Source organism: Arsukibacterium sp. UBA3155, from assembly GCA_002364615.1.
Classification (GTDB): domain Bacteria; phylum Pseudomonadota; class Gammaproteobacteria; order Enterobacterales; family Alteromonadaceae; genus Alishewanella.
The window spans coordinates 1-57,671 of record DEYP01000012.1 but is presented as its reverse complement, the minus strand read 5'-3'; the positions used below and the strand labels follow the sequence as shown (position 1 = coordinate 57,671).

The 57,671-nt window shown below is 47.3% G+C and carries 52 protein-coding genes (1 of these 52 running past the window's edge); 32 read left to right on the top strand and 20 right to left on the bottom strand.

Annotation, left to right across the window (positions count from 1 at the left end; translation table 11 throughout):
* The 5 genes in view from B2X65_RS03970 to B2X65_RS03950 are tightly spaced (at most 8 nt apart) and all read right to left on the bottom strand, a layout consistent with a single transcriptional unit that may run on beyond the window.
* Positions 1–80: the 5' portion of a vWA domain-containing protein gene (locus B2X65_RS03970; RefSeq protein ID WP_290610818.1), read on the bottom strand. The gene continues 1,783 nt to the left of window position 1, outside the view; the window shows 80 of its 1,863 coding nt (coding positions 1–80); the start codon lies at positions 78–80; the stop codon falls past the left edge of the window.
* Positions 64–1,053, bottom strand: coding sequence for a vWA domain-containing protein (locus B2X65_RS03965; RefSeq protein WP_290610817.1), 990 nt, complete (start codon positions 1,051–1,053; stop codon positions 64–66). The genes B2X65_RS03970 and B2X65_RS03965 overlap by 17 nt, the downstream gene beginning before the upstream one ends.
* Positions 1,046–1,540 carry a DUF4381 domain-containing protein gene (locus B2X65_RS03960; RefSeq protein WP_290610816.1) on the bottom strand — a complete coding sequence of 165 codons (495 nt, stop codon included), beginning with the start codon at positions 1,538–1,540 and terminating at the stop codon, positions 1,046–1,048. The genes B2X65_RS03965 and B2X65_RS03960 overlap by 8 nt, the downstream gene beginning before the upstream one ends.
* The gene (locus B2X65_RS03955; RefSeq protein WP_290610815.1) at positions 1,530–2,477 is read right to left on the bottom strand and encodes a DUF58 domain-containing protein; all 948 of its coding nucleotides are present in this window, start codon (positions 2,475–2,477) and stop codon (positions 1,530–1,532) included. The genes B2X65_RS03960 and B2X65_RS03955 overlap by 11 nt, the downstream gene beginning before the upstream one ends.
* Before the next feature lie 8 nt (positions 2,478–2,485).
* Positions 2,486–3,439 (bottom strand): AAA family ATPase, encoded by a 954-nt coding sequence (locus B2X65_RS03950; RefSeq protein ID WP_290610814.1) that lies wholly within the window; start codon positions 3,437–3,439, stop codon positions 2,486–2,488.
* Positions 3,440–3,666: 227 nt separating this feature from the next.
* On the opposite strand from B2X65_RS03950, the gene fadI reads away from it, so the two are divergent.
* The 3 genes from fadI to B2X65_RS03935 all read left to right on the top strand — a co-directional run bounded on the left by fadI (position 3,667) and on the right by B2X65_RS03935 (position 7,409).
* Complete coding sequence (fadI, locus tag B2X65_RS03945; RefSeq protein WP_290610813.1) at positions 3,667–4,977, top strand: acetyl-CoA C-acyltransferase FadI; 1,311 nt, start codon at positions 3,667–3,669, stop codon at positions 4,975–4,977.
* The gene (gene fadJ, locus B2X65_RS03940) at positions 4,977–7,115 is read left to right on the top strand and encodes a fatty acid oxidation complex subunit alpha FadJ (protein ID WP_290610812.1); all 2,139 of its coding nucleotides are present in this window, start codon (positions 4,977–4,979) and stop codon (positions 7,113–7,115) included. Before fadI ends, fadJ begins: the two co-directional genes overlap by 1 nt.
* 96 nt (positions 7,116–7,211) lie before the next feature.
* On the top strand, positions 7,212–7,409 hold the full coding sequence (locus B2X65_RS03935) for a hypothetical protein (protein ID WP_290610811.1): 198 nt from the start codon (positions 7,212–7,214) through the stop codon (positions 7,407–7,409).
* Here B2X65_RS03935 and hdfR read toward each other — a convergent pair.
* On the bottom strand, positions 7,406–8,266 hold the full coding sequence (gene hdfR / locus B2X65_RS03930; RefSeq protein WP_290610810.1) for an HTH-type transcriptional regulator HdfR: 861 nt from the start codon (positions 8,264–8,266) through the stop codon (positions 7,406–7,408). The genes B2X65_RS03935 and hdfR overlap by 4 nt on opposite strands.
* A 129-nt stretch (positions 8,267–8,395) precedes the next feature.
* Here hdfR and maoP point away from each other — a divergent pair, with 129 nt between their 5' ends.
* The gene (gene maoP / locus B2X65_RS03925; RefSeq protein WP_290610809.1) at positions 8,396–8,743 is read left to right on the top strand and encodes a DUF413 domain-containing protein; all 348 of its coding nucleotides are present in this window, start codon (positions 8,396–8,398) and stop codon (positions 8,741–8,743) included.
* Positions 8,744–8,787: 44 nt separating this feature from the next.
* Here the strand turns inward: maoP and B2X65_RS03920 are convergent, their stop codons facing one another.
* Complete coding sequence (locus tag B2X65_RS03920; RefSeq protein WP_290610808.1) at positions 8,788–10,983, bottom strand: putative bifunctional diguanylate cyclase/phosphodiesterase; 2,196 nt, start codon at positions 10,981–10,983, stop codon at positions 8,788–8,790.
* Between the two features lie 112 nt (positions 10,984–11,095).
* Positions 11,096–13,858, bottom strand: coding sequence for an insulinase family protein (locus B2X65_RS03915; protein WP_290610806.1), 2,763 nt, complete (start codon positions 13,856–13,858; stop codon positions 11,096–11,098).
* Positions 13,859–14,063: 205 nt separating this feature from the next.
* Here B2X65_RS03915 and sixA point away from each other — a divergent pair, with 205 nt between their 5' ends.
* Positions 14,064–14,552 carry a phosphohistidine phosphatase SixA gene (sixA, locus tag B2X65_RS03910; protein WP_290610804.1) on the top strand — a complete coding sequence of 163 codons (489 nt, stop codon included), beginning with the start codon at positions 14,064–14,066 and terminating at the stop codon, positions 14,550–14,552.
* Positions 14,553–14,558: 6 nt separating this feature from the next.
* Here the strand turns inward: sixA and smrB are convergent, their stop codons facing one another.
* Entirely contained in the window at positions 14,559–15,122 is a 564-nt protein-coding gene (gene smrB / locus B2X65_RS03905) for an endonuclease SmrB (RefSeq protein WP_290610803.1), read from the bottom strand.
* A gap of 50 nt (positions 15,123–15,172) precedes the next feature.
* Between smrB and prmB the strand changes: the two genes are divergently transcribed.
* Genes prmB through B2X65_RS03890 form a run of 3 tightly spaced genes read left to right on the top strand, consistent with a single transcriptional unit; the run spans position 15,173 to position 18,409 of the window.
* Positions 15,173–16,123: a 50S ribosomal protein L3 N(5)-glutamine methyltransferase gene (gene prmB / locus B2X65_RS03900; protein WP_290610802.1), complete on the top strand. Its 951-nt coding sequence runs from the start codon at positions 15,173–15,175 to the stop codon at positions 16,121–16,123.
* Positions 16,124–17,224: a chorismate synthase gene (gene aroC / locus B2X65_RS03895; RefSeq protein WP_290610801.1), complete on the top strand. Its 1,101-nt coding sequence runs from the start codon at positions 16,124–16,126 to the stop codon at positions 17,222–17,224. It begins immediately after the preceding gene.
* Between the two features lie 24 nt (positions 17,225–17,248).
* On the top strand, positions 17,249–18,409 hold the full coding sequence (locus tag B2X65_RS03890) for an MFS transporter (protein ID WP_290610800.1): 1,161 nt from the start codon (positions 17,249–17,251) through the stop codon (positions 18,407–18,409).
* A 278-nt stretch (positions 18,410–18,687) separates the two neighbouring features.
* On the opposite strand, the gene B2X65_RS03885 is transcribed toward B2X65_RS03890, so the two are convergent.
* Positions 18,688–20,106, bottom strand: a complete 1,419-nt coding sequence (locus B2X65_RS03885; protein ID WP_290610799.1) for a coniferyl aldehyde dehydrogenase — start codon at positions 20,104–20,106, stop codon at positions 18,688–18,690.
* Between the two features lie 218 nt (positions 20,107–20,324).
* On the opposite strand from B2X65_RS03885, the gene B2X65_RS03880 reads away from it, so the two are divergent.
* From B2X65_RS03880 to B2X65_RS03870, 3 genes are all read left to right on the top strand, one after another.
* Complete coding sequence (locus tag B2X65_RS03880) at positions 20,325–21,455, top strand: ATP-NAD kinase family protein (RefSeq protein ID WP_290610798.1); 1,131 nt, start codon at positions 20,325–20,327, stop codon at positions 21,453–21,455.
* A gap of 1 nt (position 21,456) precedes the next feature.
* A complete protein-coding gene (locus B2X65_RS03875; RefSeq protein ID WP_290610797.1) occupies positions 21,457–21,741 on the top strand; it encodes a YfcL family protein in 285 nt (94 codons plus the stop codon).
* A gap of 104 nt (positions 21,742–21,845) precedes the next feature.
* Complete coding sequence (locus tag B2X65_RS03870; RefSeq protein ID WP_290610796.1) at positions 21,846–22,463, top strand: FKBP-type peptidyl-prolyl cis-trans isomerase; 618 nt, start codon at positions 21,846–21,848, stop codon at positions 22,461–22,463.
* A gap of 86 nt (positions 22,464–22,549) precedes the next feature.
* Here the strand turns inward: B2X65_RS03870 and dsbB are convergent, their stop codons facing one another.
* On the bottom strand, positions 22,550–23,083 hold the full coding sequence (gene dsbB, locus B2X65_RS03865; protein WP_290610795.1) for a disulfide bond formation protein DsbB: 534 nt from the start codon (positions 23,081–23,083) through the stop codon (positions 22,550–22,552).
* 172 nt (positions 23,084–23,255) lie between these two features.
* Here dsbB and fadR point away from each other — a divergent pair, with 172 nt between their 5' ends.
* The gene (gene fadR, locus B2X65_RS03860; RefSeq protein WP_290610794.1) at positions 23,256–23,972 is read left to right on the top strand and encodes a fatty acid metabolism transcriptional regulator FadR; all 717 of its coding nucleotides are present in this window, start codon (positions 23,256–23,258) and stop codon (positions 23,970–23,972) included.
* Positions 23,973–24,129: 157 nt separating this feature from the next.
* Positions 24,130–26,442: an aminotransferase class V-fold PLP-dependent enzyme gene (locus B2X65_RS03855; protein WP_290610792.1), complete on the top strand. Its 2,313-nt coding sequence runs from the start codon at positions 24,130–24,132 to the stop codon at positions 26,440–26,442.
* Between the two features lie 121 nt (positions 26,443–26,563).
* Here the strand turns inward: B2X65_RS03855 and B2X65_RS03850 are convergent, their stop codons facing one another.
* Positions 26,564–27,253 carry a ChrR family anti-sigma-E factor gene (locus tag B2X65_RS03850; RefSeq protein WP_290610790.1) on the bottom strand — a complete coding sequence of 230 codons (690 nt, stop codon included), beginning with the start codon at positions 27,251–27,253 and terminating at the stop codon, positions 26,564–26,566.
* Entirely contained in the window at positions 27,237–27,896 is a 660-nt protein-coding gene (locus B2X65_RS03845; RefSeq protein ID WP_290610789.1) for a sigma-70 family RNA polymerase sigma factor, read from the bottom strand. The genes B2X65_RS03850 and B2X65_RS03845 overlap by 17 nt, the downstream gene beginning before the upstream one ends.
* A 173-nt stretch (positions 27,897–28,069) precedes the next feature.
* Here B2X65_RS03845 and B2X65_RS03840 point away from each other — a divergent pair, with 173 nt between their 5' ends.
* Positions 28,070–28,675, top strand: a complete 606-nt coding sequence (locus B2X65_RS03840; protein WP_290610788.1) for an FMN-dependent NADH-azoreductase — start codon at positions 28,070–28,072, stop codon at positions 28,673–28,675.
* Positions 28,676–28,738: 63 nt separating this feature from the next.
* Here the strand turns inward: B2X65_RS03840 and B2X65_RS03835 are convergent, their stop codons facing one another.
* Positions 28,739–29,725, bottom strand: a complete 987-nt coding sequence (locus B2X65_RS03835) for a PEP-CTERM sorting domain-containing protein (RefSeq protein WP_290610786.1) — start codon at positions 29,723–29,725, stop codon at positions 28,739–28,741.
* Positions 29,726–30,069: 344 nt separating this feature from the next.
* Between B2X65_RS03835 and B2X65_RS03830 the strand changes: the two genes are divergently transcribed.
* On the top strand, positions 30,070–32,541 hold the full coding sequence (locus B2X65_RS03830) for a S9 family peptidase (RefSeq protein WP_290610784.1): 2,472 nt from the start codon (positions 30,070–30,072) through the stop codon (positions 32,539–32,541).
* Between the two features lie 196 nt (positions 32,542–32,737).
* Here the strand turns inward: B2X65_RS03830 and mscL are convergent, their stop codons facing one another.
* Together mscL and B2X65_RS03820 are read right to left on the bottom strand one after the other, a co-directional pair.
* Positions 32,738–33,139, bottom strand: coding sequence for a large-conductance mechanosensitive channel protein MscL (gene mscL / locus B2X65_RS03825; protein WP_290610783.1), 402 nt, complete (start codon positions 33,137–33,139; stop codon positions 32,738–32,740).
* Between the two features lie 100 nt (positions 33,140–33,239).
* The gene (locus tag B2X65_RS03820) at positions 33,240–33,947 is read right to left on the bottom strand and encodes an RluA family pseudouridine synthase (protein ID WP_290610782.1); all 708 of its coding nucleotides are present in this window, start codon (positions 33,945–33,947) and stop codon (positions 33,240–33,242) included.
* A 131-nt stretch (positions 33,948–34,078) separates the two neighbouring features.
* Here B2X65_RS03820 and B2X65_RS03815 point away from each other — a divergent pair, with 131 nt between their 5' ends.
* The 10 genes from B2X65_RS03815 to secF all read left to right on the top strand — a co-directional run bounded on the left by B2X65_RS03815 (position 34,079) and on the right by secF (position 46,343).
* Entirely contained in the window at positions 34,079–34,750 is a 672-nt protein-coding gene (locus B2X65_RS03815; RefSeq protein ID WP_290610781.1) for a pseudouridine synthase, read from the top strand.
* A 174-nt stretch (positions 34,751–34,924) separates the two neighbouring features.
* The gene (locus B2X65_RS03810) at positions 34,925–35,893 is read left to right on the top strand and encodes a response regulator (protein WP_290610780.1); all 969 of its coding nucleotides are present in this window, start codon (positions 34,925–34,927) and stop codon (positions 35,891–35,893) included.
* A complete protein-coding gene (locus B2X65_RS03805; RefSeq protein WP_290610779.1) occupies positions 35,883–36,263 on the top strand; it encodes an Hpt domain-containing protein in 381 nt (126 codons plus the stop codon). Before B2X65_RS03810 ends, B2X65_RS03805 begins: the two co-directional genes overlap by 11 nt.
* Positions 36,256–36,627 carry a response regulator gene (locus B2X65_RS03800; RefSeq protein WP_290610778.1) on the top strand — a complete coding sequence of 124 codons (372 nt, stop codon included), beginning with the start codon at positions 36,256–36,258 and terminating at the stop codon, positions 36,625–36,627. The genes B2X65_RS03805 and B2X65_RS03800 overlap by 8 nt, the downstream gene beginning before the upstream one ends.
* A gap of 743 nt (positions 36,628–37,370) precedes the next feature.
* A complete protein-coding gene (locus B2X65_RS03795; protein WP_290610776.1) occupies positions 37,371–40,580 on the top strand; it encodes an EAL domain-containing protein in 3,210 nt (1,069 codons plus the stop codon).
* The gene (locus B2X65_RS03790) at positions 40,577–41,404 is read left to right on the top strand and encodes an ATP-binding protein (protein WP_290610775.1); all 828 of its coding nucleotides are present in this window, start codon (positions 40,577–40,579) and stop codon (positions 41,402–41,404) included. Before B2X65_RS03795 ends, B2X65_RS03790 begins: the two co-directional genes overlap by 4 nt.
* Before the next feature lie 36 nt (positions 41,405–41,440).
* Positions 41,441–42,994 (top strand): bifunctional GNAT family N-acetyltransferase/carbon-nitrogen hydrolase family protein, encoded by a 1,554-nt coding sequence (locus B2X65_RS03785; protein WP_290610774.1) that lies wholly within the window; start codon positions 41,441–41,443, stop codon positions 42,992–42,994.
* Between the two features lie 111 nt (positions 42,995–43,105).
* Positions 43,106–43,435 carry a hypothetical protein gene (locus B2X65_RS03780; protein WP_290610772.1) on the top strand — a complete coding sequence of 110 codons (330 nt, stop codon included), beginning with the start codon at positions 43,106–43,108 and terminating at the stop codon, positions 43,433–43,435.
* A 108-nt stretch (positions 43,436–43,543) separates the two neighbouring features.
* Positions 43,544–45,397: a protein translocase subunit SecD gene (gene secD, locus B2X65_RS03775; RefSeq protein ID WP_290610771.1), complete on the top strand. Its 1,854-nt coding sequence runs from the start codon at positions 43,544–43,546 to the stop codon at positions 45,395–45,397.
* Positions 45,398–45,407: 10 nt separating this feature from the next.
* A complete protein-coding gene (gene secF, locus B2X65_RS03770; protein ID WP_290610770.1) occupies positions 45,408–46,343 on the top strand; it encodes a protein translocase subunit SecF in 936 nt (311 codons plus the stop codon).
* Between the two features lie 62 nt (positions 46,344–46,405).
* On the opposite strand, the gene B2X65_RS03765 is transcribed toward secF, so the two are convergent.
* Entirely contained in the window at positions 46,406–46,858 is a 453-nt protein-coding gene (locus tag B2X65_RS03765; RefSeq protein WP_290610769.1) for a PA2169 family four-helix-bundle protein, read from the bottom strand.
* A 379-nt stretch (positions 46,859–47,237) separates the two neighbouring features.
* On the opposite strand from B2X65_RS03765, the gene B2X65_RS03760 reads away from it, so the two are divergent.
* From B2X65_RS03760 to B2X65_RS03750, 3 genes are read left to right on the top strand one after another with little or no spacing between them, the layout of a single operon-like run.
* Positions 47,238–48,611: a PP2C family protein-serine/threonine phosphatase gene (locus B2X65_RS03760; protein ID WP_290610768.1), complete on the top strand. Its 1,374-nt coding sequence runs from the start codon at positions 47,238–47,240 to the stop codon at positions 48,609–48,611.
* A gap of 3 nt (positions 48,612–48,614) precedes the next feature.
* Positions 48,615–49,109: an STAS domain-containing protein gene (locus B2X65_RS03755; RefSeq protein ID WP_290610766.1), complete on the top strand. Its 495-nt coding sequence runs from the start codon at positions 48,615–48,617 to the stop codon at positions 49,107–49,109.
* Between the two features lie 26 nt (positions 49,110–49,135).
* Positions 49,136–49,600: a VOC family protein gene (locus B2X65_RS03750; protein WP_290610765.1), complete on the top strand. Its 465-nt coding sequence runs from the start codon at positions 49,136–49,138 to the stop codon at positions 49,598–49,600.
* Positions 49,601–49,634: 34 nt separating this feature from the next.
* Here B2X65_RS03750 and B2X65_RS03745 read toward each other — a convergent pair whose 3' ends face one another.
* Complete coding sequence (locus B2X65_RS03745) at positions 49,635–50,282, bottom strand: hypothetical protein (RefSeq protein WP_290610764.1); 648 nt, start codon at positions 50,280–50,282, stop codon at positions 49,635–49,637.
* Between the two features lie 335 nt (positions 50,283–50,617).
* Here B2X65_RS03745 and B2X65_RS03740 point away from each other — a divergent pair, with 335 nt between their 5' ends.
* From B2X65_RS03740 to B2X65_RS03725, 4 genes are all read left to right on the top strand, one after another.
* Positions 50,618–51,019, top strand: coding sequence for a hypothetical protein (locus tag B2X65_RS03740; RefSeq protein WP_290610763.1), 402 nt, complete (start codon positions 50,618–50,620; stop codon positions 51,017–51,019).
* Positions 51,020–51,111: 92 nt separating this feature from the next.
* Positions 51,112–51,972 carry a DUF5694 domain-containing protein gene (locus B2X65_RS03735; RefSeq protein ID WP_290610762.1) on the top strand — a complete coding sequence of 287 codons (861 nt, stop codon included), beginning with the start codon at positions 51,112–51,114 and terminating at the stop codon, positions 51,970–51,972.
* A 425-nt stretch (positions 51,973–52,397) separates the two neighbouring features.
* A complete protein-coding gene (rsgA, locus tag B2X65_RS03730) occupies positions 52,398–53,438 on the top strand; it encodes a ribosome small subunit-dependent GTPase A (protein WP_290610760.1) in 1,041 nt (346 codons plus the stop codon).
* A 466-nt stretch (positions 53,439–53,904) separates the two neighbouring features.
* Positions 53,905–55,185: an HNH endonuclease gene (locus B2X65_RS03725; RefSeq protein WP_290610759.1), complete on the top strand. Its 1,281-nt coding sequence runs from the start codon at positions 53,905–53,907 to the stop codon at positions 55,183–55,185.
* A 158-nt stretch (positions 55,186–55,343) separates the two neighbouring features.
* On the opposite strand, the gene istB is transcribed toward B2X65_RS03725, so the two are convergent.
* Together istB and istA are read right to left on the bottom strand one after the other, a co-directional pair.
* Positions 55,344–56,093, bottom strand: coding sequence for an IS21-like element helper ATPase IstB (gene istB / locus B2X65_RS03720; RefSeq protein WP_015068742.1), 750 nt, complete (start codon positions 56,091–56,093; stop codon positions 55,344–55,346).
* Positions 56,086–57,579 (bottom strand): IS21 family transposase, encoded by a 1,494-nt coding sequence (gene istA, locus B2X65_RS03715; protein ID WP_015068741.1) that lies wholly within the window; start codon positions 57,577–57,579, stop codon positions 56,086–56,088. Before istA ends, istB begins: the two co-directional genes overlap by 8 nt.
* Positions 57,580–57,671 lie beyond the last annotated feature (92 nt).

Here is a 57,671-nt window from a genome sequence, read left to right as displayed (position 1 = left end):
AGCAGCCACAGTACGACAACAGGCAGCAGTGCCAGCAGCCACCAGGGGCGCAATAAGTGAAAATCAGCGAGCAGGTTCATACAGCCTCCGCCAGTTAATACGCCGGATTGCCAGCATAAAAGATAACAGTAATGCCACCGCGAGTGGCCAGTGCAGCAAACTGCGCTGCGGCCGGTAAGTCAGGTTATCGCGGCTGATGGGTTCCAGTTGATCAAGTAACTGATAAATTTGCGCCAGTTCACCGAGACTGCGTGCCCGAAAATATTGGCCTCCTGTTTCACTGGCAATCTGCTTTAGTAATTGCTCATCTAAATCCTGCGACGGGTTAACAGTGCGCCGGCCAAAAATGGTTTGCTGCACCATTTGTTCAGCACCCACGCCAACCGTATAAATTTTGATCCCGGCAGCCTTGGCTAACGCCAGGGCCTCCAGCGGCTGAATATTACCGGCGTTATTGGCGCCATCACTTAACAGCACCAGCACCTTATTACTGGTTTCATATTCATTTAAGCGTTTGACGGCCAGGCCAATGGCTTCACCAATAGCGGTGCGCTGGCCAACCAGCTTTAACTGACTGTCATCTAAAAAAGTTTGGACCGTCGCAAGATCGTAGGTTAGTGGTGTTTGCTGATACGCCGCGTCAGCAAATAATATTAAACCCAGGCGATCTCCCTTACGTTGCACAATAAAATCACCGACGACCCGTTTTACTGCCGCTAAACGGTTCATAGCCTGGCCATCCAGCACCATATCACTCATGTCCATCGAACCGGATAAATCAATGGCCAGCATTAAATCGCGGCCTTGCTGGGGCAGGGTAACCGGTTCGCCGAGCCAACGGGGCTGACACGCCGCCAGCACCAGCAGCAGCCAAATCAGCGCATGCGGCAACGTGGCAAAATGACGTTTTAAACCCGGCCTCGGTTGCTGTTTCGCGGCCAATCTGGCCAAAGCGGGTAATGTCAGCGCATCGCCACTATCCTGGCGGCGTTTCTTGAAGAAAAAAGGCAAAATAAGCAGTAATGTCAGCCAGGGGTATGTCAGCTCAAACATCAGCCGGTTCCTCCGGATAATCGTGCTGTTGGCTGCTAGTCACGGTTGCCGGCTTCAGACTGCGTAGCCAGCTGCCGGCAAACTGATAGAATTGCCGGCGATGCTCTGGGTTGACCTCGGTATGATAAAGCAGCGCGTTCAGATCAGGCAGGGCAGTTGCAGGCAGGTAATGTTGTAAAAAGTGTTGCCATTGCAAGGTGCTGGCGGTCAGCACCGGGTGAGCCGGAGCATAATGCTTGACGACTCGCTTTAGCAGCTGGTTAATTTGACTGGTGGCTTCAGGCTCTAACTGGTTAAGCAGGGCTATTGCCTGGCGTTTAGCGCCTAAAAAACGCCAGCGCTTGTACAGCAACCAGCTGCCATATGCGAAAGCTATTATGGCAAGGGCCAGTAAAATATAAGCACCTGGTGGTATTTGCCAGGCAAGTTGGTAGCTGGGTTCGGCAATATCCACCAGCTGCTCTCGTAATTGTTGCTTAGCGGCCATAGTGAATTTGCTCCAGCTGACGGATTACAGGTTCGCCAGCGCTGATGTTAAGCCATTTACAGCCCAGTTGCGCCAGTGAGGTCGACAGTTGCTGTTGTCGTTGCTGTTGCTGTTGCTGGTAACGCAGGCGTAAGCCGGCGTCAGCCAGCTCAGCACTTACCACCAGCTGTTTGTTGCGCACGGCCGCGATGCCATTGGCTGCGCTTGGTATTGCCAGTTCAAGCGGATCACTAATCTGACAACAGGTTACTTCGTTATGCTGGCTAATAGCCCTGATATGCCGTAGCGCCTGCTCATCGATTTGATTAAAGTCCGACAGAATATACACCAGACTGCCAGGGCGGCTCAGTCGCCGTTGCTGGCCCAGAGCCTGCGTCAGGGTTAAGCCATTGGTGTTGGTTTTGCCATGATGACATTGTTGCAGCGCCTGCAGGTAGCGAAGCACCCCATGGCTGCGACCCTGCGGTTTTAACTCGCGATGGTGCTGATTGCTGAACACCAGTCCGCCGAGTTTATCGCCATGGTCTTTTACATGCCAGGCAATAACGGCAGCCAGATGCGCCGCCTGCACTGATTTAAATAATAAACTGCTGCCAAATCGCATGCTGTCAGTCAAATCAGTGAGAATAAATACCGGCCGCTCTTTTTCTTCCCGGAATAACTTGGTGTGCACTTTGCCACTGCGCGCCGTTACCCGCCAGTCGATCGTACGAACATCGTCCCCCGGCTGATAATGCCGTACTTCGTCAAACTCCATACCCCGGCCTTTGCTGCGCGCCAGATAGGTACCCGCCAGCTTACTGTGGATATTGATCGAGGGTTTAAGGTTCAGTACCTTAGTATGGCGTTGGTACCACAGTAATTCGGGCAACTCGACAGAGCTGCCGTCGGCACTTAATTGCTTTAGCCATTCGTTGGCAGAAAACGCGGTGTTCATAGGGCTATTCAGGGTACCGGTACACAGTTAAGGATTTCAGTCAGCACATCGTCGGTGGTGATCCCCTCTGCTTCAGCCGTGTAGGTTAAGATAAGCCGATGGCGCAGTGCATTGTGAAACACCGCCTGTATATCGTCCGGGGTAACAAAGTCACGGTCTGCCAGCCAGGCTTTAGCCCGTGCACAACGCTCCAGCGCAATGGTTGCTCGCGGGCTGGCACCATAACTTACCCAGGATGTCAGCTTGGGACTGTATGCAGCACCGTTGCGGGTGGCCATAATCAATTGCACAATATACTCTTCAAGACTGTCTGCCAAATGCAGCTTTAAAATTGCCTGACGAGCACTGAATATGTCAGCCTGACTAATAGCAGCAGGTTGACTTTGCGCTGTGCTCAGCGCCTCATTACGGGTTAATCTGAGTATTTCACGCTCGGTTGCAGCATCAGGATAGTCAACCTTCAGATGCAACAGAAAACGGTCAAGCTGGGCTTCCGGCAACGGATAAGTGCCTTCTTGCTCCAACGGGTTTTGGGTGGCCATAACCAGAAACAATTCAGGCAATTTATAAGTGGTGCGGCCAACCGTAATTTGTTTTTCTGCCATCGCTTCGAGCAACGCTGATTGCACCTTGGCCGGTGCCCGGTTAATTTCATCTGCCAGAATAATGTGATGAAACAGCGGGCCTGACTGAAATTCAAACTGACCGGTTTCGGGCCGGTAAATATCGGTGCCGGTTAAATCGGCTGGCAGTAAATCCGGGGTAAATTGGACCCGGTGAAACTCTGCCTCTACCCCGTGAGCCAGCGCATTGACTGCCCGGGTTTTTGCCAGGCCTGGCGGGCCCTCTACCAGTAAATGACCATTAGCCAGCAAGGCTAATAAAATACCTTCAGTAAGCTCAGGTTGGCCTAACACCTGACTGTCCAGATAGGATTTCAAGGCGGAAAATGCGTTTACCATAGTGATATAAGTCTTTTGGTTAAAAGTTTCAGTTGTTTTTCGCGCAGTTAGCTATAAAAGCAGCTAGGCTAAGACGTTATAACCTAAATAAGGTTCCGTTTGCATTAAAACAAGTGTTTTAATTAGCCGCAACTGCCGTTACAATCAAAATATACTTACAGGTCAGACCTGTTTTTGTTTCGACTATCCCGGATTAAACCTATGCCGGGCCAAACAAGAGGAAAGCTATGTCAGCGCCTATTAAACTTCATACCCGCAGTGGTGATCGGATAGCGATTGTCTCCGGGTTGCGTACACCTTTTGCGAAACAAGCGACCGAGCTACACGGTGTTTCGGCGCTGGATTTGGCTAAATTGGTGGTAAATGAACTGCTTATTCGCAGTGAGCTGGATGCAGCTCTGGTGCAGCAGGTGGTATATGGTCAGGTTGTGCAAATGCCGGAAGCACCTAATATTGCGCGGGAGATTGTGCTGGGCACCGGAATGGGTGTGCATACTGATGCCTACAGCGTTACCCGGGCCTGTGCGACCAGTTTTCAGTCAGTTGCCAGTGTGGTGGAATCGATGATGGCCGGAACACTCGAGATCGCCATTGCCGGCGGTGCCGATTCCAGTTCAGTACTGCCTATCGGTGTCAGTAAAAAACTGGCCCGCGCATTGGTTGATATGAACAAAGCGAAAACCTTTGGCCAGAAATTCAGTATTTTACGTCGTCTTGGTTTAAAAGATCTGATGCCAGTGCCGCCGGCAGTAGCGGAATACAGTACAGGCTTGTCAATGGGTGATACCGCAGAGCAAATGGCAAAAACCCATGGTATTAGCCGTGCCGCGCAGGATGAATTAGCGCATCGCTCTCATAGCCTGGCGGCAAAAGCCTGGCAAAATGGTTTAATGGCCAGTGAGGTAATGACCGCCCACGTTGAGCCTTACCGTAAATTTCTGGATATTGATAATAACATCCGGATGGATTCTAAGCTGGAGTCGTACGCCAAGCTGCGTCCGGTATTCGATCGCAATCACGGCACGGTCACCGCTGCGACCAGCACGCCACTGACAGATGGCGCCTCAGCAGTGTTAATGATGACAGAAAGTCGCGCCAAAGCACTAGGTTACAAACCGCTGGGTTATATTCGCAGCTATGCGTTTTCTGCTATTGGCGTTCATGAAGATATGCTGATGGGACCGTCCTACGCGACACCTATTGCGCTGGACCGGGCAGGTATGACCCTCAATGACCTGACATTAATTGAAATGCATGAAGCTTTCGCCGCTCAGGCACTGGCTAACGTTAAAATGTTTGCCAGTCGCAAATTTGCCGAAGAAAAGCTTGGTCGCAGTGAAGCCATTGGCGAGATTGATATGGACAAATTTAATGTCAATGGTGGCTCACTGGCCTATGGCCATCCGTTTGCAGCCACTGGCACTCGCTTAATAGTGCAGACCTTGAATGAACTACAACGTCGCGGCGGCGGAGTTGGGTTGACCACAGCGTGTGCAGCGGGTGGTTTAGGTGCTGCCATGATAGTGGAGACTGAATAATGACTAAGAAACAACAAAACAGCTTTAGTATGGCGTTACGGGACGACCATGTCGCCGTAATTACAATGGATATACCTGGCGAGAGCATGAATGTGCTTAAGGCGTCTTTTGCCGATGAAATTGACGCCATTCTGAATACACTGCAAAGCGACAGCAGCGTCAAAGGTGTGGTTATCATCAGCGGTAAAAAGGATTCTTTTATTGCTGGGGCCGATATTTCTATGCTGGATAGCTGTGACACGGCAGAGCAGGCTGAAGATATTGCCCGAATGGGCCAGCAAATGTTTGACCGGCTGGAACAGATGAAGATCCCTGTGGTGGCGGCGATTAATGGCCCTTGCCTGGGCGGTGGTTTGGAACTGGCAATGGCCTGTCACTCCCGGATAGCAACGGATTCAGGAAAAACCGTACTGGGTTTGCCCGAAGTACAGCTGGGTTTACTACCCGGTAGTGGCGGCACACAACGCCTGCCGCGGCTGGTTGGGGTGCAAAAAGCGCTGGATATGATGCTAACCGGTAAGCAATTGCGGGCGGTTCAGGCTAAAAAAGCCGGGTTAGTTGACGAAGTGGTTCCGGTAAGTATTTTACTGGAAGCGGCTGTGAAACGGGCATTGCAGGGCAACACTAAAACGGCAGCGAAAAGCAAAGGTATGCTGGCAAAATTGCTGGAGAACACCGGGCCAGGGCGCAATATATTGTTTTCGCAGGCACTGAAACAAACGCTGAAGAAAACTCAGGGTAATTATCCGGCGCCGGTACGGATTATTGAAGTTGTGCGCAAAGGGCAGGACAACGGCTACGCGGCAGGGCTGTCAGCTGAAGCCAAAGCCTTTGGTCAGCTGTGTATGACCAAAGAGTCGGCGGCGCTTCGCAGTTTGTTTTTTGCAACCACCCAGATGAAAAAAGAAACCGGAGCAGGCAAAACCCAGCCGCAAAAAGTTGAAAAAGCCGCTGTGCTCGGTGGTGGTCTGATGGGCGGTGGTATTGCTAACGTCAGCAGCACCAAAGCCGGTGTGCCGGTGCGAATTAAAGACATTAATGAGCAAGGCATTAGTAATGCTCTTAAATACAGTTATGATTTACTGCAAAAGAAATTTAAGCGTCGTTTTATCAGCAAAGCAGAAATGCAGAAGCAATTGCTACTATTGACAGGAAGCACTGATTACAGTGGTTTTCATGATGTTGACTTAGTGATTGAAGCGGTATTTGAAGATCTGGATTTAAAGCAAAAAATGGTTGCCGATATAGAACAGCACTGTGCAGAGCATACCATTTTCGCCAGTAATACCAGCTCGCTGCCTATTGCTCAAATCGCAGCAAAGGCAGCACGGCCAGAGAACGTAATTGGTCTGCATTATTTTTCTCCGGTAGACAAAATGCCATTGGTTGAGGTTATCGCCCACGCCAAAACATCTGATCAGACGATTGCCACTACGGTAGCGTTCGCCCGCAAACAAGGCAAAACTCCTATTGTGGTAAAAGACGGTGCCGGATTTTATGTTAATCGGATCCTGGCGTTGTATATGAATGAGGCTGCAAATCTGTTGTTGGCTGGCGAGCCGATAGAGAAAATAGATAAAGCCCTGGTGAAATTCGGCTTTCCGGTAGGGCCAATGACCCTGTTAGATGAGGTGGGTATTGATGTTGGCGCAAAAATCTCTCCTATCCTGACCGAGCAATTAGGTGAGCGCTTTGCTCCTCCGGCCGCTTTTGACAAGTTGCTGGCAGACGGTCGCAAGGGTAAAAAATCTGCTAAAGGCTTTTATCAGTACGGTAAAAATGAGAAAAAAGGGTCCAAAACGGTCGATAGCAGCGTGTATAACGTGCTGGGCGTAACACCTGCCGGTACCTTAAGTGGTGATGATATTGCCAGGCGTTGTACTGCGCAAATGCTGAATGAAGCGGTGCGCTGTCTGGATGAGGGGGTCATTGCCTCAGCACGTGACGGTGACATTGGTGCTATTTTTGGCATTGGCTTTCCGCCGTTTTTAGGTGGGCCATTCCGCTATATCGATACCTTGGGCGTGACAAACCTGGTGGCCAGCCTGCGCCAGTTTGAAGCTGAACACGGTGAACGTTTTGCCCCTTGCAGTCGTCTGCTGACGATGGCAGAGCAGGGCAGCCGGTTTTATCCGTAGCTGTTGCAATAAATCAACTAAAGCTTAACAGTTAGCAACAGCCGCAGCCGGTATAATAACCAGCTGCGGCGAAAACCTGGTAGTGGAGATGGGGTAGTGTTATTAGTACCTGTAGTATGGTTGATGGTGGCTCTTGGAGTTTATATTGCGGCGCTGCGCAGTGGCATGCAAGCGTTACAATGGGCGGTGGCAGCCCTGTTTACCGGTCCTTTTCTATTACCGTTGTTTAACAGCCATAAGCGATTATTGCTGTGTAAAACGCGAGGCAGAAACAGCAGTTTGTTCCGGCCTTAAGCGGCTTTACCTTTGATGTGCTGGCGCAATTGCTGAATAATATCTTGCAACAACGGCTCGTTAGTTGCCTGATGCAGCGTCGCCGCAAATAATTCTCTACTCATCTGTGGCGCATTGTCTACTGTTCTAAGGCTGTTGTTCTTTAACAGTGGCTGCACCATAACCTGCGGCAGATAAGCTGTTGCAGGGCTATGTAGCAGCATTGACAAAGCAATTTTCGCGCTGCCGGTGCGTAACATCGGCGGTGGCATGTCGGCAAAGTACTTGGCATGCTGAATATCGAATGATGTTCCCCAGTCCATCAAAATATAGTGTTGCGCCATAGCGCTGTCGCAATTATTGTGATCGCCACTGGTCACAGCAATAAGTGTAATATCATCGAGTTTCTCAACCTGGATCTCATCCACTTTGGGTGGGTCAAATACCACGGCCAGGTCCAGGTTCCGCTCCAGCAATAAGCGGCCTATTTGTTCCGTACCCAGTGACTCTGCACGCCAGGCAAGCTGCGGATAATGTTGCTGTACCTCGATAAACCCCGGTAGCAAAAAGCTGTCCCAGACGTTTGCGGTGGCGGCAACAGACAGTTGTTGTGCTTGTTTATTGCTTAATGCAACCTCTTGCTTAGCGCGTTGTAATGCGGTTAGCATAGCCTGAGCATGAGGTAACAACCGGTCTCCGGCAGCAGTAAGCTGAATATTATTCCGGTAGCGGCTAAACAAATTAACGCCAAGCTGTTGTTCTAGCTGTCTGATCCGAAAACTCACGGCAGACTGGGTCAAATAAAGGTTTTCAGCCGCCTTACCAAAATGGCGGGTACGCTGCACTTCAAGAAAGGTCTTTAGCAGTTCAGTATCCAAGGTTTAGCCTTAAAGTTATTTATCGTGTCAATAAAAAATTTTTGTTTTACGACAGGAATATTGTTAACCATACTCCGCACAGTTTAAACAGGCTGGCTTTATATTCAACGACATTAGAGGAAAAAAGTGATGCAGCAAAGTTTTGTCGCTACTCGTCGCTTTTTCGATGACCGCAATTTCCCTCGTGGGTTTACGCGGTCCGGGCGCTTTACTCTGGCAGAAGGTAATTTGCTGGAAAAACATGGTTTCGCGATGCAACAGCTGGAGCAGGGTGCACGTGAACCGGTAAACGAGGAAGAGCAACGCTTTATTCTGGTTTGCCGGGGCGAAGCAGAAGCGAGCTCCGCCTATGAAAAAACCTGGATTAAATACAAGCAACGCCTGAACGAAAAGCGAAAGTTTCATACGGTTTTTGGTAAAAAGCGTATTGCAGACGGTGCGGACGATTTTTCGTACGTCGAAACCGACTCTGATTAAAGCCCTGCGGGGCTTTTTTTATAGCGGTTAATCTGAAGCTACCTTTAACCTGGTATGGCTGACAACCGCGGCCGTTGCTTCTGTGCTGATAAAAAAGCAGCAAAATCTTCGGCCGACAGTGGCTTACTATAATAAAACCCCTGAATCGTCTCACAACGTAACTTACGCAGCATATCCAACTGGTCTTTGGTTTCGACACCCTCAGCAACGACATTTAAACTTAAATTGTGGGCAATAGTAACAATGGTATCGACCATGTTCCTGCCTCTGGCATTATCCATATCATCGATAAACGCTTTGTCAATTTTCAGGGTATTTAATGGAAATTGTTTCAGATAGGCCAGTGAAGAGTAGCCCGTTCCAAAGTCATCCATTGCCAAGTGAATACCCCTGGCCCGTAGTTTTTTCATCATGTCTATCGCCAGCTTGGGCGACTGCATTACGGTGCCTTCGGTAATTTCAAGTTCCAGATGATAGGAAGGCAGCTCACATTGCTCGAGTATATCGTCGATCTGCTGGCACAGATTGGGCAGCATAAATTGCTTGGCAGACAAGTTAACGGCAACCCGACCCTGAAACAGGCCAAGTGCCAGCCATTTTTTAACATCGGCACAGGCTTTTCGTAGCACCACTGCACCGATCTCAACAATTTGTCCGGTTTCTTCGGCTACCGGAATAAAACTGGCCGGGCTCACCAGACCGCCCTTGGGCGTAATAAAACGCACCAGCGCTTCCATACCGACGATGTTGCCGGTAAGAATGTCCATTTTGGGCTGATAATAAACGCTAAAATAATCTTCTTTTAAACCGTAACGAATTAAATTTTCAACCTGTAACCGTTTTACTGCTTGCTTGTTCATGCTGTCATTAAAAAACAGATAGCGGTTGGCGCCGTCATTTTTGGCATGATACATAGCCGTATCAGCATTACGAAGTAATGCCTGAGGGTCGTTGCCATCATCCGGAAACAATACAATACCAATACTGCTGGTGACAGCCAGTTCATGCTGACTAATGAAGAACGGCCGGTTAATCTGCTCCAGCAAGCCTTTGGCCATTGAGGTGATAGAATGAATGTCATTGGTGTTGTTGAGCAACACGGCAAATTCGTCGCCGCCCAGCCGGTAAAGTTTGTTCTGGTATCGGGGATCGCCGTGCAGTCGTTGTGCCAGCTTACATAACAGGGCATCACCCAGCTCGTGGCCCAGTGAGTCATTAATTTTCTTAAAATTATCTAAATCGAACACCAGCAATGCATGTACAGCGTCAACGGTGACTAAACTGGCCAGTTTTGTCATAAATACCGCCCGGTTTGGTAAGCCGGTCAGAGTGTCGTTGTTCGCCAGCCGGTTCAGTTCTGCATCACGTAGCTTCCGATCAGTTATATCTGATAACACGCCAACATATTGCTGCGGGTTTCCTTCCTGATCGTTAATAACATCAAACGCCAGCTCTGCCTGGTAGATGTCGCCATTTTCTTTTTGCTCGCGTATTTCGCCACTCCAACGGCCGTGCTTTGCCAGTTGTAGCTGAATGTCCTGCATAAAACGACTGGGGTACAGCGACAATTCAAAGCGGCTGCGAATAACTTCATCGCGATGCTTGCCGGTAATGCTGCTAAACGCCGGGTTAACTTCAATAATATTGAACTGGGTATCACACACTAGCACCGCATCTGAAATGTTTTCAAGACAGCGGGCAAACAGTTGCATTCTGCCTTCAGCTTCTTTGAGTTGATGGATATTTTTCAGGGTGCCTGTCATTCGGCTTGGACTGCCGTTAGTGGCGTACGCCACCACTTTGCCGCGATCCAGTACCCAAATGTACAGCCCTTCAGCGGTGCGCAAACGGTATGTTGCTTCAAAAAAGGCGCTGCCGCCATTAAGGTGATCGTTCAGCAGGTTGATGACCCGGTCTAAATCCTGAGGGTGGATCTGCTGTTTGTTTGGTGGAAAGTCATGTGTTTCGGGTTTTAGTTCGACCGGCTTTAACCAGGAACTGGAACGGTACAATTCTCCGGTATGAATACGCCAGTCCCAGAGTTCATCACCGCTACCCCATAATGACAGGCGCAAACGTTCTTCACTCTTTGCCAAGCGTTTATGATAACGCCGCATTTTAACAATGCTGGCATGAGCCAATAATAATGCCGCGCAGGCAAAAAATAATACGGCTGAAAACACATAAGGCTGCACGCTGTCCCAGCTAAGGGCATAAAGCCCCCAGGGATGAACAGCCAACAGTATTACAGACGTTTTAGTGCGACAGAAGTGACGTTTACCCACGTATTACAACATTTTTATTGTTATTGCGCTTACGGTAACCAAGTTTAGGAACAGTGTCAAAATCAATTTACGTTACCGTAATTTTTTGTCTGAGCTCAGCCCGGCTCATCGACCTGATATGGCTGTGTTGATCGTTAGGTCCGGAAGCCAGAATGAGCACGTCATAATCATCAGCCAACAGTTCACTGAGTAAGTCGGTAAAATGTGTTTTGTCCAGTTCAGCCAGTGCAGAAATGATTCTGTTGGTTAGATCAAACTGGGTATCATCTTGACCCAGAGCCAGCCAGAGTCTTTTTGCGCGGCCTCCGAGGCTGCTGTCACGTTCAGCAAGCTGGGCTGTTAAGCCCTGTTTTAAATCAACAAAACTTTCCTCTGGCATCTCTTCTATTTGTTCCAGAAACTCCTTAAAGAATGCCACTGTCGCCTGATACAGCGCACTGCAATCAAAATTAGGTGACTGAATATAAAATGCCATACCCGGCAGAGTATTAATGGGTACATAGCCGGTGCCGACTAAGTAACCCATTTGTTGTTCGGTTCGCAACTGGTGGAAATAATGAGGAGACATCAGGTGGTTCGCCAGCATAAACAACGCCATTTGTGCGGCAGACGCCTGTTTAGCCGCCAGGTACACCACCAGCGCGTGGTCGCCGCTTTCGGTTTCTGTTTGCATCCAGACTGGACCTAAGCCGGCAATGCTATTGGTTACCGGGGTAATTTTACTACCAACACTATGTTGCTGGCTTTGCCATGTCGCCAGCATCTGTTGCAGATCTTCGGCATTAGTGCTGGTCCAGTTACCTACCAGCAGCGCTTCTAAATGAACATTATCCAGCAGATGCGTTGAGAACTGGCAAAACTGGCTGAAGGTTAGTTGTTCCAGTTCAGCAATTAATATCTCAATTTCGGGATTGAGGGGTTGCAACAATGCAGACAATTGGCTGAATAATCGGGCGACGGGTTTACTTTTACTACTATTACCCCAGTGTCTGCAAAGCTGCTGTTTAATTTCATTAAAACGAAGTTCTGAGAATTCAGTGTGGTTTATTTGCTGCAAAATATTTTGTAGCAGCTGGATCTGATTGGCTGCCAGGCCGGAGATATGAATGCTGACACCTTGTTTCTGGACGTGCAGGTTATAGCTCAGGCCAGCCGTAGTGGCATTATAAAACTGCTGATTAATGTGATCCTGGAACAACTCCAGCCATAACCTGCTGGTTGCCAGCTGATGATTATCCGCAATACTTTGCGGCAGACTGAGTTGCAAAAATATATGGCCTTTAGGCGTATTAAATTCAGTATCAGCTTTGTGCCAGATGCTTAACCCCGGCGCACTGCAGATTTGCTGCGGTATGGCCATATGTTCATTTTTTTCCAGTAAGCTAAGTTGCTCCGTCAGATACGGGTTGGCGCTGGGGAGTCTGATTTCGACAACCGGCCCGGTTGTCTGCAAGGTGTGCAGAAGTTGGTCACTTAACCGGGTGACAGAGTAGGGCGTGTTATACCATTTTGCTTCTGACAGCACCGGTACGTCAGGGGCAATCAACATTACCCGCATATTGTCTGGTCTGAACCAGCTTAGTAGCTGCTGATACAGCGCTTCAGCGGGCAATTCCATCCGGTAGTCACCAAAAATGGTATCTTCAACCGGATAGTGCTGTAAATTAACAGACAATTGACTAGCCGTTTGCAGGGCGTCGGCCGGCTCCTGATAAATAAATGACCAATGCAACAGTTTTTGCCGTTCATTAAATAAACTGTAAGGTAGGGGATGCTGTTTTATGGTGGCCAGCGCACTATAGAGGGCTTTCAGTACCGCTTCAATATTCGCCCTGCCTGCGCGGGTCAGTTCAAACGACACAGTGAAATCTTTATAGTTACTGCCATCAATACCGCCACCTGCACTTAACTGGTTCACTAAACCGGCATCTTTCAGATAACTCAGCAGCGAACCATCACCCTCATCGCCCAGAATAGAAGCCAGAAAGCTGACGATTTTATGAGGATACCAGGGGTGGATGTCCGGCAGCGCAAAACTGGCTACCAGTCTGTCGGAATCTTTGTGTGGTTGAATATTTAATAAAATGGTCTGATGTTCAGCGTTATAAAGCGGCACGCTCAATGGTGCTTTTGCCGGCAGCTCTGCTGGCAAGTCCGCAAAATAGTCGGTTACCCATTGTGCCATGGTTAATAGCGGCGTCGGAGAAACCAGACACAAACTCATTCTGCTGGCGCTGTATTGTTGCTGATAAAACCGCAGCAGAGCGTCACGCAGCGTTTGGCCGGGTTTGTCATTCAGCGTATTAAGATTGCCTACCGAAAACTTGGCGAAAGGATGATCCTGATTGATGGTCTCTTTGTGAACCTGATATATGCGGCGGCTATCATCTTTTAGCTTTAGTGAATATTCTGCTTCAATGGCATGGCGCTCTTTCTCAACATAGGCTGCAGAAAATAAAGGCCGGCAAAACATATCGGAAAAACGAGCAACGGCTTGCTGCAGCTGTGGTGTATCGATATCAAAGTAAAAATGACTGTGTTCAGTACCCGTCCACGCATTATGACTGCCACCATGCTGACTGATAAATTGCTGATATTCACCCGCTTCCGGAAAATTTTCTGAGCCAAGGAAAAGCATATGCTCTAAAAAATGGGCCATGCCCTGATAATCCGCCGGATCATCAAAGTGGCCGACATTGACCGTTAAGGCCGCGGCACTTTTTTCAGCATTTTTATCCTGAACTAACAAAACAGTAAGACCACTGTCGAGTGTCAGGTGTTGATAGACTCTGTTATCGTTGGGGCTTTGCTTTATATGTACTTTTTCCAAAAATAGTCCTATGTCGGTATGGTAGTACTGCAAGATTGCCGATGTTTGATAGCATTTAGTAATAAACAGACGTTATGTTATGCGTTAATAGCAGTTACGTTAACGCCATACTTTCTTTATCATAGCGCACAATTTTTGCCCAGCGTATGCTTTTTAACAATGGCAAACAAAAACTCACTGACTAAGTAGTACGGTATCAATATAAATGGTTAACATTGTTATTATGCGCCACGGTGAAGCAGAACCGTTGACAGAACTGGATAGTCAGCGGCCACTTACTGCAATGGGCAAGCGTGAGTCATTGCACATGGCGCAGTGGCTGCAAAATTGCTATCACCCCTTTACTCATATCTGGCTTAGTCCTTATTTGCGTACAGTACAGACTGCCGAAATTATGTTCAGTAAGCAAGGGGCGGACTGTCAATTGACAACTGAAAGTCAGCTTGTGCCTGACGGCTCTGCAGACCGGATACTGACAGTTATTGACGCCACACTGGCTGAGCAACCCGATGCCCGTATTTTGCTGGTATCGCACATGCCACTGGTGAGTTTTCTGGTAGAAGCGCTAACTCAGCCAGGACAAACGCCGGTGTTTAATACGGCGTCGTTGTGTTGTATTGATTATCAGCCAGCGAAGGGTGGCCGCATACTTGAAAAAGTGGCACCGCATGACGTGACGTTGATAACCAGCTAAAGATCGCTACTGGCGTTGCTCATCGTCGGGCTGATTAATTTTAAGTAACAGTATTAAAGCTCCGTGCTTGCCCCAGCTTTTGGGCGCCGTATGGAACGCCCGCACGTTAGGATGCTGAATAAGCCAGTTTGGCACTTTGCGCGCCAGTATTCCCAGACCCTTACCATGTACTACGCAGGCACAGTTAAACTGCTGCTGCTGACAGTATGCCAATAAACCTGCCAGTTCGTTTTTTGCCTGAAGCTGGGTTAACCCATGTAAATCGAGTACGACCTGTGGCTGAAACTCGGCGCGCTTCAGACGACCTGCCAGGCGTGGGTCGTCACCTTGCTGGACATACGATAGTGAGCCTCCGTCACTGACCAGCCCTTCGTAACCATCAGAGAAAAAGAACAGGTTCTGCTCATTTTGGCTGAATGTCGTGCTGGGTCGGGCTTTTTTCTTGCTGGCTCTGGTAACTGGAGCTATCTTGTCTTGCAACAGCGGGCGAGCTCCCGTAACCGACTGGCGGAAAAGGTCGCTGTCTTCGGCAGATAAACGGGCTTGAGGAGAAAGCTTCTTTCGTTGCATCGCGCAAGTCTATACAATCTGCCCATTTTTTACAAAGAGCGAATACTGAGATGGTCGAATTAAACCCAATGTTTTCAGAATCTGATATTAATGAGGCGCTTGATGCGTTAATTACCGTGCATGACTGGCTGCGTTTTGCGGTAAGTCGTTTTAACGAAGCCGGCGTTTACCTTGGTCATGGCACTGATAACCCCTGGGATGAAGCCGCAGCGTTATTGGCCCATTGTTTGTTTTTACCCCCGCTGACCGATGATAAATTGCTGAATGTCAGGCTGACGAAGCCAGAGCGCCGCGCTTTTGTAGATTTACTGTCGCAGCGCATTGAACTGCGCATGCCCGCCGCCTACCTGACCCATCAGGCCTATTTTTGTAATTTGCCTTTTTATGTCGATCAGCGGGTATTGGTGCCACGTTCGCCGATTGCTGAACTGATTAATGAAAAATTCAGCCGGTTGCAGCTGGCCGCAGCACCGGAGCGAATACTCGACTTGTGCACCGGCTCAGGATGTATTGCCATCGCCTGCGCTTATGCATTCCCAGACGCCCAGGTGGATGCCGTTGATATCAGTACCGAGGCGTTAGCCGTGGCTGATATTAATATTAACGAGCACGGTTTGCTGGATCGGGTATACCCGATTTTGTCTGATGGCTATGAGGCCCTTTCTGGCCAGCAGTATGATCTCATTGTCACTAACCCGCCTTATGTTGATGCTGACGATATGGCCGATCTTCCTGAGGAGTACCGGCATGAGCCGGAACTGGGACTTGCCTCAGGCCATGACGGGCTGGAGTTAACCCGCCGAATTCTGGCTCAGGCAGCTGGCCATTTAACCGAGCAGGGGTTTTTAATTTGTGAAGTTGGCAATAGTATGGTTGAATTGCAGGATAGATATCCAGACGTCCAATTCAACTGGCTTGAATTCACCGCCGGTGGCCTTGGTGTTTTTGCGCTGAGTAAAGCGCAACTGATCGCTTATCAACACTTGTTCGAGGAGATCTAAATGGCCGGCAATAGCATTGGGCAGTTGTTTAAAGTTACCACCTTTGGTGAAAGCCATGGCCCGGCCATCGGCGGTATTGTTGATGGTTGCCCGCCGGGAATGTCGTTAACGGCAGACGATTTACAACTTGATTTAGATCGTCGTAAACCTGGCACCTCGCGCTACACTACGGCAAGGCGCGAAGAAGATCAGATAAAAATATTATCCGGTGTATTTGAAGATACCACCACCGGCGCCACTATTGGCTTGTTAATTGAAAATACCGACCAACGATCCAAGGATTACTCCAACATTAAAGCGGTGTTCCGGCCTGGCCATGCCGACTATACCTACTGGCATAAGTTTGGGATCCGTGACTACCGGGGTGGTGGTCGCTCTTCGGCGCGGGAAACGGCAGTAAGGGTAGCAGCGGGTGCCATTGCTAAAAAGTATTTGAAAGAACATTGCGGTATCGAAATTCGCGGCTACCTGGCACAGTTAGGGCCGGTCAAAGCTGAAAAACTGATCTGGGACGAAGTGGGCAATAACCCGTTTTTTTGTCCCGATCCGGATAAAATTACCGCGCTGGACGAATATATGCGTCAGCTGAAAAAAGACGGTGACTCAGTGGGTGCCAGGGTTAATGTGGTGGCAAGCAGAGTGCCGGTTGGTCTGGGTGAGCCGGTATTTGACCGCCTGGATGCGGATATCGCTCATGCCATGATGAGCATAAATGCGGTAAAAGCAGTAGAAATTGGTGACGGCTTTGCGGTGGTAGAACAGCGCGGCTCTACTGATCGCGATGAACTGACGCCTCAGGGTTTTAGCTCGAACCATGCTGGTGGCACCTTGGGTGGGATCTCCTCAGGCCAGGATATTAAGGTAAGCATCGCGTTAAAACCGACGTCGAGCATCAGTATTTCGGGGAAAAGTATTAATATCGATGGCGAAGTCGTTGATATTGTTACCAAAGGCCGGCACGACCCCTGTGTGGGTATCCGGGCAGTACCTATTGCTGAAGCCATGCTGGCGATCGTATTAATGGACCACTTGTTACGCCATCGGGCGCAAAACGCCGGAGTAAGCGTGACTACCCCGGATATTGCCAGCGCTAACAGATAATGTAATCTCGCTCGTCAGGATCTTATGAGCTTAATCTCCGCCAGGCCAGCGTTAGCGCTGGCCTACTTTACCTATTTTGGTGTGTTGGGTATTTTTGTACCTTATCTGGCATTGTTTCTGGATGGCCGTGGTTTCGACTCGCGCCAGATAGGCCTGATGCTGGCTATCGTAACCGCCACCCGTATTGTCGGGCCGGCTGTCTGGGCCAGCTTGGCAGAGCGCAGCAGTAAGCCTTTAGCCGTCATGCAGCTTGGTGCCGTGCTGGCCTGTATTGGCTGGCTTGGCAGCTTTATCAATAGCGGTTTTGGTTTGTTGTTAGCCACTCTGGCACTATTTAGCTTTTTCTGGACTGCCATTTTACCGCAACTGGAAGTATCCACTTTTTCATTTCTGAATAATGATACCGAGCAGTACAGCCGTATTCGTTCTGCTGGCAGCGTTGGCTATATCGTGTTGGTCATGCTGGGGGGCTGGTTTTATCAATTGTATGGCAGTGAGTTTATGCCAGCTACCGCGCTGGCGTTTTTGTTGCTGCTCGTATTTTGTCTGTTTAATTTACCGGCCCAGACCCCGGCATATGACGCCACGACCCAGGCATTGTCTTACCGGCAACTTTTAAAACAAAAGGTGTTATGGATTTTTATGGGCGCCGCACTGTTGATGCAAATCAGCTTTGCGCCATTTTACGGCTTTTTTACCCTGTACAGCCGGGACTTAGGCTATAGCGGCAGCGAGACAGGGCTACTAATCAGCCTTGCCGTGGCCGCTGAAATTGTGGCGTTTTACTTTGCCGGACGCATTATGCGCAACCGCAGCTATCGTAGCCTGTTAGGTATATGTTATGGCTTAACCGCCATTCGCTGGTTAATGGTCGCGTTGCTGGCGCACTCAGTCTGGTGGCTGGCGTTAAGTATGTTGCTGCATGCCGGCAGTTTTGCTATTGCCCATAGCTGCGCCATGCAGTTTATTCAGCAAGTATTCCCCAAAGCGCAGCGAGGCCGTGGCCAGGCCATTTATGCCGGGCTAATTTTTGGCGGTGGCGGTGCTATCGGCGCTTATCTGGCAGGTTTCAGCTGGCAAAATGGTGCTGGGGCAGCGCAAACCTTTATCTTCGCAGCAGGTTTTGCGTTGCTGGCTTGCCTGTTGGTGTTAAAACTGCCAAAAAACATAGCGAATATAAAGTAAAAGCTGTTGTTTACTGAGGCTTACTCAGAAATGAGAGCAGGGTGGCTGGTGTACTTTCGTAACAGCAGCATGGATGCTGCGCAGGCAGAAGGGGCACAGGGACGTGATCCTTGAAGCCGGTGAAGAAAGTATTTCCAGCCACCCTGCGTTGCTGTACTTTCGCAACAGCAGCATGGTTACTGCGCAGGTTGAAGGGGCACAGGGAAGTGCTCCTTGAAGCCGGTGAAGAAAGTATTTCCAGTCACCCTGCGCTGCAAAACTTTTGCGATACCTGATATTTAACGGGTCAACCAACTTAGTATGGCTTTAAACACTTTGCGGTTAAACGGTGGATAAATAAACCGGCCACTATTAAACCGGCCTTTTTTGTGGATGGCTTTCTGATGTGAAAACCGCATAAAACCCTCTTTACCATGATAGTTACCAAGGCCAGACGGACCAATTCCACCAAAAGGCAAATCATCCTGCGCGACATGGACCAGCGTGTCATTAATACATACTCCACCCACATGAGTCTGCCTGAGTACCTGTTGTACAGTGGCCTTATCATCGCTCATTAAATACAGCGCCAGCGGTCTTGGCCGCTGCTGAATATATTGCAAAGCGTTATCAAAGGTATCGTAGGGAATTAAGGGTAACAAAGGACCAAAAATCTCTTGCTCCATTAAGTTGCTATTGTCATCAGCGCCAATAATTAATTGCAGCGCCAGCCGCCGTTTGCTGTTGCTTACTTCGCTATCTTTACTGTGGTCGTGACTCTGGCCACTGCAGTCAATAACTCTGGCATCACTTTGAATAGCATGCTCAAGCATGGCTGTCAGGCGCTGATATTGCGCCGTATTAATAACTGAGCTGTAGTCAGGGGTAGTAGCAAAGTCAGGATAAAAATCTTTGAATGCCTGGCACAGTTCGGTAATAAGCAACTCCAGTTTTGCTTTAGGCACTAAAACATAGTCGGGGGCCACGCAGGTTTGGCCGGCATTGGCGGTTTTACCAAATAGAATACGTTTTGCAATGTGCTTAATATCGGCGTCTGGCGCAATAAGTACAGGGCTTTTACCGCCGAGCTCCAGCGTGACGGGGGTCAGGTTAGCGGCGGCGGCCTGCATTACTTTTCGACCGACCGCAGTAGAGCCGGTAAACAATAAATGATCGAACGGCAAGCGGGAAAACGTCGCGGCAATCTCGGCATCACCTTCAATAACCACGGCATCATTGCCAAGTGCCTGCTGACATATCTGGCGTAGCACCTTATTCGTTGCCGGAGTATATTCAGACAGCTTTAACATGGTTTTGTTACCGGCAGCTATGGCAGCCATTAATGGCCCCAACGCTAAATAAACCGGATAATTCCATGGCACAATAATGCCAACTACCCCGACAGGCTGCAGCATTACCCGGTTGCTGGCCGGCATAAAGCTGTAGTGAACATGCCGTTTTTCTGGTTTTAACCAGCCTTTTAAGCGCTTCAGGTGATAGTCGATGCCGCTTAGTGCCGGCATAATTTCCAGCAAGCGGGTCTCATCGCTGCTGCGGTAGCCAAAATCGCTGCTGGTAGCAGTGCAAAGTGCAGCGCTGTGTTGCTCAATTGCCTGGCGCAGCGCCTTTAACTGCTGCTGGCGCTGCGAATAGTCTGGATAGGGACACAGATTAAAGGCATGTTTTTGCTTCTGAAATTGCAGCTCAAGTGCCGACATATTTTCCCCTGATAGTGCTTAAGGTAAAGCTTAATACAAAAAAACAGTAATTCGTGGGTTGCTCAACCCTGGATGTACTCTAAACCAGTTTTGCTGGCTGAACCAGTCAGCATTCGTATCTGCGTACGGTAGTTTACACGGGCAAGACTGGGCAAGGACGGGGGAAATCGTTACAATGCGCGCCAGTTATTAAATGGCTTTCGGATACCGCTAACCTGATGATTAATCCATTTCGCTTAGGGCTTATTATTAATCCGCTGGCCGGCCTCGGTGGCAGCGTTGCCTTAAAAGGTAGTGATGGCCTGGCTGCAGAAGCGTTGGCTCGGGGAGCCGTGCCGATGGCGGAGCGGCGCACCGAGGTTGCATTGCAGCAGCTGCTGGCAGTAAAGCACCAGTTTAATGTGATCACGGCGGCTGGTGACATGGGGGCGGACTTATGTCAGCAATTAGGTCTGGATTATCAGGTGTGTTATACGCCTGAGCGGTATCCGACCGAGGCATCAGATACTGAGCAGGCCGCGCTGGCGATAGCGGCACAGGGTGTTGACCTGCTGCTGTTTGCCGGTGGTGATGGCACCGCCCGCAATGTGTGTAATGTGCTGGCGGATAGCACCACGGTCTTAGGCGTTCCTGCGGGCTGTAAAATTCACTCCGGCGTGTATGCTATTTCACCGCAGGCTGCGGGCAAACTGGTGCAACGGCTTATTGGCGGTGAGCTGGTTACCCTCGCTGAAGCACCGGTAATGGACATTGATGAAAGTGCATTTCGGGATGGCGTGGTAAAAGCCCGCCGCTATGGCGAAATGCTTATTCCAGCAGAGCTACGCTATGTGCAGAGCGTTAAGGCCGCCGGTAAAGAGTCGGAAGAGTTGGTGCTGGACGATTTAGCGGCCTATGTTGCCAGCATAATGGAAGACAATATCCGCTATGTGATGGGCTCTGGCAGCACCGTGGCGGCAGTCATGGCCGAGCTAGGTTTGCCAAATACCTTGCTGGGTGTCGATGTTATCGAGAACGGGAAGCTTCTTGCCAGTGATGTTACGGCAACAGAATTGCTGGAACTTGTGGCAGAGCACCCCAGCAAGTTAGTGATTACACTTATCGGTGGCCAGGGCCACGTATTTGGTCGTGGTAATCAGCAGCTGTCACCGGCCGTTATTAGAGCGATTGGTCGGGAGAATATCATTCTGCTGGCCACCAAAACCAAACTGCAACAATTAAATGGCCGGCCATTGCTGAGTGATACTGGTGATCAGAGATTAGATAAAGCCTTACACGGTTTGCTTAATGTGCTAACCGGTTATAACGACTACGTAATTTACCGTTTAGGGTATCAGGACGAGGAGTAGTATGAGTCAAATAGCGAAACCAGAGCAGTATATTGATACCGTGGCCGATTTTTTTGATGGTTTGATCCCACAGGCTACTGACGATCAGCTATTCGCTGCCGGTTATTTACGGGGCCATTTCGATTTAGCCGTGGGTAGCCTGGAAGTGGCAGCAGAGCCCTTCGATAAGCCACAATTATGTATATGGGTAGAGCAAAGTCTCACAAAAGCCATTGCCGGCGGGGAGCTGGCCAGTGACGATCAGGCACATGTTGAACAACTCTGGCAGCAAGTACAGGCCTTATAAGCGCTGTTGGCGAGACATTCGTCGCATACTAGGTTAGTATGTTGGCCGAATTTAATTGCTGCCTGGCAAGCTATTTTGTCGGCAGCCCAGAAAAAGTGGAATTTATGTCTGATAAATATGCAACGCTAGAACAACACGCCAGCTATGGTATTGGTTTACAAATGGGTCAGCAATTAGCCGACAACCCATTCGACGGCTTAGATATTACTGCAGTAGCAGCCGGTTTAGCGGCAGCTTACAACGAGCAGGAACCTGAAGTGAGCGAAGATCAAATCCGCGCAGCATTTGGTGTGATCAGCGAGCGGATGCAGGCAGCCGAGCAGGAAAAAGCCAAGGCCCTGGCTGAAGCCGGTGAAATGTTCCTGAGTGAAAACGCTAAGCGTGCTGAAGTGACCGTTACTGCTTCTGGTTTGCAATATGAAGTACTGGTAGCCGCTGAAGGTGAAAAGCCAACGACTGCTTCAACCGTACGTACGCATTACCACGGTACCCTGATTGACGGCACGGTGTTTGACAGCTCTTATCAGCGTGGCGAGCCGGCTGAGTTTCCGGTTTCAGGTGTTATTGCCGGCTGGACTGAAGCGTTGCAATTAATGGCTGTAGGTTCAAAGTTGCGCTTATATGTACCGCAAGACCTGGCCTACGGTGAGCGTGGCGCAGGTAATGCCATTGCCCCTTACAGCACTCTGGTATTCGATGTCGAGTTGCTGGAAATTCTGTAATCGTTGCTGGTAAAACTGACACCAATAAAAGCCCCGCATGTTGCGGGGTTTTTTGTTTATCAGTGTTTATCAGAATGAAAAACGGCTTAGCGGTAAGGGTTATTGGAAATGCGACCAAACTGTCCGATCAGCACCACCGATGCGGTCAGTAAGAACGCGGCCAGGACCAACATACTCCAGTACGCCATGCTCAGGCCTGCGAACTGCCAGTCTACTGCGCCACAACTGCCGGTCACTTCAAATACACTGGGTAGCCATTTGTCCAGCGCCAACCAGCTGGGAAACTCAGCAAATAACGCGCAACTGCTAAAGCCACCAGCGGCGATAGTTTGCTCAATATTTACTAATGCCAGTGCGTGATAAAAACCAATAGCAGCACTGGTTATCCACAACCCGATGGCGAGCAGGCGCAGGACGCTCTGGCGCGGAGCCAGCATTCCCAGAAGGGCAGCGACCAGAATACCGGCAAAGGCCGCTCTGATATAAATACATTTTATGCAAGGCTGCAGATTAAGGCCATATTGAAAATATAAGCCGCTGGCAAGTAACGCCAGGGTACTTAATAACAACAAAAACCAGGACAAGCGGTGGCGCGATATTTTTTTTATTGTAGCCAGCATAAATTTTCCTAATCGTTTTACAATCAGCTAATTGGCTAATTTAAGGGATTTGTCTGCATTACACAATTGTTGTGTTGGATCACCGTGGCTATTTTTAAGCGCCGACTTGTTAACTGGCAGCGCTCTGGTACAATCAGTCAACTTATATAATGACCCTGACGGATTTTCTGGCATGACCAATCTGATTAAAGCGCAAAGCCCTGCCGGTTTTGCTGAAGAATATATTGTAGATTCGATCTGGAATGGTAAGTTTGCGCCTGGATCAATTTTACCAGCAGAGCGTGAACTGTCTGAATTGATTGGTGTTACCCGAACTACGTTACGTGAAGTACTACAGCGACTGGCACGTGATGGCTGGCTGACCATTCAGCACGGTAAACCGACTAAAGTAAATAATTACTGGGAAACTTCAGGGCTTAATATTCTTGAAACCCTCGCCAGGTTAGATGAAGATCAGATGCCTAAGTTGGTAGATGATTTATTGTCAGCCCGTACCAATATCAGTGCTATTTATATTCGTGGAGCGATTAAAACGCATCAGCAGGAAGTGATCGCGGCGTTTACTGGTGCTGAGCTGCTAGATGACACGCCAGCTGCGTTTGCCGAGTTTGATTATAATTTAAACCACGAACTTGCGTTACACTCTTCGAATCGGATATATGTGCTGATTTTAAATGGTTTCCGTGGACTGTATAACAAAATAGCCCGTTTTTACTTTTCTCACCCGGCGGCCCGGGAGTTGGCTCGTAAGTTTTACGCGCAGTTAAAGCAATATGCTGAAGCTGGAAAGCACGATGAAGTAGTGATGGCTGTCAGAAAATATGGGATTGAAAGCGGTAAAATCTGGCAGGAATTGCGGCCAGACATTCCGAAAGATCTTATTGAGTAGGGTTGGGGCTGCCAGGTGCAGCCCTTTTTTATGCCTGAAAGTGACTAAAACAGCCGCATGCTTTACTTGTTGTTTCTGGCCCGGCCATTTATGATGCTGGGTTATATGATATTTCTTTTAGCTATAAGCGGCAGAGCCGCGTGTAATAGGCCTGAAGATGACAACGAAACAAATAAGTCCACGCCCCCGACCTGCCGAAATTTATTTAGATAATAATGCGACGACGCCCGTTTTGCCGGCAGCAGCACTGGCGGCTATGCAGTGCATGCAACAACAGTTTGGCAACCCCAGCAGCAGCCATACCACCGGCATTAAGGCCAAAGCAACGTTAGAGCAGGCCAGAAATCTGGCCCGCACAGTTACAGGGGCGGGTCACGGTCGTATTGTATTCACTTCAGGCGCCACTGAAGGTATTCAAAGTGCGGTGGTATCAGCGTTATTGGCACTGCGCGCTAAAGGCAGAAAGGGAGCCGAGACCTTGCTGCTGTATGGCGCCACCGAACACAAAGCGGTACCCGAAAGTTTAAAGCACTGGAATGAGGTGTTGCAACTGGACGCTACAGTAACCGCTATTCCGGTCGATCAGAACGGCCAGCTCGATATCGGGTTTATTGCAAAGCACGCTGCTGCTGCCGGTCTTATTTGTACCATGGCAGCAAATAATGAAACAGGGATCAGCCAACAGCTAAACGAGCTGGAGCATTGTATCCGCGCGGCAAACCCTGACGTATTCTGGCTGGTCGACTGTGTTCAGGCACTGGGCAAAATGCAGCTTAATCTGGCAACCACCACTATTGATTATGCGCCATTTAGTGGTCACAAACTCTATGCCCCAAAGGGAGTCGGCTTTTTATATGTAAGAGCCAGTGCGCCTTATCAACCTTTTATTGCCGGCGGTGGTCAGGAGGGGGGGTTACGCTCTGGTACTGAAAATTTACCGGGGATTGCTGCACTTGGTGCTGTACTTTCCGAGTTGCAGCAAACCGATAGCAAGGTGTTTCAGAGTGAGCAAACACTGTGGAATTACCGGGACGATTTACTCAATGCGCTAATAGCAGTTTTTCCAGCGCTGACGCTAAATAGCGAGCGTCCTTATATTGTCCCGACGACCATAAATTTTTCTGTGCCCGGTTTTTACAGTAAGGATATTATGGATTTATTTGATGCGGCGGGCATTCGGATAAGTAGTGGCTCCGCATGCAGTTCAAAAGTACCCAGCAGCTTTGTACTGGATGCCATGGGGTTGGCTGCGTGGCGCAGTCAGGGAGCCATCCGGTTATCTTTTGGGCCAGCGATGACAGCCATTGAATGCGCTGACGCCTGCAAAGCGATCAGAGCATTGAAAGAGGTGGTTAACAAGCATTGTCTTGTGGTGACGGATGCCACGCCAACGCTGGAGATCCACGCCAACGGTCTGCTTCAGTTAAAACATGAAGACAGCTGCAGCTACCTGCTGATTGATGATCAGACTAAGCAAGCTGTGGTCATTGATCCGGTGCCAGCCCTGGTAAACCGTATGATCAATATTGTACAAGGCCGCCAGCTGCAGTTATTGGCTATTCTGGAAACGCATCATCATTCGCAAGATGACTTTCAACACGAGCTGCAACACGAGCTGCAACACGAGCTGCAACTTGAGCGACCACAGCAAAATGCCGCCTTATTGCTGCGTCAGGCATTACATTTTTATCAGGACAACTGCGACGATTCAGGTTGGCCGGAGGGCACTAACGCTATCGTGCTCGCTGACTATTCGCTAACGCGGATGGCGACCCCTGGTCACTGTGCCAGCGCGATCAGTATTATTTTGCAGCATCGCCAACGGGTCGTCGCGGTATTTGTCGGCGATTTAATTTTACCCGGCGGGATAGGTCGTACCGATTTAGCCGGAGGTAATGCCAGCGAATTGCAACAGAGTATTCAGACATTAGCTGCAAAGGTTGAGCCGGATACTTTGCTGTTATCCAGTCATGATTATGCACAGCGATTTGCCACAACCTTGCACCTTGCTAAACAGGAAAGTGAGTTATTCAGCAAAGTGCTGGCCGGCCAGCCTGTTGAGCAATGGCAACAACAGTTAAATGCCCAGACCGCTAAATTGCAGCAAGCCAGTCATTATTATTGCGGATTGGTGGAGGTTACGGTCACCGATGCCAGTCGGGTGTTAGACAAAGCCGAGCTTGCCGACGTATTGAAACAGCAGCCCGAACTGCAGGTAGTTGACGTGCGAGAGCCTCACGAGCAAAGCGCCGGGCCGCTACAGCAGCATTTGCCCGCACTAAATAAGGTGTTAGCGGTGCCGTTATCAAAGTTATGTGATGCACTTATCAGCAGGCAACTGGAACCCTCAAGACCATTGTTACTGGTATGTCGTAGTGGTAATCGTAGTTTGCTGGCCTGTAAGGTATTACGTCGGTTTGGTTTTCATACGGTGTATAATTTAAATGGCGGTATGGCGCTATTGGTTTAGCTTTACTGGTGGTTAGCGCTATTGGTGGTGTAATACTATTGGCAAAGTGTTGATAGAAAACGCAAAAAAAAGCGCCGTTTGCACGGCGCCAAGCTTGCTCCACCAAGCTAAGACTTCCTGTTTAGTAAAAAAACTGCTGTAACGGGTTTAATAAACGCGTCAGGCCTTTGTTAAACTTCAACGGTGCACTGAGTACTGACAAACACAGACAGTCTTCGTCGGCCAGCGTTCTGGGTGTATGAGTATCGTCAGGCGAATTAATCAGTAAATCCCCAACGCCATATTCACCATTCTCGTCGACTATTTTACCCGCCAACACTAAGGTCATCTCTAACCCAAGATGGGTATGATTTGGCACCTCAGTGCCTTTGTCGATATAAAGCAAAGACACATGCTGCTTGTCTGCAGTAGGCAACTTGGCAGTAGCGATACCACCCAGATGCAACCACTTGTTTTGGTTTTCAGCCAACCGGGCCAATGCTCTTGGGATCTGAAATGTCCTACCGTTAACCGTAACGTTTGCCACTTGCGCCGCTATATTGTCGTGAGCCGGAACCTTTGCTGCAAGTACTGGCTGATTGGTAATAAAATCAAGCATCTGATTCCATTCCTGCACGTCATCGCGAGCCGTTACCTGCTGTTCAGTCAACACACAGGCCTGATCGTTAGTGATATCGCGACTTAATTGCTGGCAATGTGGGCACAAATCAATATGTGCTGATACAGCCAGGGCAACGTCAGCAGACAACGAACCTTCAACATATTGTTCCAGTAACATTAATCCCGGATGAAATTTAACTGCGTGTGTCATCTAATGCCCCTCTCAATCTATCCAGTGCCAACCTTATCCGCGATTTCACTGTACCCAAAGGTATTGCCAGTTCATCAGATACTTCCTGATGAGATTTCTCTTCTAAATATACTTTTTGCATAACCATGCGCTGTGCTGGCGGTAATGCATCAAAATGCGGTGACAACTTTTCACTCATTAGCATAGTGTCCCAGTTATCACTGCTATTACCTTCCTGCTCGGGGTAATCGCCATCAAACCACAAGTCATCAGCACTAATATCGTCTTTTCTGCTTTGTTTTTTGCGCAACATATCAAATCGGACGTTACGGGCAATCGTAAAAATCCAGGTTGAAGCACAGCCGCGACTCGCGTCGAACAAACGGGCTTTGCGCCATACATTCAACATGGCGTCCTGCACCATTTCCATGGCTTGTTGTTCATTACCGAACATCTTAATGCCAAATGCTCTTAGTCTCGGGGCGAAATATCTGAACAATTCGGCATAGGCTGCTTTGTCCTGATTAAGCGCCACCAGTGTCAGGGCGTCTTCCCATTGCCCGGTGCGTGTCTCGCTTTCACTATTAATGGTCATCCGCTGGCTTATTCGCTTCTGCTTCGATAAAGCATCATGATGCCCTTTTAGCTCGGTAGTTTCCAACATATTTATGTATCCCGGCTGTCATTTGTTTTTCGAATTTGCAGGTTATACGCCTGCTAATTGCCCTTGGTTTAAAACTTATCTAGCCATTAAATAGAAAGGAATGCCCACTTTAATGCGATTTATATTCTATAAATATGATGTATTATCAGCGCATACCTTTAAAGGAGATAACTATGAAAGAAGTTCTGGTAATAAACAGCTCAATTAGCGGAGACAACGGTAATTCAACAAAGTTGAGCAAGGCTTTTACCGCCAAGCTTGGCAGTGATATTAACCTGACCGAAATTGATTTAAACGCCGCGCCGCTACCTCATCTGATGATGACAGAGTTAGCGGCATGGATGACTCCTGCTTCAGACCGTACAGCAGAGCAACAGCAGCTTGCCAGCCATTCCGATAAGCTGATTAAGCAGGTGCAAACTGCGGACGTTATTGTGTTGGGTGTGCCAATGTATAATTTTGGTATTCCATCTCAGCTTAAATCTTTGTTAGATCGGTTGGCACGGGCAGGGGTTACCTTTAAATACACCGAGAATGGCCCGGTAGGTTTGCTGGCCGACAAACCCGTTATTATTCTGGCAACACGCGGAGGCCTGTATCAGGGCACTCCAGCGGACAGTCAAACACCATTTCTTACCAGCTTCTTCAATTTTATCGGTTTGCGCCAACTTCATTTCGTTTATGCTGAAGGCTTAAATATGGGAGAAGAGGCGGCTGACAAAGCACTGTCTGCAGCAAAGCAGCAACTAGGCAAGCTTAGCGAGAAAGTGGCGGCATAAGTGCAGTATAAGTAAAAAAAATGCGCGGTGTTGCCGCGCATTTTTAATTTCAGTAAAGCCGCGCTAACTGAGTAACTTCCGGCGCAAACCCATTAAGGCTAACACAAACAAAGACAGCGTAGCGGGTTCCGGGATACTTACACCTGGTGGTGGCTCGTTGACGCCTGCTTCACCCGACACATGAAATACCGCTAAAAAGATATTATCATTGTTGGTTGCATTGGTCGTTTCAATGGTGATGCTGGTGTCACCGGTGCTTAGGTAATCAATTAAGCTGTAACGTTCAGTATCTTCTGCATATCCTGGCATTAATGGCGAAAACGGGTCATCAAAACTGCCAACCGTAATCAGATTGCCATCACTTAAGGACGCGTCTGCACTGTCATTGTTATTGCCGGCATTTTGCGTAATTAACGTACCGTTTACCTCGACAGTATTGGTTTGGCCGCAGCAACTAAAGCCAATGCCCAGCATCATATGGGCAAAAAAGCCCGGTGCGGTTGGATCAAGCGGATCAGCAAAATTCAGTGAGGTAGTGTCGCCATCAACCCGGGCAAAACCATCTAGTATGCCGACAGTCGATACTCCCAGGGTTGGGTCACTATATACCAGTACTAAAGCTGAGCCATCCTGAAAGTTAGAGGTTTCAGTGATATCAAAGTTATAGACACCACCGGGACCACCATCAACAAGAGGTTTTATAATCGACGTGACATCGGCTCTGGTCGCGGTCAAACTGCAACAGGCTGGTGCCGGAATCGTTCCAAGGTTAGTATCGTAATTTATTGTTTCGCCAGCCAGAGTTCCTCCAACGCCAGCCAGGCTCGGGTTATTAAAAGTTGAAGAATACAGGTATGCAGCCACCACGGTTGCGCCATTTGGTACCAGCGCACTGATGGTGCCACTTTGACTGGTAGACCCCCAACCGTCAGTGGACACACCGTAATTACCAACAAAAGTTTGAAATGGAATTAGCGCGGCTTGTGCTGCTCCTGCAGCAAGCAAAAGCAGGGTTGATAAGACCAGCGCTAGCTTACGTTTTAAAGTCATGGAAAACTCCTTTATAGATTTGGACAACTGTTTCAACAGACAGGGTTGCCAACAGCGATGCTCCTTGCCTTACTACGTGTTATGTTACGCATAATTAATGCCAGATTAACGCTAAATAAGTATTTGCTGATTATTGATAAGAAAATCAATTCTATGCCTCAAGGGCAGGCTAATGCCGATACTGGGCATAGTATCTGGTGGGGGCCAATTGTAAATTTATCGGACATTAATTTCCCCGGCTGCTCATTCCAGCTCAGATCTTTGCTATTCAGCCGCATCGGGTTGCGTTCCGCCTCAAGGCTTTGTATAACAGGGCGTCGTTAATTAAGTACAAGACCCTAAATATGAAAATATTCCATCAAACGTTGCTTACTACCGTCGCAGTGACGTTGTTGTTTAATTGCAATATCGCGCTAGCCAAAACAGAACCGCAAACCTGGCAGAACACAACAGTTGCTGTCACGCCGGTTTACCAGACTGATCCGACAATTAAACTTACGCTCGAACAGATTATGGCTGACCCGGACTGGTTGGGACGCACCCCAGAGAACGCATTTTGGGGGCCGGATAGTAGCCAGGTTTTTTATCAGCAGAAACGGCCAGGTAGTGAGGTACGTGACTGGTACCAGCGCCCGCTGAATTCCAATGATAATGGTGTCGCAGTGCCGTTGTCCCAGCTACATCAGATGGGAAGTGTCAATGTGCAATACAGTGCAGATCGGCAGTGGCAGAGTTGGGTATTTGAAGGGAATATTTTTGTTCGTAATGCTCAGGGTCAGATAACTCAAATTACCCGCAGCAATATCACGCACAGAGATCCACAGTTTTTACTGGATAACCGGTTGATTTATCGGCAGGGCTGGACTTATTTTAGTACCGACTTAACTACGGGCCTGAGCAGCGAGCTGATAAGCCTTAAAACAGAAGACAAACCGAAAGCACCTGCTGCACCCAGTGGTTATCTGGCACAGGAGCAGCAAAAACTGATTGGGTTTGTGGCAAAAAACCAACGTGACAAAAGTGAACAGCACCAGGCTAATTCCGCGCTTCGTGCTGCAAATCCGTCTTTAGCGCCGGTTGCTGCCTATTTTGGTAAGGATCAGCAAATTGTTGATGCCAGCATATCGCCCAAAGCAGATTATTTACTGGTCGCGGTGCGCAAAGCTAAGCCACGCAATGAAAAGGATATTATGCCCAATTATATTACCGAAACCGGTGATATTGCTGCAGAACCTGTCAGATGGCGGGTGAATGACTTTAAACCTGAACCGCAAAAGTTAATTCTCGTGTCGTTGACCGATGGCAGTCAGCACCCGCTTAGCTACACCAGTTTACCGGGTTACAATGAAGATGTGCTGGCTGAAGTTAAAGCAGAAAACGCCAAAGCAAAGGGTGAGAAATACAAAAGCGACAAGATTATCCGTGACATTGGCCTGATGACCGACTGGTATTGGAGCCAAAGTGCCATGCGTTGGCACAATAGCGGTGAGCAGGTCGCGATCATGCTAAAAGCCTTCGATAATAAAGATCGCTGGATTGCCACTGTTGATTTTGACAAGAAAGCGCTGGTGCCACAACATCGCCTGCACGATAACGCCTGGGTTAACTACGCCTTTAATGACTTTGGCTGGTTTAACAGCAGCAATACCCTGTATTTTCTGTCGGAAGAAAGCGGCTACTCACATCTGTACAGCAAAGCGCTCTCTGGCCGCAAAGCGGAAAAGTTAACCCGTGGCACCTTTGAAGTCAGTAACCCAACATTAACCGCCGATGATAACTACCTGTACTTTAAAGCGAACGTATCGCACCCTGGAGTATATGAGGTGTACCGGTTAAATCTGGCCACAAAAGACACTGAGCAGCTGACGAAGCTGGCTGGTATGACCGATTTTACCTTGTCTGGCGATGAGCAAAAACTGTTACTAACCCATTCAACCAACCTGATGCCGGAAGATTTATATCTGATGGCGGCTTCTCCAAACGCCGAAGTTGTCAGGTTGACGGATACGGTTTCTGCCGAATTTAAGCAATTACCACTGGTTGCACCTCAGATAGTGGCGGTGCCGTCATCGCATACCAAGCAACCGGTGTTCAGTAAAGTGTATTACCCTGCCGATTATCAGCAAGGCGAGCCACGCCGTGCAGTAATTTTTAACCATGGTGCCGGTTATCTGCAAAACAGTGATTTAGGTTGGTCTGGTTATTTTCGCGAGTTTTTATTTCATAACTTACTGGCGCAGCAAGGTTATGTGGTAATGGATATGGATTACCGGGCGTCTAAAGGCTATGGCCGCGACTGGCGTACCGCCATCTACCGGCAAATGGGCACTCCGGAAATTGAAGATTTAGCCGATGGCGTAAACTGGCTGGTAGAAAATGCCAATGTTGATCGCAAGCGTGTTGGTACTTACGGCGGTTCTTACGGCGGCTTTATGACCTTTATGGCATTATTTAAAGAGCCGGAATTATTTCAGGCGGGTGCGGCACTGCGTCCAGTGAGTGACTGGGCTTATTATAACCATCCCTATACTTCGAATATCCTTAATACTCCTGACATAGATCCGATAGCGTATGAACGCAGCTCGCCGATTTATTTTAGTCAGGGTTTGCAGAAACCGTTACTGATCAATGCCCCAATGGTGGATGATAACGTGTTTTTTCAGGATGTGGTGCGCCTGGTGCAGCGTTTAATTGAGCAGGAAAAGCAGGATTTTGAAACAGCGATTTATCCGGTAGAGCCACATGGCTTTCGCCAGCCCAGCAGCTGGCTGGATGAGTACCGGCGCATTTATAAGTTATTTGAGCAGAACTTATAGGTCGTAGATAAACCGGTGATGAGGCAGGAAACCGGATTTTGTCGGCGCAGAGTGTCTGAGCCCTGCCGCAGGCAGCAGGGCGAGTTGCTGCGACGAGCACAATCGGGTATTGCTGCCGAAATCCCAGTGCTTAGAGAAATAAAAAACGTCTCAATAAGAGACGTTTTTTTGTGTCACATACCTGGTTAAAAAACCGCTAGGGCTTTTTCAATAAATCCCGGATTTCTACCAGTAATTTAACGTCTTCCGGTATTTTGGCCACTTCCACCGGCTTGGCTTCTTCTTTTGCCTTCATCGAATTCATTGCTCTTACTCCGACAAATACCGCCAAAGCTATAATGATAAAATCAATAATGCTTTGGATAAACATGCCATATTTAATCAGTACTTCGGCTTGCGTTTCTGTTGCTTGTTGAATCACCATCGCTAAATCGCGAAAGTTAACCCCACCTAGCAGTACGCCAATGGGTGGCATAATAACGTCATTAACAAATGACGAGACAATTTTGCCAAAAGCAGCACCAATAATTATCCCCACCGCCATATCAACCACATTGCCGCGCATAGCAAAGCTTTTAAACTCATTGAGCATACTCATAGTAAATTCCTGTTTTATTGTTATTAATGTGCCTTTCCGTACGGACGTGCCGGGACAGGTAGAATCACTATAGCCAGACAGGTTAAATTTACCAATACTTTTAGGTTAGGATGTCTTCGCTGGGCCAGTTTAACGTGCCATTGGCGCACACAAAGTCTGTGTCAGCTGTAAATTCAAGCGGTTGGCCAGAGTAGGGGTGTTGCAGTTGTAAGCTGGCGGCATGTAACAGCAAACGTGGCGCGGCAGCTAAAACCTTGGCAGGAGCGTAAAACGCATCGCCGAGGATCGGATGCCCCAGTGCTAGCATATGCACCCGTAACTGATGAGAACGGCCGGTTACCGGGCTTAATTGTACCAGCGCAGCATGCGCAAATTGTTGTGTGACTTTATAATGCGTCAACGCCGCTTTACCACTTTGGTAACAGACTTTTTGCCGCGGTGGCTGCAGCTCGTCCACCGTCAGCGCTAAGTCTATACTGCCAGAGGGAGGAGTCAGTTGACCAGCGACCACAGCGAAGTAACGTTTTTTAACTAACCGCTCGGCAAACTGACGTTTAAGTTCGCGCTCGGCTTTACGGCGCAGCGCCATAACCACTACGCCAGAGGTGCTCAGGTCCAGCCGGTGAACCAACTGGGCAAGTTCAAACTGCGCTTTCACCCGACTGAATAAACAATCGGCTAACTCAGGTCCGCGCCCCGGGTTCGTTAATAAGCCGCTTGGCTTATTTAACACGATAAGGTCTTTATCCTGATATAAAATATCAAGCCATGGAGTTTGCGGCGGTTGATAACGGAAATTGTCTGCCATAACTTACTATTACGAAAAACACGGCCTGCAGCATAGCGGATTTTGCGCTGCAGACAAACCGCAGATCAGGCATAATGGTCATTAATCGAATTATTTAATAGCAAAACACAGGCAGTGAGCCCGACCTTATAATGATTGATTTATCCCACTTAGCCGTATTGCCAGCAACTGATCAACCTTTTACGGTGTTATATCAGGATGAGCAACTGCTTGTTGTTAGTAAACCTGCTAAATTGCTAACGGTGCCAGGTCGGCACCCGGCAAACAAAGATTGCTTAATTAACCGGGTGCAATGTGAATGGCCATCAGCGACGGTAGTACACCGGCTGGATTATGACACCTCAGGCATTGTGTTATTGCCGTTAACCAAAAGAGCGTTGTCTGAACTAAGTAAGCAGTTTCAGGCTCGTACCATAACTAAACAGTATCAGGCCATAGTAGCTGGAGTGGTGTCAGCTAAAAGTGGCGAAATTAACCTGCCGATTACCGCCGATCAGGCGAACCGACCTTTGTATAAAATCTGCCGGACTACCGGTAAAGCCTCCTTAACCCAATATCGGGTATTGAACCGCGATAGCGGTGCAGCACAAAGCCGGCTGTTGTTAACTCCGGTTACCGGTCGTTCGCACCAGTTACGATTGCACCTGCTGGCCATAGGCCACCCGATATTAGGTGATACCTTATACGGTACCCCTGAGGCAATTACTGCCGCCGAACGCTTGCTATTGCATGCCTGCCATATTCGTTTTAGTCACCCCCTTAGCGCACAGCAAATTATAGTGGATGCTCCCGCCGATTTTTAATGACTCATTTAGCTTATATCGATAGCTGTGGCGGGCGCAGGATAAATTTTTTGATTTGGTAATCAAATAGGTATTAGCGGGTCTATACTTACAAGGGTTTATGCGCAGTAGAAGTCCCGTTTATTTATTCAGAACTCTTCAGATCTAATCAGACCACAGGTGTTTTAGTTCACTATGTTAACAAAAAATATTCATATATTGGTGGTTGATGATGTCATACTAATGTGTGACTTCCTGTATGGCGTAGCCAACAAAGTTACTTCGTGCAGGGCATTTAAAGCGCTGGATGGTAAAACGGCGGCGGAGTTTCTGGAAAACGAGTCGATAGATTTACTGATCACCGATATTGAAATGCGAGCCCCTTCAGGCTTAGATCTGGTGCAGCGGGTACGTGCTGGCATGTTTAGCAATACCGCATACGATATTCCTATTATTATGTTTTCTGGTAATGCCTACCGTGATGTTATCGAGCAAAGTATCAAATTTGATATTAACGACTTCCTGGCCAAACCGATAACGTCGGCGCAGCTAACCAAAAAAATTCAACACCATTTACAACATCACAAAACGGTAAAGCCTGTTGCTCATTATAAGCAGCTGATGGCTGATGCGGGTGCTGTCACCACTGAGCCGCCTGCAGATCGGGGCTTTAGTGTGGCGATTGTTCGTGAGTTACCGCAAAGTAAAAGCGAAGATGCTGAGCAAAGTGATGCAGGTAGCAAAACCGCAGACAAAAAAGATTTTTTAGTATGGCCTGAAGGTGCCACAACTGGTTATTTTCAGCTCGATAGGCGGCTGCGCAACTTCGCCTTTAATGTTAGCTGCTTTCACAACGTCTTTGTTGATAATTGTAAAGCGGTAGCTATAGAAAGTGAGCGCAAACGAGCTTGTGAGGCGGCTGATTATTTATTTCATATTGCGAAAAATATCAAAAATAAAGAGCAGCGGCGTGATTTCTGGCTGCTGTTTAATCAGCGGTTGGAAAAGTTAAAACCTCATATCCTCGAATTAAACAATATCAATATCAAACATCATAGTCAGGTACTGGTATTGCTAAAACGTTTGTCATACTGGTGGATGCAAACCTGCAACCGGCCCATTATTCAAATTACGGAGAATGAGGTCGAGGTAGATGATGACTAATCTGGTAGCAAAGGCTGTACTTGATTTAAGCATACTGAGCGAGATGTATGGCGACGACAGTGTCGAAACGGTATGTCCGGTATTAGTCGGTTTTCGTAATGAAGCACACCTTTACATTGGACAACTGCAGCATGCTCTTAGCGTTCTAGATTCTGTAGAAATAGCTAGATTGAGCCATAGTTTAAAAACAATGAGTGGGTTAATTGGCGCAGGCCAGCTAATGACGCTGTGTCAGAGGACAGAGCAGGCCGCCCGGCAGAATAATCACCTCTCCCTTAAGGCCTGTGAGCACGATTTAACATTGGCCTGGCCGGCATTATTATCACAGTTGCAAAACAGCTTGCAGCAATGTGGGTACGACGATGTTTAAGCTGTTGTTTGTTGATGATGATCCTTTCGTGCTGAGTGCATATCAGCGCATGCTGCATAAAACCCCTTATCATTGTCATGTTCTGCAGTGGCCTGAGCATCTGATGACACTGCCTGACCTTACAGATTTTCATATCGCTTTTATCGATCAGCAAATGCCTGGTGTTAGCGGTAGCGAGCTATTACTGCAATTACAGCAGCGCTATCCCGCCATAAAACGGGTGTTAGTCAGTGGTGATGTTGAGTTTGCGTTGCAGCAAAAATCTGCAGAGTTGATATTGGATGCGGTAGTAAATAAACCGTGCAGCAAATCCAGTTTAATCAGTTGTATTGAGCAATTTGCAAAGGAGCAGTCGAGACCGTGATGACTATACGACAATCGAAGCTGAGCCACACAATTTATCGTAGTTTATTTTACAGCAATATTATTATAGTGCTGTTTGCCAGCATTCTGGTTCTTACTGCCGCTGTGGTTACGGAAGAAATTGCAAACTACCGTTTCGTTATGCTGCCAGATAGTGCTTTGGGTCTTTTCGCCGTCTGCGTACTATTGATCGGGGATACATTTAAAAAACGTGTTTTAATCTATTTCGGTATAGTAATTGTAGCTGTGCTTGTGACTGCCAGCATTCTTTGGCAGGCGCCATCGGCTGCCTCTGTTGACCACTTCAGTTTACTAAGTAGACAAATGAGGATGCCACTTTGGCAGAGTAGTGCATTGGTATTATTATGCTTGCCATGGCTTGGCCGGTATAAAAAGAAAACCGCTATTAGCTTTACAGTGTTTTCAGCAATAAAACTGCTAACAAATCTGGTCGTTATTGTAATCTGTTTATCGGTTGTTATGACCCAGGCAACTGGCTTTTACTGGTTTAGTTCAAGTACGAGCTTCGCTACGTCAATTCATATGGCAATTTTTCTTGCGCTTTTGGCAAGTGCCAGTTTGTGCTTACCTTATGTTAGAAGTTGTTATGCACCACAATATTTGTCTAGAGGGGGGTGGTTACTCGTCAGTTTTATTGCCTTATCTTCAATTTCACTGTGGTTTAACTATGCCTATCAATTGCCATCGGCAATCGCCAAAACAGCAGCTGAAATTGCACAGCGTATGCAGCACACTGTAGATCAGATTGTTGATGAGCAAGGCGATTTAATGAATCGTATGGCGGAGAGAATTTCTGCAGCTGAAGTAGATTTATCGCCAGCATACTATGAAACTGAATTTAAAAGTTATCTGCGAGACTTCTCATATATTGATTACCTGGCGTTGCAGAATTCTGACGGGAAAATACTGCATGAAAAAGCCCAATATCCAGCTGAGCTAAGTTGGTTTAATCAGTATTTGCTGCAACAAAGTGTGATATCTGGTATTCCGCCTACGAGTCACAATAAGCCAGAACTGACCTTACATTACGATACTGATCTAAATCATGCATTTTTCGTGATTTCATTGCCGCTTAACAATCGACTAGGCGTTAAACGTTTAGTTGCTGCGGTCGATTTTTTCAGAGCAATGGACACCGCAATATCACTGTTAGTACCGACAGGTTATCTTGTACAATTATTTCAGCCGGCACAACAAACACCAATATATGATTCGGTAAATTCTTCTTCTGGCACTCGTCTTGTTAAAAGTTATCAGATTAGTTTACCTGAAAATTTACATTGGCACTTAAAGGTACATACCAGTTATAACAGTGGCACTACCAGCTATCTGGTCGCTACGGAAGTCATCATATTTGCTGGTTGGTTAACCACCTTGTTAGTTATGCTGAGCCAAAAGTTTTATCAGCAAAGCCTGCGCCACCGCCTGCACCTGATGGCAAGTAACGACAAGTTACAGCATAACGTTGCTGAACTTCAGCAGTTACAGTTGCAACAGCAACAAATTATGACTAACTCCGCTGACATGATTTGTGTTGTTAACAGGAAAGGACAGTTTGTTGAGGTAAGTGCTGCGTGTCAAAAAATCCTGGGATACCAACAGAATGAGTTACTTGGAAAGACATTTCTCGACTTTGTTCATGTCGATGACAAAGCATTTTCAGATAAAAAATTCCAGCAGATAATAAATACCGATTCATTTGCTGAAAACGTTAAAAATCGATATCTGCATAAAGACGGCCGCGTTGTTCATCTAATGTGGGTGGCTAATTATGTTCCCCGCTTAGGTTTAGTATATGCCATTGCCCGGAATGTCGATGACATCGTTAAGGCAGAACAACAGTTACGTCTGTATAAACGGGCTGTTGACGCCACCTCCAGTGGTATTGTTATTGCGGACCTTTTGGAGTCTGAGCAACCCGTAGTATATGTTAATGCTGCTTTTGAAAAGCTTACCGGTTACCAAGCCAGAGAAATCATTGGCAGCAATTGTCGTATCTTACAGGGAGCAGAACAAGATCCGGTTGCAACGAATACCATCCGCCAAGCGATAGCAAGCAAGAAAGAATGCAACGTCGTGCTGAAAAATTATCGAAAAGATGGCAGTTTATTCTGGAACCAGCTTTTTCTAGCACCTGTGCCAAATGAAGATAATGAGGTCACTCATTATATTGGCGTACAAACCGATGTTAGCGCTCAGAAACAATATGAACAAGAGCTCGCTTACAATGCCTCTCATGATCTGCTTACCCGTCTGCCAAACAGAGCCTTGTTTGAAGATATATTAATTCATAGCTGCCACATGCAGTTACGCCGGCAACAGTCGCTGGCAGTTTTATTTATCAATTTGGACGGTTTTAAGCTAATTAACAACACCATGGGGCGTGGAATAGGGGATGAAGTGCTGAAACAAATAAGCCAGCGCATCAAATCCTGTATTCGCCTGGTAGATACCCTGGCCAGATTTGGTGGAGACGAATTTGTGCTATTACTGACAGACTCAAAAGATGTGGTGTCGGTTGCGGAACGGATCCTGGATATTATCGCCACACCATTGCATTTGAATCATCACGAAATACATTTGTCAGCCAGTATTGGCATCAGCGTTTCTGACACAGAGAAAACGGAACCCGAGCACTTAGTACAACAAGCCGATCTGGCGATGTACCGGGCAAAAAAGCTGGGCCGTAATAACTTTCAGTGGTATAGCCATGAACTGGAAAATACATCTGAAAAACAGTTGAATTTGCGGGCTCAATTAAAAAAAGCGATTGTGAACAATGAGTTTGAATTGTATTACCAGCCACAAGTTGATGCGGTCAACGGCAATATCGTAGGAGTGGAGGCGCTGCTGCGCTGGCCACACCCTGAATTGGGTTTTATCAGCCCGGCAGAGTTTATCCCGCTGGCAGAAAATACCGGTGATATCGTCGCCCTAAGCAATTGGGTAGTCGCTACGGCCAGTAAGTATAATCAATCTCTGATAGAGCGAGGTATTGCCAGCGTAGTGATGGCGGTGAATATTTCCTCTATTCAGTTTAGCCGGAGTAATTTTGTTGAGCATTTACAGCAAACAATTAGCCAAAACGGCTTAGAAGCTCGCTGGTTCGAAATCGAATTAACCGAGTCACTACTGTTCGAAAATACTGAGCAAGTTATTTTAAAGTTACAGCAGTTACGTCAACTGGGCGTACAAATATCCATTGATGATTTTGGCACCGGCTATTCCAGCCTTAATTATTTAAAACGTTTACCGATAGATAAGTTAAAGATTGATCAAAGTTTTATCAAAGATATTGTCTCGGATAAATATGATGCAGCAATCAGCAAAGCTATTATTGCTTTGGCGCATCATCTGGACATTAAAGTTATCGCCGAGGGCGTTGAAAACGAAGCTCAGGCGGTATTGCTCAGAAAGAGTTTCTGCGATGAATATCAGGGTTTTTACTTTGGTAAGCCAATGCCGCCAAAACTGCTGGAACAGTATCTGCAAAATTATCAGAAAAACCGGATGTTTCGACCCATGCCGGTGGATTATGCCAAAACCATTTTACTGGTTGATGATGAAGAAAATATTTTACATGCGCTGATGCGAGTGCTGCGCCGTGAAGGTTATCAGATCTTAACTTGCACTAGTGCCAGCCGTGCGTTTGAAATTTTAGCATTAAATAAAGTACAGGTTATTGTTTCGGACCAACGGATGCCCGGCATGAATGGCACAGAGTTTCTTAGCCAGGTAAAAGACATGTACCCCAATACCATCCGAATGGTGTTGTCAGGATATACTGATTTAAGAACGGTGACTGAAGCTATAAACAAAGGTGCTATTTATAAATTTATGACCAAGCCATGGCACGATGATGAAATAAAACATGAGATAAAAGAAGCTTTTACCCAATATCACAAGCTTTTTGGTGACGTGGAGGATAAATGAACCAAGGACATCGTTCAGAAAGCGTCCAGATTGCGAAGCTGCAGACTGAAATCAAAATGTTAAGAGAGCAATTGCTGCAGTCTGAAAAACTCGCCTCGTTAGGCCAGCTTGCCGCCGGGGTTGCTCATGAAATAAACAATCCTATTGGTTACGTTGCGTCCAATATGAAAGTGTTGGCTGAATATTCCAGTAATTTAATTCATCTGGTTAAGCGGCTAAGTCAGCAGGTAGATGATGAAACTCGCGCCAACTTATTGGCCCACTTTGATTTTGAGTATGTCTGTGACGATTTACCCAAGCTGGTGCTAGAGTCAGAGCAGGGGCTTAGCCGTGTAGTCGGTATTATCCACGATTTAAAGGACTTTTCTCATATAGAACAAGCCGATTTTGTTGAGGCTGATCTGCATCAGGGAATTTTATCTACCTTAAATTTGGTTAGCAATGAGCTGAAGTATCGAGCCGATGTGGTGAAGGACTTCGCTGAACTGCCAAAAGTGAACTGTATTCCCTCACAGCTGAATCAGGTGTTACTAAATTTGTTGCTAAATGCTGCCAAGGCGATTAAACAAGATGGTACTATCACCATAACCACGGGTTTTGACGACTTCTGGGTGTGGTTTGCAGTCAGTGATAACGGTGAAGGAATGGATAGCGTTCAGCTCGGGCGAATTTTTGAACCCTTTTACACCACTAAACCCAAAGGTGAGGGAACGGGACTGGGTTTGTCACTCTCGCGTGGCATTGTCGAAAAACATCAGGGCGTTATTAATGTCAGCAGTACTCCGGGTGTCGGTAGCTGTTTTACAGTAAAAATTCCACGGTAGTTGCCGGTTTAAAAGATTAATAAATCAGGAGATATAATGGAAGCTAATCATGTAGAAATACGCCATTTAACCAGTGAAGATATGGCTGAGCTGCGTGCGGCGTCTGAGCAGGTATATCAGGCGGGCCCGCTGCTTACCTGGACCAAAGAGCGGGTAGACACACTACTCACCAAATTCCCTGAAGGTCAGATTTGTGTCTGTGTTGATGGCAAAGTTGTTGGCTGTGCATTTTCACTAATTATTGACTATCGCAAATTCAGTGATGATCATACCTATGAGCAAATTGTTTCTGGTTTTTCTTTTGATAATCATGATCATAACGGTGATGTTCTTTATGGTATAGAGGTGTTTATTCACCCTGATTATCGCGGCCTGCGCCTGGCCAGACGGCTGTATGACGTACGAAAAGAGCTATGTGAGAACCTGAATTTACGGGCTATTATGGCCGGTGGCAGAATGCCAAATTATGAGCAGCATTCAAGTACCCTTAGTGCAAAACAGTTTATTGAAAAAGTAAAAAGCAAAGAGCTTTATGATCCGGTGCTTAGTTTTCAGCTGGCCAATGGTTTCCATGTCCGCAAGTTATTAACCGGATATATTCCAGGTGATACCCAGTCAAAAGAATATGCCACCTTATTAGAGTGGGCCAATATTTATTACACCAAATCGGTAAAACTGATTAATGCGCCCAAAGCCGAAGTGCGCCTGGGTTTAGTGCAGTGGCAAATGCGCAATATGAAGGACATTAACCAGCTGTTCGAGCAAATGGAATTTTTTGTTGATGCGGTATCAGATTACAAAAGCGACTTTATTTTGTTTCCGGAGCTTTTTGCTGCCCCTTTGATGGAGCATTACAACCATTTAAGTGTGACGCAAAGTATCCGCGAGCTGGCGAAATATACCGATACTATTCGCGAAAAATTTGTAGAGTTTGCCATCGCTTATAATATTAATATTATTACCGGCAGTATGCCGTGTCTTTATGATGGCAAACTGCATAACAGTGGTTTTTTATGCCGCCGGGATGGCAGTTGGGAGCAATACGACAAGGTGCATGTTACCCCGGCAGAGAAGCGCAACTGGGCCATGCACGGCGGCAACCGGGTAAAAGTATTCGATACTGACTGTGGCAAAGTGGGCATTATGATTTGTTACGATGTTGAGTTTCCTGAATATGCCCGACTATTATCCGATCAGGGCATGAACATTTTATTTGTGCCTTTTTTAACTGACACCCAGAATGGTTATACCCGGGTGCGGCACTGTGCCATGGCCCGGGCTATTGAAAACGAGTGTTATGTGGCTATTGCCGGTGCTGTGGGTAACCTGGCACGAGTAAATAACATGGATATTCAGTATGCCCAGTCGGCGCTGTTTACCCCGTCAGATTTTGCCTTCCCCACCACTGGGATTAAAGCAGAGGCTACACCTAACTCAGAAATGCTGCTCATTGTCGATGTCGACCTGGACGCGTTAAAAGAGCTGCATACTCACGGCAGTGTCAACACCATGAAAGATCGCCGGCATGACGTATATCAGTTGTCGCTGGTAAATCCGCCACTGGATGTAAAGTTAAAGGATAAAAAGTAACAGGTTACAATACAAAATATATTTGTTGGGGTAGCTTGTTTCGGCTGTGGCAAAGCCTCATGATAGCGGTATCAGGATCGAGTTAGTGTCCTGTGTCTGTTATGAGGCTTTATGCGTTGGTTCAGTAGTTTAATCATACTGGTTTACTTAAGTCTGCTGTGTTCACCGCAGGCGCTGGCTGTGCAACAAAGCCGGGTAGCCCCTCTGGTTGAAACACAATTGCAGGGCCTTACCCCTGCTATTCAATCCGCATTTCATCAACAATACCTGGTGTCCGATGACACCGATAGCGATGAGCCCTTCGTCGCGTTAACCGCAAGCCACAATGTTAACCTAACCGCAGCTACTGCAGGCTTAATCTATAGTCTGCATTTCACAGTAGCTACGATTGAGTCTGTCGCTCACTCTGCCCGCGCTCCCCCCGTTTTTCGCTCACTGTAAAACTCAAACTGCAACACCTTGTTTTAAATTTTTTTTCAATGGTGCTGCCCATTTTGTGACTGCTATAGCCTTGCTGTAGTGGTGCTGAGTATGTGAAGGACACTCTTTATGTTAAACAAAAACCCTGCCTGGCGTTATGTGGTAGTTATTACCATGCTGTTATTAACCCTGGTGTATGCCTTACCCAATTTATACCCGGAAGACCCGGCCCTTAATATCAGCGCCAGAGGCGGTGCTGTTATTTCAGAACAAACCCGTTTGCAACTGGAACAGGAATTTATTCGCGCAGGCAATGCCGCCGCTTCAGTTCAGCTACAGGACGGGAAAATCATTGCGCGCTTTTCCAGCGCCGAGCAACAGCTGCAGGCATTTGATCAGGCAAAAAACCTGTTAGGCCGTAATTACATTGCTGCGCTTAGCTTAATGCCGGCTACACCTGCCTGGCTGTCAGCAATTGGTGCAACCCCCATGAAGTTGGGCTTGGATCTTCGTGGTGGGGTGCATTTTTTACTGGCCGTAGATATGCAAGCTGCTCTGGATAAACATCTTAACGATTTAGTCAGTCAGTTCCGTAACGATTTACGCCAGGCGGATATTCGTTACCAGAGCGTTAAAGCTAATCTGGAGCAAGGCCAGATTGCCATAGTTTTCCGGCAAGCTGCAGATGTTGAACAGGCAGCAAGCCTGCTAAGCAAACAAGATAGTCAGCTGTTAATGAACCAGGATATGGATAGCCTCAGCTTGCTGGTTTCGTTAAGTGAGGAGCGTCAGCGCGATATTCGTAATTATGCGCTGGAACAGAACATTACCATTATGCGCAACCGGGTAAATGAGATAGGCGTGGCTGAACCCGTAGTCCAGCGCCAGGGCGCAGATCGCATCGTGGTGCAACTACCTGGTGTACAGGATACCGCACAGGCCAAAGAAATACTCAGTGCCACCGCGACGCTGGAGTTTCGGCTGGTTGATACGGATAGCGATTTGACAGCTGCAATAGCAGGTCGGTTACCAGGCAATGCTGAGCTTTATCAGAGCAATGATGGCCGGCCGGTGCTGCTGGAAAAGCGGGTATTGCTGACCGGTGATCATATTACCGACGCCATTTCGGGTTACGACGAATACAGTCAGCCCAAGGTCACCATTAAACTGGATACTGCCGGCGGCAATTTAATGTCTGATGCGTCAAAAAGTGCAGTAGGTCGCAGAATGGCCACCGTATTTATTGAATATAAGCCCGGTACAGAGCAAAGAGCCGATGGCACGCCGGTATTAGTAAAACAACAGGAAGTGATTAACGACGCCACTATCCAGTCACGGCTTGGCCGCGATTTTGACATAACCGGTTTAAGCTCTCCGGCACAGGCACAGCATCTGGCCAGTTTACTGCGGGCCGGTGCATTGATTGCGCCAATTCAGGTGATAGAAGAGCGCACAATTGGCCCAAGCCTGGGTAAGGAAAATATCGAACTGGGCCTGGCCGCGATTCAATGGGGCATGTTAGCAGTACTTATTTTTATGCTGGTGTATTACAAGGCCTTTGGCTTAGTAGCCAATATCGCGTTGGCGGCAAATGTTATTTTTATGGTTGGCATTATGTCGATGATCCCAGGGGCGACATTAACGCTGCCAGGTATGGCGGGCATTGTGCTGACGGTGGGTATGGCGGTCGATGCCAATGTGCTGATATTTGAGCGAATACGGGAAGAGCTGGCTGAGGGCAGGTCCGTTCAGCAGGCAATTCATCTTGGCTACGATAGAGCCTTTGCAACTATCGCTGATTCAAATATGACCACCTTACTGGTGGCGCTTATTCTGTTCGGTGTTGGCACCGGGCCGGTGAAAGGCTTCGCTATAACGTTGGCGATTGGCATTATCACCTCCATTTTTACTGCGGTAGTCGGCAGCCGGTTACTGGTTAATTTAATTTGGGGTGGCCGCCGTCTGCAGTCACTGCCGCTGTAAGGAGTACGCTATGCAACTATTTAATTTTAGCCAGCCACTTCATTTTATGCGGTTTAAATGGCCGGCGTTGCTGTTATCTGTCTTATTGGTTATCGGATCTATTGGCTCTTTTGCCACTAAAGGCATTAACTGGGGCCTGGACTTTACCGGAGGTACGGTTATTGAAGTTGGCTTGAACCAGTCTGCTGACTTAACGGCAATGCGTGACACCTTAAGTGCTGCTGGCTATCCGGATGCAGTTATTCAGTTGTTCGGCTCCAGTAAAGACGTGCTAATTCGTATTCCGCTTCGCCCTGATCTGGTGCAGGAAAAAGTCGGTGAGGCGGTATTGCAGGCGTTAAATGCAAAGCAAAGCACACCCGTTGAGCTGCGCCGGGTTGAATTTGTGGGGCCGAGTGTAGGCGAAGAGCTGAAACAAGATGGTGGAATGGCCATGCTGGTAGCGCTTATTGGTATTCTGCTTTACGTTGCCTTGCGGTTTGAATGGCGATTGTCAGTAGGTGCCGTCGTCTCGCTTGGGCATGATGTCATACTAACGCTTGGTTTGTTTTCAATCTTACAGCTTGAGTTCGACCTGACGGTACTGGCGGCAATTCTGGCACTGATTGGTTACTCAATTAACGATACTATCGTGGTGTTTGACCGGCTGCGGGAAAGTTTTCGTAAGTTGCGCGAGGCGACCGTTGATGAAACGATTGACCATGCCATAACCTCAACCCTGAACCGGACGGTGATTACTTCTCTGACCACGGTGCTGGTATTATTGGTGTTGTTTTTTATGGGCGGCGCGTTAATTAATGGTTTTGCCACTGCCTTACTATTTGGTATTGCCGTAGGCACTTACTCATCTGTGTATGTCGCCAGCGCCATAGCAGAAGTATTAGGCATTAGCCGCGAAGATATGTTGCCTGCACCGCCTGCAGAGAATGAGGTTGAGCAGGTTTAGCGGTATTTGATAAAGAAAAACGGCCGTAAGGCCGTTTTTTTATCCGTTTAACCAGCACGTTATTAATGGCTGGTTGCTTTTTTCAGTGCCCGCATTTCATCGTGGCATTCCTGCATCGTGGTTAACGACTGACGCAGCGCGGTTTCGAATTGCGGCGGCTGGTTTTCTTTTAACGCGGCTTTAAGCTCTTCCAGCGTTTTATCTTCTACTTCTTCCAGCTGACTGATATAGGTGTGCTCTTTGTCAGACGACATGGCACCTATAACCTTGGTATACGCTTTTCTTGCTTCAACGGTAAACGCTGAGCCATCTTCCCGCTCACCATCTTCGGCAACAGCAAAAGGCTGCAGGCGTTCTTTGACCAGACGCCGGGCGTTTAACATCCGGTCAAAAAAACTGGCAAGCTGGCGGTCATCTACTTTCTCTTTTGCATCACCATAAAAATCAATACCACTGTTCAGTACCTGGATAATGTCATGTACATGTTTAATTTCTGGATTATTTAACTGTGCCATAAATGCGCTCTCCATTTTAATTAAAAATTACAGCGGTTGTTAGTAACAACTTAGCGCTGAGGCTAACACTTCGCTGCCAGGACAACCATACTGCTGCAGCATGCAGGCCAATCTGACATTTCAATTTTTTAATGGCACAGATAAACAAATAAAGTATTGATTATAAGAAAATTAATTAATTTATATTATATTGTGGCCTATCATTGTGTTGCCGGCCTATGGATATTCGCCAGCGCATTTATTTCATGCTTTCGCTGGTACGCCGGTAATTTTTACTAGGGTACATAGATGTTTTCAGGATCTGAGCGTTGGGTGTTTTCGCTGCGGATTAACTATGCTACCGTCAGTATGCGCTTGCATTAATGTGAGGGAACTCTGGATGGCACACAATGTTGCTCCAAACGACAGCACTTCAGCTATGGAAGGATCGACTGCCAATCATGAGCTAATGGTGTTTGCAGAGGATAGCAACGAGCCAGCAGCTGACTACCAGTACTGGACAGTGCTTATTGTTGATGATGATCCGGAAATTCATAAGGTCACGGTGCTGGCGCTACGTGATTTTAATTTTCAAAACCACAAACTTAAGTTTATCAGTGCACACAGTGCCCGCGATGCAAAGCCGATACTCGACAGCAATCCCGACATTGCCCTGGTTTTGCTGGACGTGGTAATGGAAACCGACGACGCTGGCCTGACGCTGGTGCACTATATCCGCGATACCTTACAAAACCATCTAATCCGAATTGTGCTGCGCACCGGCCAGGCGGGCCAGGCGCCTGAGCAAAGAGTCGTGCAAGACTACGATATCAATGATTACCGGTCAAAAACCGAGCTAACCGTGCAGCGCCTAACCACCACCGTATTGTCGGCGATGAGGGCCTATACCGCTATTGCTGATCTGGCGAAACTAAACGATACCCTTGAGGCTAAGGTGCAGGCCAGAACCGCAGAGCTGGCAATCAGTAATCAGCAACTGCAGCATTCGCTGGCTGAGCTGGAAGCCGGGGAGCGGGCGGGCAAGCAGGTACAGTTTAAAATGTTGCCGCCAGCGAGGTTTTGCTGTGGTGAGTATGAGTTCAGTCATGCGCTGTTTCCATCGGCTTATATGAGTGGTGATTTTGTCGACTATTTTAATGCCGACGAACACCGGGTGGTGTTTTATATGGCAGATGTGTCCGGGCACGGTGTGGCTTCTGCTTTTGTTACGGTTTATTTAAAGCGTTTTGTTAGCTCGTATTATGAGCGTTATCAGCGCGGTAATGCCGATACGCTGCTTGACCCGGCGGCCATGCTAAGCACCCTGAACAGTGAACTGCTGCGGGAAAATATGGCAAAGTATATTGCGCTGTTTTATGCGGTACTGGATACCCACAGCCACCAGCTTATCTACGCCAATGCCGGCGCCTATCCCTGGCCTTTAATACAACAGCAGCAACAGTCCAGCTATCTGGAGCTGAAAAGCACACCGGCCGGCATGTTCGACTTTAGCCAGTATCAAAATCATCAGCTGACGCTGGCTGAACAAAGCAGTGTTGTGTTGTGTTCAGATGGCTTATTAGATTTGCTGCCCCAGCCGACAACTGAGTTAAAGTTGCAGTGTTTGCTGGATAACAGCATGGCGCATCCGGATATTGCCGGGTTACTGCAGGCACTGAATATTGATCCGGCGCAACCATTACCCGATGATCTGACTATACTGAAGTTAAACAGGGGCGTTACTGATCCGCCAGCTAATCCGCTAAGCGAGTAACACATGAGTGAGTCACAGCAAATTTTGTTTGCCAACATTGATAACTGTTGTTATTTCAAACTATGTGGTGAACTGCGTTATACCAATGCCACGGGCATGGACGACTTAATTGACCGATTATTCAGCGCGCCAATACCCTGTGCCCAGGTGGTTATTGATTTAAATCAGGCAACGTTTATTGATAGCACCTATGTTGGTCTGCTGGCCAGCATCGCCCGCTATTGCCAGCAACAACAAATGCCAAAACCAACCCTTTTTTCGACCGACAGTGAAATTAATGAATTACTGTTTAGTTTATGTCTGGAGCAGGCATTTCAAATTGTTGAACAGCCAACGAACGTTAACGCTGAAATGAGCAATATCGCCACTCAGACATACACTGAGCAGGAGCAGGGCCAGATGATATTGCGGGCGCATCAGGCATTAATCGACCTGAACGATAGAAATAAAGCAGAGTTTCAGCCGCTAGTGAACTTGTTACAACAACAATTAAAGTAGTCTTATTTAGCCAAAAGGAGACAGATATGGCGAAGGTATCCCCCATTCCTGCTAATTACGCAGGTGTTAACCCTTACTTAACCATCAAAGACGCGGCCGGAGCAATTGAGTTTTACCAAAAGGCGTTTAATGCTGAATTAATCAGTCGGATGGCCATGCCAGATGGCACGGTAATGCATGCTGAAATGCGCATTGGTGCCGCCTTATTTATGTTAAGCGAGCAAAGTGACCAGTGGTGCAATAAAAGCCCTGACATGCTGGGCGACAGCCCGGTGACCCTAATGGTATATGTTGAAGACGTTGATGCCGTGGTAAAACAAGCAGTCGCAGCAGGTGGCAAACTGACCATGGAAGTAGCAGATCAGTTTTATGGCGATCGCAGCGGCAGTCTGGTCGACCCTTTTGGTCATCGCTGGATGTTATCTACCCATATTGAAGACGTTACAGATGACGAGATTGCCAGGCGGGCTGCTGAAATGTTTGGTCAGTAATTTCTGAAACCCTACTGAAGCGGCACAAATTGAGCTACTGAAAATCAGCAGTTTCCAGATACACTTCAGTAGCCTCAATGCCCATCGCATTCAGTTGTTGCAGCGCTGTCACATCAGCCGGTGCTTTTAAAATCAGCGGTTCGCTTATAGGGCGCTCTGTGCGCAATATCTGATCATAGCTGGGGTTTGCGGCAATCTGATGGATTAAAAAATAACTCGAATTAATTTTTAACACGTCATACCGTGCTTCACTTGCAGTTCCAGGTTGCTGAATTGGCCTGATATAGAGTTGGCGGGCAAAATTTACCGGTACCTTGTCAAACCAGACACTGCCACCCCGTTCAAAATGGCCATGATACAGCGCAGCGTTAACCGTAATGCTTTGGCCTTTGATTAATTGCGTTAAGTCAAATTGCTGCGGCAGTAAGGTCATCTGCTGTCTTTTTTGCAGCGTGGCCAGCACAACTTTATGCTCAGTGGGGGGCAGGGTGATCTGATAAATAAGCTGATAATTATGTGGCGGTTGATATAGCGGTAAATGTGATGCCAGCAAAATATCATCTGCAGCAAATAACACCATACCATGATCTCCAACATAACTATGCTGATCGTCCGCAGCAGTCGCCCGTAGTGGCAGAAAACTCACACTAATACTTATCAGCAACAATAATAACAAACGCATAGTAAATCTCGCTTAGCAGTTATCTTTAGCCAAAGTTTAGCGGCTAACCGTATAAAATCCCAATTGAAATGGCTTTGCCTGCTATTTTGTTGAAAACTCAGCCGAAATAGTTGACAAAATCCGCAGAGATTTAAAAGCATAAATATTGCCACACCCGTAATTTGGCGTGTACCGATACTGTATTGTAAAAAATCTGAAACCGATGTAGTGTCAGCAGCCCGTTGTTTAATAGCGATGAGCACCCGTTACTATTAAGGCTGGGTGTAATACCTCTATGACCGGGCGGCGGCTTATTGGCAAAGCAGATAGTTAATAATTTGAGCAAAGAGAAAGATATGAACGACGTTTATGCAGCACCAAAATCAGACGTTACGTTAACGGGTCAACCAGATAATAATTCAGGAATGAAACAAAACACATTACCAGATGGAATTGCAGGCTTTAGTTGGGGCGCATTTTCATTAAATTGGATCTGGGGTGGTTTTAACAAAACATACATTGGTTTTCTGGCACTGGTTCCTTATATCGGCTTTATTGTGGCGATCTACCTAGGGTTTAAAGGGCGTGAGCTCGCTTGGAAAAATAAAAAATGGGATAGCGTAGAGCATTTTAACCGTGTGCAGAAAAAATGGTCAATCTGGGGTTTGTGTTTATTGCTTATTCCACTTATCGGTATTATCGCTGCTATTGCTATTCCTGCGTATCAAGACTACGTGCTCCGCGCTGGTGGTATTTAAAAAATAGCAGGAGCCATGAGCACTCTCCTGCTGTTGCTGCATTTGCCAATGTTGGTTTTGCTGATGCACTATGCAGAATATGGTCTAAATAAATGAAAACTATCCTAATTTTACTGGCGCTTTGTCTAGTTGGCTGCAGCAGTGTGACTGACTCTGTCTTACTGACTGAGCCAGCTTCTGGTAATACTAAAAAGATTAAAGTGTTAAATTTAGGCAGTTTTCATTTTGCAACAAGCAGTGACGCTAACACCGTCCATTTTGATGAGCATAGCCAGGCTAATCAGCAAGCGGTTAAAGAGATTGCCAGGCTAATTGCTCATTTTAAACCCACTATTGTGTGCCTGGAATTTTTACCAGAAGATATGGCGACGATAAACCAGGCGTATCAGGCATTTTTAGCAACTCCAGAAATGTTAGACCCCACTTATGGTGAATTAAGTATGCTGGGCTTTGATGTTGCCAGGTTAAGTGGTTTGGAAAAAGTGTACGGTATTGATCATCATCTGGGATACAACTATAGCCTGGGTGATTTTATCGAACACAGCCCTGAGCTGGAAAATGCCGTTGATCGGCAAACTTACCTGCAATTAACCCATCAGCCTTTTTTGCACTATCCGAAACTTGGCGCGCTTTACCAGCGTTTTGATCAGCTCTCGTTGCTGCAGCAGTTACAGTTAACTAATCAGCCGCTAATGCTGGATTACATGCTTAACACCAATGCCGATAAACTGTTTTATGTTGGCATTGGTGATGGTTTTGAGGGGGCAGAGCAGGCCGCACAGTTTTATCTGCGCAATATGAAAATTTATACGAATTTAAATCGCATTCCGATGACGACAAATGATCGGGTGCTAATTTTAATGGGGTCAGCCCATACCGCTATGCTCAGAGAGTTTATTGGCCGCAGTCCTAAGTTTGAGATGGTAAATACACTGGATTATTTAACGCCGTAACATTAGCGCAGGCATTATGTCGCACAGGCGTTTAACTATCGATAAGCCAAAACCAAAGCTGGTACTGTGCTGGCCTTTTACTCCCGCTTCGGTGATCTGGAGGTAAATAACGGTATCTGCTGCGTGTTAAACCAGCTAACATCTTTGTAGAACAACACCAAGTTGGCTTTTCCTGTTTACTAGCGATATACTTTTGTGCGTTATTTAGCCTCAGAAGGAAAGTTTGATGATTGTTGCAATGACCCACCCGGCGAAGGCTGCGGCGTAAGTAAAACTTTTACCTTTTGCCTTAACCTGCCTTTGCCCGGTGTCTGCTGACCGGGAACTCTGGTAACCGATTAATACGGTTACTGTAACCTTATTCCAGAGCTCCTAACCATTTTTACTGTGCGCGCAGTGCTTCACTGTGGGCAGAAGGAAATGACATGAACTTACCCTCAACATTGCAACACCTGGGGTGGCAGGCTTTTTTTCAACAACAACTTACTTTACAGGAATTTGAACACAGCATTATCGCCCGGGTTACGGCACATCACCGCAGTGGTTATGAGCTGATAACCCTGCAGGGCTCTTGCTGTTTAATGGCCAGCACCACTTTGCCGCCGATAACCATTGGCGATTGGTTGCTGCTAGATGCCGGCGGCGGCTTTGTGCGCCTGTTAACCAGAAAGTCGTTGTTTAAACGTAAAGCGGTGGGTAGCCAACTGGCTGAGCAACTTATTGCCGCTAACGTCGATACGCTGATTATTGTCTGCTCGTTAAACCATGACTTTAATTTAAGCCGGATAGAGCGCTTTCTAACCCTGGCGCACGATGCCGGTGCCGAGCCGTTACTGGTATTAACCAAAATGGACCTATGCGCCGATGTAGATGCCTTTTTGCGACAGGTTAAACAGCTAGACACCATGCTGATGGTCGAGGTGGTTAATGCACTTGATGCGAGCTGCAGCAGTACCTTGCAGCACTGGTGTAAAGCTGGTAACACCTTGGCGGTGGTAGGGTCTTCTGGTGTTGGCAAATCGACGTTAGTGAATACTCTCACTGGCCGCGGTGGACAAAAAACCGCAGCAATACGAGTAGATGACAGTAAAGGCCGGCATACCACAACAGGGCGCTCCATGCATTTTATTGCCGGTGGTGCTGTAGTAATTGATACGCCCGGTATGCGTGAGCTGCAGCTGACAGACTGTGACGACGGCATTCGCCGCGCGTTTGCCGACATTGACGCTATAGCCAGTCAATGCCGCTTTAGTGACTGTCAGCATGTTGCTGAACCAGGCTGCGCGGTACAACAGGCTATAACGCAGGGGGCTTTAGCAGCAAGGCGATTAATCAACTACCAGAAGCTGAATGTTGAACAGGCACGCAACGCGGCGTCACTGAAACAAAGGCGCGCCCACGAGCGGAAATTTAGTAAGATGGTGAAGTCGGTTAAGTCACTAAAAGCCAAAAAATTCAGTGATTAGCCGTAAACACGCCGCCTAAGGGCGGCGTTTTTTTCGATAGTCGATAACCAGCAACGCGGCATCGTCATCAGTAAACCAAACACTTCCCAGACATGTTGTTGAATGCTTTTATTTATCTGCAAAAAGCAGGAATACGTACTTTTGTTTAGAAGGCGATTTAGCTAGCGGTATTCAACCATCTGGCTGCTTGGTGCCAATACCTGACATACCAAAACCTAACCGAACATTAGGCGCTGTACAAATATATTGCCCGCATCTGGATACCACCAACGCTTGTTAGATGGATTAATCTGCATTTATATCCTATCTGTACCTATAACTTGTTCTAGGTTGTAGAAAAGCGATATAGTCTTCCAAGCATTAAATTCACAAAAGCGGAAAAGTCTGTATTTAAATACGGGTCTTTCCGCTGCATAAGCGTTATGCCTACTGTGCTGCTGTAGCAAATTAATTATGGAAACCTAGTATGGAAAGTTACAGTATTTACTTTATGACTAAAGGGGATGGCTTTGGGATTAACCTTCAGCCAACTAACGAAGAAACTGGCACTGTATATTTAGAACTATTGACATGCTTTGGCGATATTAAAGACAACATTTTGAAACTTTCTTCAGTGCAGAAAGCGACCGAAGATTTAAAGCATAAAGTTTCTGAATTTGTCGCCAAGTATGCAAGCTCTCAGCCGATTTTAAACAGGTTGAAAAGCAAAATATCAAGCCTATCACCCAATGAATATTTTTTAGTGTTGCAGTCTATGCCGACTGATACGTCAGAAAAAATAAAACTAGAAACATACATCTCTACTTTAAATGAGTTTGGTAACTCAGAGGATCTCCAGTCAAAATTTGAAGGAAAAATGCGTGTTCTTGATGAGTTTTCAGGGGATTTGACATCAAAGTACAACATGAATATACCCAGGAATGACAGAAGAACTATTATAGGGAATGCAAAAAAGGAAAGTCGTTGCTGTAGGTTTTGCAATAAAACCATGAATGATGGTGCCACCTTCAAAAAAGTGGCCCATGCGATACCTGAGGGGCTCGGAAACAAAAACATAATTCTTTGTGATGAGTGTGATGATTGCAATGGGTTCTTTGGGAATTATATCGAGCCATCGCTGATCGAACATTTTGACATATATAGAGTTTTTCTTGGACTGAAGGGGAAAAATGGAACTCCTAAAATAAAATATAAAAATGGGCACATGCAAATTGAAAACAATATGCCGATTGTCGCATCCCAAAATATAGAAAGAGTAAGCGACAAGGAGATCAAAGTTCATTTAGACTCTACAAAAAGGTTCACTCCGGCAAAACTTTACAAGGCGCTGTGTAAGATCACCCTGTCTACAATTGACGAAGAGCATGTAGCGGATCTTAAGGAAACAATAAAGTGGATGAAAACCGATGATCAGAAAGAGTTACGCCTACCTAATATTGCTGTAAATGTTGTCCATAGTGGATTTTCTAAAGAACCACAAATTGTCAACTATGTTCGAAAAGTGGATAACACCGATATACCGCACGTTGTCTCTGAGTTTAGACTTGGCAGCTTTGTTTATGTATACATAATTCCTTTTAGTGAAAAGGACAATGTTGACTTTTCAAGCGATGAAAATTACCAAAAGTTCTGGGATACCTTTAAACACTATAGCTTAGGAAAAGGCTGGAGATTTGACTGCCTAAATAGTATCAATGAGGTGTCAATCAACGAAACTATTCGTATAGTGAAAGCAGAAAAGGCATAACAAATTGCTGCATCTGATTACCTACACTCCGCTCGCTTTGTAGTGTGCGCTACGCTAGCATAAAGCGGCTCCATTCAGGCGGCGGCTGAGTAAAGCGTATAAAACGTCAACTGTCTTGACCGGTCCGGCGTCAATTATCTTGACCGGTTGTCGCTGAGTTATTCTTCCTGTTTTATTGCTGTTTTTCTTCGATAGCTTTCCCCCTGTAATTGAATGATATGTGAGTGGTGAACAAGCCGGTCTATAGCTGCAACTGCCATGGTGGTATCGGTGAACAATGCATCCCAGTCTTCGAACGATTGATTGGATGTAATGATAAGGCTGAACCTCTCATAGCGGTGTGCAATGAGTTCGAACAGTACACTGGTTTCTTGTTCTGTCTTTCTGATATAGCCGATGTCGTCCACGATTAGCACTTGGTATTTATCCAATTTATTCAGAGCATCCTGGAGTTTTAGTTGCTGTTTGGCGTCTTGTAGGTGTTGCACCAAGGCGGTGGCCGGATAGAACTTTACGCGGGTTCCGGCTTCTATCAGGCTGTAACCCAACGCGCTGGCGAGATGGGTTTTGCCTACACCGCTAGCGCCGAACAGTAGTAGGTTTGTGGCTTGTTTAACCCATTCGTGGTTATCGGCCAGGTCATGCAGGCGTGCTTTACTAATGCCTTCTATAGCATTGAAGTCGAAGCCGCCAACGTGTTTACCTGAGGGCAAGTTTGACTCTTTTAGGTAACGTAATTGTCGCTTGTCTGTCCGACTTGCCAGCTCCATATGGCACAACTCACTTAAGTAGTGTTCTGGTCGCCATTGTTCGTGCAGTGCTTTTTCAGCAAGGCTCTCCCAGTGGTTTCTGAACTCACTTAAGCGCAAGCTTTTTAGCATCAATGGCAGTGAAGCTGTATTAGTCATGTCGACCTCCTTGCAACAGTAGGCCATACTGTTTTAACGAATGCTGCTCCACTTGGAGTTGGGGTATATCACGTGTTTGTTGCTGGAAGCGCTCTTGGCAGTCAAACAGGCTGGGCAGTCTCCCCGTATTCAGTTGCTGCATGATAAAGCGCCCCAGCCGTATTTCGTTATTTTCTTTACTGGCAAGGTGAAGCACGCTGACGATATAACGACAGGCATCATCTGCTTTCATATTGCCGTTAACATATTGCCAGATGCATCGGTAATCCTCGTTAGGTAATAACTCGTCGCGCCACTGTGAACACCGGAAGGCTTGTGGCTTTTTAACCAGAGCATCTATGACGTGTTTGTAATTGACGCTGCGTTTACGTGAACTGCCTTGCGCATAAACGCGCTCTAAGTTGTAAGTCAGTTCATGACCGAGATATAAGTCTAACCTGTTATCATACACTTGTACCCGCAAGCGACTGTCTATCAGGCGGGAAGGCACTGTGTAGGTCACGCGTTTAACATTGATAGTGCTGGTGCGCGAGACGCGCACATACTCTGTTGAGTAATTGACGCTACCCACAGGCGGCAATGGCTGTAATTGTCGCTGCTCTTTGATAAAGGCGCTATTGATACGCTTGTTACGCCGCCCAACTAACTGCTGAATAAAGCCTTCATAGTCATCGCGGCAATTAAAATCGAACGAGCCGCGTATACGCAGCGCTTGCTCTATCTGCGCTTTGATATGTCGATTGCTAGACTCGATAACACCATTTTCATGCGCTACACCGGTATTATTACGTGTGGCCGTAAAGCCGTAATGCGACATCAACGACTTATAGCGTTCGGTAAATGCCTCGGCATTGTCATGGTTTCGGTACGCCGCACTTAAGCTGTCAGTGCGAACTTCTTTGGGCACGCCACCACTTTCTCTAAACGCTTTCTGAAGGCTATCGGAGAATGCAGCAAAGCTCTCACCGCCATAAACCACTTGGCAATACTGCCAGCCGCTGGCCGCTAGGCGATAGTTAAACAGCATGTGCTTACACGGTTCTCGTCTTATGGTGATAGGAGATTTGACGTGGGTAAAGTCACATATTCCCAGTATTCCTGATTCGTGATGCTGCAAGAACATCACATCTTTAGCACCACCGTGTAATTGTCGCCACTTCTTAATTCTGCGCTCAAGCGTACGTCGTGCTGTAGTTGGGAAGTCGTCGCTATGTGATTCACATAGATGATCAAATACGCCTACCGGCGTAATAAATTCATCTTGTTGTAAGATCGGAACAACGACACTCTCCCACACCGCTTCAAGAGGATCTGGCCTGGTACGCCATTGGCGTTTTGCTTGATTAGGTTGATGACGACCATTCTCAATTCGTCTGGCGGAGCTAACAGAGATATCCGCTTTACTGGCGGCCACTTCCTGCGTGAAATCCTTTCTGAACTTCATATATAACCTGACTTGTTTTTCTGTGATGTGATTTCCCGACACGCCATTCTCCTCGAATTGTCGTGTCGAACCTTAACAGAACAACCGGTCAAGATGGTTGTCGCTCAACCGTTCAAGTTAATTGTCGCTTTATA

What these genes read in the sequence shown, in the direction of transcription:
- B2X65_RS03965 (WP_290610817.1), bottom strand. Translation starts at nt 1,053, where the DNA reads ATGTTTGAGCTGACATACCCCTGGCTGACATTACTGCTTATTTTGCCT.
- B2X65_RS03960 (WP_290610816.1), bottom strand. Translation starts at nt 1,540, where the DNA reads ATGGCCGCTAAGCAACAATTACGAGAGCAGCTGGTGGATATTGCCGAA.
- B2X65_RS03955 (WP_290610815.1), bottom strand. Translation starts at nt 2,477, where the DNA reads ATGAACACCGCGTTTTCTGCCAACGAATGGCTAAAGCAATTAAGTGCC.
- B2X65_RS03950 (WP_290610814.1), bottom strand. Translation starts at nt 3,439, where the DNA reads ATGGTAAACGCATTTTCCGCCTTGAAATCCTATCTGGACAGTCAGGTG.
- fadI (WP_290610813.1), top strand. Translation starts at nt 3,667, where the DNA reads ATGTCAGCGCCTATTAAACTTCATACCCGCAGTGGTGATCGGATAGCG.
- fadJ (WP_290610812.1), top strand. Translation starts at nt 4,977, where the DNA reads ATGACTAAGAAACAACAAAACAGCTTTAGTATGGCGTTACGGGACGAC.
- maoP (WP_290610809.1), top strand. Translation starts at nt 8,396, where the DNA reads ATGCAGCAAAGTTTTGTCGCTACTCGTCGCTTTTTCGATGACCGCAAT.
- sixA (WP_290610804.1), top strand. Translation starts at nt 14,064, where the DNA reads ATGGTTAACATTGTTATTATGCGCCACGGTGAAGCAGAACCGTTGACA.
- smrB (WP_290610803.1), bottom strand. Translation starts at nt 15,122, where the DNA reads ATGCAACGAAAGAAGCTTTCTCCTCAAGCCCGTTTATCTGCCGAAGAC.
- prmB (WP_290610802.1), top strand. Translation starts at nt 15,173, where the DNA reads ATGGTCGAATTAAACCCAATGTTTTCAGAATCTGATATTAATGAGGCG.
- aroC (WP_290610801.1), top strand. Translation starts at nt 16,124, where the DNA reads ATGGCCGGCAATAGCATTGGGCAGTTGTTTAAAGTTACCACCTTTGGT.
- B2X65_RS03890 (WP_290610800.1), top strand. Translation starts at nt 17,249, where the DNA reads ATGAGCTTAATCTCCGCCAGGCCAGCGTTAGCGCTGGCCTACTTTACC.
- B2X65_RS03885 (WP_290610799.1), bottom strand. Translation starts at nt 20,106, where the DNA reads ATGTCGGCACTTGAGCTGCAATTTCAGAAGCAAAAACATGCCTTTAAT.
- B2X65_RS03880 (WP_290610798.1), top strand. Translation starts at nt 20,325, where the DNA reads ATGATTAATCCATTTCGCTTAGGGCTTATTATTAATCCGCTGGCCGGC.
- B2X65_RS03875 (WP_290610797.1), top strand. Translation starts at nt 21,457, where the DNA reads ATGAGTCAAATAGCGAAACCAGAGCAGTATATTGATACCGTGGCCGAT.
- B2X65_RS03870 (WP_290610796.1), top strand. Translation starts at nt 21,846, where the DNA reads ATGTCTGATAAATATGCAACGCTAGAACAACACGCCAGCTATGGTATT.
- dsbB (WP_290610795.1), bottom strand. Translation starts at nt 23,083, where the DNA reads ATGCTGGCTACAATAAAAAAAATATCGCGCCACCGCTTGTCCTGGTTT.
- fadR (WP_290610794.1), top strand. Translation starts at nt 23,256, where the DNA reads ATGACCAATCTGATTAAAGCGCAAAGCCCTGCCGGTTTTGCTGAAGAA.
- B2X65_RS03855 (WP_290610792.1), top strand. Translation starts at nt 24,130, where the DNA reads ATGACAACGAAACAAATAAGTCCACGCCCCCGACCTGCCGAAATTTAT.
- B2X65_RS03850 (WP_290610790.1), bottom strand. Translation starts at nt 27,253, where the DNA reads ATGACACACGCAGTTAAATTTCATCCGGGATTAATGTTACTGGAACAA.
- B2X65_RS03845 (WP_290610789.1), bottom strand. Translation starts at nt 27,896, where the DNA reads ATGTTGGAAACTACCGAGCTAAAAGGGCATCATGATGCTTTATCGAAG.
- B2X65_RS03840 (WP_290610788.1), top strand. Translation starts at nt 28,070, where the DNA reads ATGAAAGAAGTTCTGGTAATAAACAGCTCAATTAGCGGAGACAACGGT.
- B2X65_RS03835 (WP_290610786.1), bottom strand. Translation starts at nt 29,725, where the DNA reads ATGACTTTAAAACGTAAGCTAGCGCTGGTCTTATCAACCCTGCTTTTG.
- B2X65_RS03830 (WP_290610784.1), top strand. Translation starts at nt 30,070, where the DNA reads ATGAAAATATTCCATCAAACGTTGCTTACTACCGTCGCAGTGACGTTG.
- mscL (WP_290610783.1), bottom strand. Translation starts at nt 33,139, where the DNA reads ATGAGTATGCTCAATGAGTTTAAAAGCTTTGCTATGCGCGGCAATGTG.
- B2X65_RS03820 (WP_290610782.1), bottom strand. Translation starts at nt 33,947, where the DNA reads ATGGCAGACAATTTCCGTTATCAACCGCCGCAAACTCCATGGCTTGAT.
- B2X65_RS03815 (WP_290610781.1), top strand. Translation starts at nt 34,079, where the DNA reads ATGATTGATTTATCCCACTTAGCCGTATTGCCAGCAACTGATCAACCT.
- B2X65_RS03810 (WP_290610780.1), top strand. Translation starts at nt 34,925, where the DNA reads ATGTTAACAAAAAATATTCATATATTGGTGGTTGATGATGTCATACTA.
- B2X65_RS03805 (WP_290610779.1), top strand. Translation starts at nt 35,883, where the DNA reads ATGATGACTAATCTGGTAGCAAAGGCTGTACTTGATTTAAGCATACTG.
- B2X65_RS03800 (WP_290610778.1), top strand. Translation starts at nt 36,256, where the DNA reads ATGTTTAAGCTGTTGTTTGTTGATGATGATCCTTTCGTGCTGAGTGCA.
- B2X65_RS03795 (WP_290610776.1), top strand. Translation starts at nt 37,371, where the DNA reads ATGCAGCACACTGTAGATCAGATTGTTGATGAGCAAGGCGATTTAATG.
- B2X65_RS03790 (WP_290610775.1), top strand. Translation starts at nt 40,577, where the DNA reads ATGAACCAAGGACATCGTTCAGAAAGCGTCCAGATTGCGAAGCTGCAG.
- B2X65_RS03785 (WP_290610774.1), top strand. Translation starts at nt 41,441, where the DNA reads ATGGAAGCTAATCATGTAGAAATACGCCATTTAACCAGTGAAGATATG.
- B2X65_RS03780 (WP_290610772.1), top strand. Translation starts at nt 43,106, where the DNA reads ATGCGTTGGTTCAGTAGTTTAATCATACTGGTTTACTTAAGTCTGCTG.
- secD (WP_290610771.1), top strand. Translation starts at nt 43,544, where the DNA reads ATGTTAAACAAAAACCCTGCCTGGCGTTATGTGGTAGTTATTACCATG.
- secF (WP_290610770.1), top strand. Translation starts at nt 45,408, where the DNA reads ATGCAACTATTTAATTTTAGCCAGCCACTTCATTTTATGCGGTTTAAA.
- B2X65_RS03765 (WP_290610769.1), bottom strand. Translation starts at nt 46,858, where the DNA reads ATGGCACAGTTAAATAATCCAGAAATTAAACATGTACATGACATTATC.
- B2X65_RS03760 (WP_290610768.1), top strand. Translation starts at nt 47,238, where the DNA reads ATGGCACACAATGTTGCTCCAAACGACAGCACTTCAGCTATGGAAGGA.
- B2X65_RS03755 (WP_290610766.1), top strand. Translation starts at nt 48,615, where the DNA reads ATGAGTGAGTCACAGCAAATTTTGTTTGCCAACATTGATAACTGTTGT.
- B2X65_RS03750 (WP_290610765.1), top strand. Translation starts at nt 49,136, where the DNA reads ATGGCGAAGGTATCCCCCATTCCTGCTAATTACGCAGGTGTTAACCCT.
- B2X65_RS03745 (WP_290610764.1), bottom strand. Translation starts at nt 50,282, where the DNA reads ATGCGTTTGTTATTATTGTTGCTGATAAGTATTAGTGTGAGTTTTCTG.
- B2X65_RS03740 (WP_290610763.1), top strand. Translation starts at nt 50,618, where the DNA reads ATGAACGACGTTTATGCAGCACCAAAATCAGACGTTACGTTAACGGGT.
- B2X65_RS03735 (WP_290610762.1), top strand. Translation starts at nt 51,112, where the DNA reads ATGAAAACTATCCTAATTTTACTGGCGCTTTGTCTAGTTGGCTGCAGC.
- rsgA (WP_290610760.1), top strand. Translation starts at nt 52,398, where the DNA reads ATGAACTTACCCTCAACATTGCAACACCTGGGGTGGCAGGCTTTTTTT.
- B2X65_RS03725 (WP_290610759.1), top strand. Translation starts at nt 53,905, where the DNA reads ATGGAAAGTTACAGTATTTACTTTATGACTAAAGGGGATGGCTTTGGG.
- istB (WP_015068742.1), bottom strand. Translation starts at nt 56,093, where the DNA reads ATGACTAATACAGCTTCACTGCCATTGATGCTAAAAAGCTTGCGCTTA.